This window comes from Helicobacter saguini (genome assembly GCF_000762875.2).
Classification (GTDB): domain Bacteria; phylum Campylobacterota; class Campylobacteria; order Campylobacterales; family Helicobacteraceae; genus Helicobacter_A; species Helicobacter_A saguini.
This window is the reverse complement of sequence record NZ_JRMP02000016.1, coordinates 1-57,671: the sequence shown is the minus strand read 5'-3', so window position 1 is coordinate 57,671 and position 57,671 is coordinate 1. Positions and strand designations below refer to the sequence as shown.

Genomic DNA, 57,671 nt, shown 5'->3' with positions numbered 1-57,671 from the left:
CAAGCACACCAAAAACACTAAAAGAATATGTAGAATCTATGATGAAATTTATAGAATCTAAAGAGAAAAGAAACGCACGTGTGGCATTTGGCAAGGTTAGCTACAATGATATAATTTTAGATTTAGAGCTTTTTAAATCATCATTGTTGCAGAGCGACACAGGCTTTAAATGCGAGGAATCATTTGAAGATGGCTTAAATGAATTATATTTATGGCTAAAATTTGCAATATTAAATGAAAGTGATTAAATTCTAGATTCTATAACTTATCCCATGGACTAAGTTCAAGCCAATTAGTAGGAAATCCCATTGCATTTAAATCAATATTTAGATATTTTTTAAGCAAATTTATTAGCTCAATTTTTATATTTTTATCCTTTAAAATAATAGCCAAAACGCTTAGGGCAAAAAAGATTCTATCCCGTGCTATGCGAGATTCTAAGAAGTCAAAGTTAGAATCAAACTTAAATTTTTTCACAAAAATCTTATTCCAAAGTCTAGCGTGATGGGCACAAATATTTCGCACATAACTTAGCGTATTTAGCCAATTTGAAAAGACATTTAGCTGCAATTTCTTAATATCAAAAAATTCTAAAATTTGTAACTGCTCATTTTTTTGCATTAGCCTAAAAAATTTTATCAAATTCCCAAAAGTCGTAATCTCAACCAACGCCCACAGCGGCAAATCATCAATATCATACTTGTTTTTTAGATGCTTTATAAAATCCTCATTTCCGCGCGATTTTTCCTTATTTATAGTCGTCATAAAGTCGCTAAAAAGGTTAGAATCTAACGTTTTTAAGTCACGTTTAAGCGACTTTTCATTCTCAATATAGCCAAAAGGACCATAGATTTTTGTGTGAATATGTGCGATTTGCGAGCGAAGTAAAAGTTCTAATTTTTCTAAGTAGTAAAAAATAAATCTACGTAATTCGCAATCAAAGTTATATAAAAGTTCTATATTTTCAAACTTTGTATTTGGTAAAAAAATATCTGTTTTATTAGAATCTTTTGGATACTGAAAAGGGATAAAATACACACTCAAACGATAATAATGAATGTTTTTTAAAAACGCAATCACTTTTGAATCATCACTTATAATTAGCCCACGATTTTTAAGCAAATCTACTAACTGCGGATAATCTTTAAAGTCTTTATATTGCGTGATAATCATAGAAGTTTTTTCTTTTTTGCTTTATAATTTATAGAATCTTTACAATTTCAAAAGCACCTCCCAGTCAGTATCGCAGAAATAAATCTAGCAACACCCGGAAGGTATGAACGTGAAATTATACAATAAAATTTGTTGAATTAGGAATGTTACAAACCATAAATTCAAATTATTTAGATTCTAGCCCTTAATATCAAGTAGGTGGGATTCTGGTTTCATAAGCATAGAATCTTCGGTGATTTCGCGTTCTTCCTCTTTTACCTTTGCTTTTTTCATAGCAGATTCAAAGTTTTCTTCTAAATTCTCTTGAAAATTCTTGCCATTAGAATCTAGCTCCTCCTCATTTTGCTCCTCCTCCTCGTCAAATTCGCGTTTGCCATTGCCCTCCCTATCATCGACTTTTCGCGTCTCCTCCGTTGGTCGCACCTCCTCTACGCGTTCCATTTGCTCTTGGAAAATCGCTTGATTTAGCGGCGTTTGATGGTGCATATTACTTGCCTGCAGGCTCGATGTAGCCGGGCTTGCCTGATTTATGTAGGTCATATTTCCTATACTATTTAGTGCCATTTTCGCCTCCTTAAGTGATTAATTATAGAATCTATTTTTAACAAAACGACAAAAATTCTAAACATTCAAATGCAATTTTGATTCCTTTGAGTAAATTACATTGCTACTATTTGTAACTTTTATAAACTTTCGCTTGGTGTAATCTATTACGATTTTACCCATTTTGCCATTTAGTTTCGCTAGAAGCTTCCCAGCCGTCTCTAATGTGTTAGAATCTACTTTGTTTGCGTGGATTATCATATGCGAAGAGGGCATATTTAGGATATGCAGCCACAAAAAATCGGCTTTAGAATCTTTTAGCAGCTTGATATTTTCACTCGCATTTCGCCCGACACTAACGCGGATTCCATTGATATAAAAGCTCTCATAATGCTTTTTTGTTTCTTTTTTACTCATATTTGCCTTTGCTCGCAGATTTTGTTGCAAAATATTTAGCTCATTTAATGTTGCGTGTTGCGTAAATAAAAGTTCATTGTGTAAAAATGTAACTTTAGATTCTAAATTTTCCTTTTGAATGTTTAGATTTTGCAGTTTTTGTTTTAGCTTTTTTGCATTTTTGAAAAGCTTATCACTTGCTAGGCTAGGCTTTGAAGTAGTGGGAATTGCGTAGGTTTTATTTTTTATTTTAATCTTACTTGCATAATTTGGTATAGAATCTAGATTGCTTAAAATATAATTTGCAATGAAAAGATTCTGCTCAATTTCGCTTTGCAAATCTGTAACATTTGGTAACGATTTTAGGATAGAATCTAGCTTTTTAATTTTAGATTCTATAATCTGGGTTAGAATCTTGCGTTTAGATTCTACACATTTAGTTTGCAAGTCTGTGTAGTTTTGTAACAATTTTTGCTTGGTAGATTCTATATCATTATCTTTTAGAATCTTGCTGAAATGCGGCTGTTTTAGCGGTGTGAAAGTTGCATTTGGCATTATGATTCTATTCTCATTTTCATAGAATCTTAGGGCGGAAAGGATAATTTGCTTTTGTGTATTCTTAGAATCTATAAGATTTTTAGAATCTAGATTCACTAAATTCTTAGAATCAAGTGAGTTTTTAGAATCAAGCGGCAGATTTTCCACAATTATCATATTTGTTTGACGCGTGATAAACTCCGCATATAGCGTAATTTGCGTGGTTTTATACTTATTTTTAGATTCTAACTCAAAGATTAAAATCTTATTCATACAATCGAGTTTGCAAGATTTCAAAGTCGCCTTATTCACATATTTTTGCAGTGCAATATCAAAGGGGGCGTTATAGTTTTTTTCTTTGCTGATTTCATTTGTGATATACACACAAGGCGAATTTTTATTCAAATCAATATTATAATTTATAGAATCTAAACGCAATAAAATTACATTATCACTAACTCTACTAATATGTGAAATTAGCCTATAACTATTAAAAACATTTGCAATATCATATAATTCTTGCAAGGTCATTTTAACCCTTTAAAATTATAGAATCTATAACCTACCAACACACAACGCCTTGAAACGTTCCCCCATTGCATTTGGCATAATTAAGCCCTGCAATTTCGCCTTTTGCTTTAGTAGCTGTGTCGGGCTAAATGAGTGGCTAAAACTATCGAAAATCTCAAGGATTTCGCATGTCTCAAGCAGCGTTTTGCTTTGCGTTTGACAAAAAATCACACTTGCGCCATAATGCGTAAAAAGCCGCTCTAGCAGGCTAAAATCCACATCATAAGTAATATCACTATTGCAAAAAAATCGCGAAATATGATTTTCATTTAGCTCCTCTAAAAAATTATACACTTTATGCTCTAAAAACATCCGCAAATTAAGCTCACGCGCGCTAAAATCGCCATAATCAAAGGTCAAAAAAATCCATTTTGTGCGGATATTTTTGCTTAAATCCGCGATAAAATGCTCCCAAGAAAGTGGAATTTCAGCCGTCTTAACATCATAACTTTCAATAAATTGCACTACTTTATTATCTAACTTATCCCACAAAAAGTTAGAAGAATCATAATATAGCATTTCGCCCGATTTCACTAAATCGCAAGGCATACTATCAAATAATTCATTAGAAATAAAAAAAACATTCTCGTTAAGTCGGCTCATTTCAGCAAAATTATTAAAAATATGCAGCTCTTTATAGAATCTATTTGTGATGCGAGAGCTAAAAGTGTTTTGCTGCACTTCTTGCAAACCTTGCAGCGGCTCTAAAACGCAAAAACTAATATCATTAAAAACAACGCCATTAAAAGCCTTCAAAAACTCGGCTACATCGGCTATCAAGTCGCCATTATTGCTCCCTATTTCCACGACCAAAAGCGGCATAGAAAGCCGATTTTCCTCAAGCATTCGCAGGATAAATCGCGCAATCGCCGCGCCAAAAAACTTACTCACACTCACACTCGTGTAAAAATCGCCATTAAGCCCCACAGGGCTGTTACTAGCGGAGTTTTCATTCTTTAAAGTCGTGTAATTATCGATATTTTTAAGGCTTACATCGGTTGTTTTATCGCGTTTAGATTCTATAGAATCTCGGTTTTTATCGCAGTTGTAGCCGTTATTTGAGCCACTTGAGTCGCCGATATGATTCCCATTTAAACCATTTGAGCCACCGATATAATGCGCCTGTGGCGAGACCTTTAACTCATTTGTTTGATTATCCATTTTTGCATGCGTTTTAAAAATGCTAGTGCCAAGTTTCTCGCTACTAGCGTGATTTGCAGATTCCATCATCGACAACATATTCGCATTACTCGCACGATAATAGCCATCCTTGCCATACAGCCACTCATTCATATAATCCCGAAAAGGTATCACTTTTTGCATCCTGCCCTACTTTTTTAGATATGTTTTTGTAGTATAATTTTAGTTTGTTTTTAAAAACAAAGACCAAATAAAAATTATGGAATCTAAATGCTAACCTACCTTTTAAAACGCCTATTACTAATCATTCCCACCCTTTTTGGAATCTTAGCACTAAATTTTTTCATCATTCAATTAGCCCCGGGCGGTCCTGTGGAGCAAATGAGTGCTAAAATCACAAATACAACGCACGGCGAAAGCAACATCGGCAGTGTGAAACTAAGCAGCTATCAAGGCGCAAAAGGGCTAGATAGCGAGCTAATAGAGCGGCTTAAAAAAATGTATGGCTTTGATAAAAGTATCGGGGAGCGATTTTTGCTTATGCTAAAAAATTATGCGGTTTTGGACTTTGGAACTAGCTTTTATCGCGAGGAGAGTGTGCTAAATATTATTAAAGAAAAGCTGCCTGTTAGCGTGTCCTTGGGCGTTTTTAGCACGATTTTGATATATCTAATCGCTATTCCGCTTGGCATTAAAAAGGCGGTGCGTGAAGGTAGCCGCTTTGATTCTATAAGTAGCGTGGTGATTACTTTTGCGTATTGTATTCCTTCGTTTTTGCTTGGTGTGCTGCTTATTGTCCTATTTTGCGGGGGTAGTTTTTTTTCTTTCTTTCCCTTAAAGGGCTTATTTAGTGATAATTTTGCGGATTTAAGCCTTTTTGGGAAAATCACAGATTACCTTTGGCACTTGGCTTTGCCGCTATTTTGCATTGTGGTGACTAGTTTTGCGTCCTTGTGTTTTTTGGTGAAAAACTCATTTTTAGATGAGATGGCAAAAAGCTATGTGCTGCTTGCGCGTGCAAAAGGGGCTAGTTCGCATAGAATCTTGTATGGGCATATTTTTCGCAATGCGATGCTGCTTGTCATTTCGATGTTTCCTATCACTTTTGTGAGTATGTTTTTTAGCTCAAATCTGCTGATTGAAATCATTTTTAGCCTTGATGGCTTAGGGCTGCTTGGCTATGAGAGTATCCTAAATCGCGACTACCCTATTGTCTTTGGCACGCTTTTTATTTTCACGCTAATCGCCCTAATTGTCGGCATTTTAAGCGATATGTTGTATATGGTTATCGACCCCAGAATCAATTTTGATTCTAAGTAATTTAGATTCTATAGAATCTAGATTCTAAAAACTAGGTGTTTTGGTCTTATTTGTCGAAGCAGGGAGAGTTGGGTAGCTCACCTTTGGCAACTCACCATCCAAAGCCTTAAAAAATGTGGCAATAGATTCTGCTTCCTTATCGCTAATTGCCACGCCTAGCTGGATTCGCCCCATTTCTTTTATCGCGTCACGCACATCCCAAAACGCCCCATTGTGAAAATACGGCGAAGTCTGCAGCACATTCCGCAAAGTCGGCGTTTTCACCATACCATCAGAGTCGCCTTTAAAGCCGCCAAGTTTCTCATATTTATACGGCTCGATTAAGCCAAAAGCCTGCATATTTCCGCCTAGATTCACACCATTATGACAGCTTGTGCAGCCCTTTTCGATAAAAGTCTCAAGCCCAGCCTTCTCATCCTTGCTTAACGCATTCGCATTTCCATTTAGGAAAGCATCGTAGCGAGATGGCGTATTTAGCGTCATTTCAAACATCGCAATGCTATCGGCAATGAGCTTATAATCGATTTTCACATTCGCCCCGAAAGCGCGTTTAAACTCGCTTACATACGCCGGGATACTCGTGATTTTAGCCACCGCATCCTTGTCATTTAACGCCATTTCCACAGGGTTTGCGATGGGACCTTGCGCCTGCGTGCTTAAATCAGCCGCGCGACCATTCCAAAACTGAATCTCATTAAACATCGAATTTAGGCTAGTTGGGCTATTCAAATGCTCGGGATTTGCCTGCCATTTATGCCCGATAGCCGCAGGGACCAAATCCGCGCCAGCCAACGCTAGATTGTGGCATGTGTTGCAACTTATAAGATTAGATTCTGAAAGTCGCGGGTCAAAATATAGCTTTTTACCTAGCTCGATTTGCTCTTTTGTCATTATTTTGGCGTAGCCTTGAGCGATATTGTGCTTTTTAGCGTAGGCTAGTTGGTAGGACTCTAGGGCTTTTCCTTGCGGCAAAGGCTCTAATCCGGCATCTTTTGCCTTTGTTAAAAGGGCGTCCTTGCTAGGCATTTTCGTGCTTGCAGCGATTGCCACACTAGCCACCAAAGCCACACTTGCACCTATCAAAACATAACTTTTCTTTAACATTTTCTATCCTTTAATTAGAAATTTTATAAGTTTGGGACTTAAATTTTGAACGCAAAAGTATAATAAAAATTTTTAAATAAAAAATATATTTAGATAAAATTTATCATTTATTTTTCTATTTTTGAAATAAAATGATAATTATATAGTAATTTTTGTTGGAAATATTACTAAATATCAAGATTTCAAAAAAATTAGATTAGCTTTAATTTGAGACTTGTGTAGTTTATAAAATTTTAGTTTCATTAGATTCACTATTTATGGATTTTTTACTAACCAAAGGCAGCAGAACCGCATACGCCATTGATAGTGAGCGCAAATCCTCCCCAACAAACTCATTATAAGGTCGCGCCAAATTTTTCGGGTCAAAGATATTTTGCCGCTTATCATTGACTAGCTCATCATACTTTTTATCCAGCTCCTCTTTTGTAAAGCTAGATTCTAAACGCAGGATTTTACGCGCAGAATCCGCATCCATGCTCACTTTCTGCTCCTTATTTATCGCGGCAAACTCATCATAAAGCTTGTTAAAATCATCATTTTCAATCTCCAAAATCGCTGCCACATCAATAATGCACTCCTCCTCATCCTTGCTAAAATCGCCATCCGCATAGCTCAACGCAAACATAAATTCCACGATTTTAAGCCGCTTTTTATACTGAGCGATAGTCTCCGCCGCAAACAAATTCGCCAGCTGCTGAATATCCTCTCCCCCACTCTCCTTATAAATCTCCAAAAACAGCGTCTCAGGGTAGTCCGTGTCGCTTGACATATCGTGGATTAGCCCACGCACAAGGCGTTCCTCCAAAGGACAGCTATTAGAATCTGCGTGGCTCAAACGCCCTAAAATGCGCGTTAAGATTCCATATTCGCTATTTCGCAAACGCTCCTTTGGCGTGGGTGGCGCGAGTTCTTGTCGTGGCTGTGTGCGTGGCTGTGGCTGCAAGACATCGCGGTCATTTGGCGCGATAGGATTGCTTAAATACACCTGAAAAGTCTTGTATAAATAAAAAATAATCCCCGCTGCTATGATAAATAAAACTAATTCCATTACGCATCCTTTGCAAAAATAAAAACATTATTATACTTTAAAGTGGTTGAGAATTTATAAATTTTATATTTTAAAACATTTTTTAGAATCTAAAATAGTGGCTTTTGCATTTGCTCTGGTATGGGCAGGTTCATTAGTTTTAAGATTGTTGGGGCGATGTTGGCAAGTGAGCCACTTGAGACGGAAGTCACGCCCGGGGCGTCTATAAAGCAATACACATCGCCTACGGTGTGGTTTGTAAGCGGTTTTAGATTAGAATCTTTCATCGCTTCGCAGTTGCCATGGTCGCTTGTTAGCACGATTGCATAGCCTTTTTCTTTAGCTAGTTTCCATATTTTCCCTAGTTCAACATCCACTGCTTCTACCGCCTTGATTGCCGCTTCGTAATTGCCTGTGTGACCGACCATATCACCATTTGCGAAATTTACCACGATAAAATCTACGCCCTTATTGATAAAGTCGCACACGCCCTGCCCTACTTCAGGCGCACTCATTTCAGGCTGTAAATCGTAAGTTTTCACTTTTGGCGATGGTATCAAAAGACGCGTTTCACCGGGCAATTTTTCTTCCTTTCCACCATTAAAAAAGAATGTTACATGCGCGTATTTTTCAGTCTCTGCGATGTGAGCCTGTGTTAGCCCTGCTTTTGAGATTATTTCAGCCAACGTATTTTGCACCTTATCTTTTGGGAAAAGTATGGGAAATGGGAACTTTTCATCATATTCGCACATACACGCCACTTCAATATTTGGCTGGATGCGCGGGAAAGAATTGAAATTGCTTAAGCCTAAAGCAGCCACGATTTCGCGGGCGCGGTCGCTTCGATAGTTTAGAAAAATAAAGCCCTGCGTGTAAAAGTTTCGGTTATGATTGTTGATAAAATTTTCTTTAGATTCTATCGGGTCATTAGAATCTATTTTTGGGATACCTTGATAGTTGTTAAAGCTGGCTGGCACGATAAACTCATCATAAATTTTATCATTATAGCTTTGCTCGATATACTCGCGGATGCTGCATTTTTGCAGATTTTCGCCATTTACAATCGCGTTATACGCCTGCTCTACGCGCTCCCAGCGATTATCCCTATCCATCGCATAAAAGCGTCCGCTAAGAGTTGCCACCTGAATGCTACCAACCTTAGAATCTGTGTGGTGTGGCAAGGGATTAGAATCTAAAATTGGCTCAATTATTTTGTAATGCTCTAAAAAGCTTTGCGGTGGGACATCTCGCCCATCGCTTATCAAATGTAGCCACACTTTTTTGCCTTTGTTTTTGGCGATTAGGGCGACTTCTTTTAAATGATTTATGTGGGAGTGCACACCGCCACTGCTTGCCAAAATGGCTAAATGTAGCACCTTTATAGAATCTAAAAGCGTGTTTAACACGGCGTTAGTTTTAAGCTCACCAGATTCTATAGCGTTATTAATCTTAACTAAATCTTGATAAAGCACGCGTCCAGAGCCTAAGCACATGTGCCCTACTTCGCTATTTCCCATCTGTCCATCAGGCAGTCCCACCGCTGCGCCATAAGTGTGGATTAGCGAATGCGGCACGTTTTTTAATAGATAGTCATAAGTTGGTTTTGTCGCGTTGTAAAAGGCGTTATATTGCGTTTCTTCTTTGTATCCTATACCATCGGTTATGATTAAGATTGCTTTTGACATTATTTTCCTTGTTTATAAAATCTTAAAAGATTGCAAATATAATTCTATATCAAAAATGTAAAGGGTTAGCACTTGGATTCTAATATTTTAAGGCAAGAGATTCTAGCTAAAGTGAAAGAATACTACGAAATCACGCATAAAGATTCTAAAAAATTCATTAAGGGTAAAAGCCGTGTAAATTACGCTGGACGCGTATTTGACTATAATGAAATGCAAAATTTAGTTAGCTCAAGCCTTGATTTTTGGCTTACGGCTGGGGCGTGGGCAGATAAGTTTGAATCTAGTCTTGCTAAGTTTTTAAATGTGAAATATGCCCTGCTTGTTAATTCTGGCTCAAGTGCGAATTTACTAGCCTTTTTTGCCCTTACTTCACCACTTTTAAAAGAGCGTGCGATTAGGCGTGGGGATGAAGTGATTACCCTTGCGATGGGCTTTCCTACGACTATTGCGCCGATTATTCAATTTGGTGCTATTCCTACTTTTGTGGATATTAATTTAGATTCTATGAATATTGATGTAAATGCTTTGCAGTCTGCTTTAAGTAGCAAAACAAAGGCTATTTTTATCGCACACACTTTAGGGAATCCTTTTAATCTAAGGGCTATAAAAAGATTTTGTGAAAAGCATAACTTATGGCTTATAGAAGATAATTGCGATGCCTTAGGTGCGAAATATATTGATTTTATAAATCTAGATTCTATAGAATCTAACTTGGCTAAATACCGCTATACAGGCACTTTTGGTGATATAGGCACTAGCTCATTTTATCCTGCTCATCACATTACTATGGGTGAAGGCGGTGCGGTTTATACTAATAATGCTTTGCTTAAAAAGATTTTGTTATCTATGCGAGATTGGGGGCGTGATTGCTGGTGTAAGGGTGGCGTGGATAATACTTGCGGACATCGTTTTACACAGCAGTTTGGAGAGTTACCCTTAGGATATGACCATAAATATGTATATTCTCATTTTGGCTTTAACTTAAAAGTGACAGATATGCAAGCCGCTATCGGCGTAGCGCAAATGCAAAAGTTAGAATCTTTTATACAATCTCGCCGTAAAAATTACGAAATGCTTTATAATGGCTTAAAAGATTTGCCTTATTTGCGTTTTGTTAGCATTGAAAAAGATAGCATTCCTAGCCCTTTTGGCTTTATTATCACGCTAGATTCTAATGCTCCTTTTAGCCGTGCTGAAATTGTTTCATTTTTAGAATCTAAAAATATACAAACGCGAAATCTTTTTGCTGGAAATATGATAAAGCAACCTGCCTTTGCTTGCCTGCGTAAAGATATAGATTATCGCATAGTTGGCACTTTAGAAAATACTAATAAGGCAATGAGTAATAGCTTTTGGCTAGGCGTTTATCCGGGGCTAGATTCTTCTGCGGTTTCCTATATTATAGAATCTATTAAGGAATTTGTAGCTAGCAACACATACGGGGGGGGGGGGGGGTAACACCTACTCCGCTACATTCTTACAACACATTACAGAATCTAGATTCTATAAAAGTTCTAAATTTCATAACTTACAATATTTCAAAAGTTCAAATATATTCAAAAGATTCTATAACAACAGATTCTATAATTTCAACAGATTCTATAAGAAAAGCGGTGTAGCATGATAGAATCTTTGAATACTAATCCTAAAAGCCGCTTTATTTTTACACCAACACCTTTAAGTGGCGTTTTTATCATTGAGCCAAAGCCTATAAATGATGAACGTGGGTATTTTGAGCGATATTTTTGTGCGGATGATTTTAAAGAAATCGGCTTAAGTAAGCCTATCGTGCAAATCAATCACTCTGTAACAAAGGGTATAGGTAGCATTCGTGGGCTGCATTTCCAAGATTATCCGCATGGTGAGACTAAGATTATGCGTTGTTTAAAGGGCAGTATTTATGATATTGCACTTGATTTACGGGAAAATTCGCCGACATTTTTGCAGTATTTTGGCATTGTTTTGAGTGAAGAAAATTCGCGGTATTTGTATATCCCAGAAGGCTTTGCACACGGCTTCCAAACCTTGCGTGAATATGTGGAAGTAATCTATCCTACGACATATCCATTTACCGCTAGTGCTGATAGAGTGATAAATCCGCTTGACCCGCTTATAAATATTTCTTGGCTTGAAAAAATAGGGAATCTTTCTCCTAAAGATTCTAACGCCCCTTATATAGATTCTAACTTTAAAGGGATAAAAGTTAGTAATTTACTAACTAATACACAAATGGGGGGGGGGGGGTAATACCTACCTAATTTATCTTTTTTATAGAATCTTTTTTTTAAACCCCACTTTTTTATTTGAAAATATAGAATCTAAAATAGATTCCAAACGACAAAATATAAAAATTTTACTATTACTAAATATTATAGAATCTAGATTCTATATTTTACAAAAACTTCTAATTTTCCTAACTATAAAATTTCTAAAGTTCAATTCACACAAAAGGTTTCAGCATGAAATTAGATTCTAAAAAATTAAAGATTCTAATCACTGGGGCTAGTGGATTTGTAGGTAGCAATATTGTGAAAAAGTTGCATAAAAAATATGATTTTTTTGCCCTTGTTCGTGAAAAAAGCAAGGTAGATTCTATAAAACAATACTGCAAGATTTATCGATATAGCGGGGACTTGAATGCTTTGTGCGAATTTGTTAAAACGCAAGATTTTGATGGTGTGCTGCACTTAGCGGCGTGCTGCATATTGCGTTTTGGGCGAAGTGAGAGCAGAGAGCTAATAGAATCTAATATCACTTTGGGCGTGGATATTTTAGAATCTTTGCGTGAAAATGTAGCCACAAAAACAAGTAATTTTAAATTTTTTATCAATACGCTTACTTTTTCTATGTTTGCAAATTCAAATGATTATCGCCCTGCTAATCTTTATGATGCCACAAAACAGGGCTTTTATGATATTACTTTAAGCTACTGCCAAGAGTTTCCTAACGCTATTTTCTCACATTTACTGCTTTATGATACTTATGGAGCAAATGATTCTAGGAATAAAATTTTTAATTTATGGGCTAAGGGTGCGAAATGCTTAGAAATGAGCAAGGGCAAACAGCTTATTGATTTAAGCTATATTGATGATGTAGTAAATGCTTTTGATATTTTAATAAATCTTTGTGTAAATAAAAAAGTTAGAAATAATCAAATTTTTAGCATAGAAAATTCTAAAAGATATAGTTTGAAAGAATTAGCTAGTATTTTTGAAAAAGTAAGCAATAAAAAGCTAAATATAAAATGGGGAGCAAAAAATTACCGAAAAAATGAAATCTTTTCGCCGATAAAGGCTTCGCAAAATAAAAAACTTTTAGCTAAACTACCAACCTTTAAACACAAAATAAATATAGAATCTGGCTTTAAAATGCTTTTAGATTCTATAAAAACAAATGGGGGGGGGGGTGGGTAAATACTCCTTTTATCATTGCAAAAATTTATTATGCGTTATTTTACGTCATTGCAAGTGTAGCGTTGCAGTCCAAGCGTGGCAATATAGATTCTATAAAACTTCTAATTTTCCTAACTATAAAATTTCTAAAGTTCAATCCACACAAAAGGTTTCAGCATGAAATTAGATTCTAATTCACATAAAAAATGTAGGCATTGCGGGGCGATTTTGCAATATGAATTTATAGATTTATACCATCAAGCCCCATCAAATAGCTATCTTAAAAAGCAAGACTTAGACGCCGCTGAAACACTTTTCCCCTTAAAAGTGTATGTGTGTGAAAGATGTCTCCTTGTGCAAGTGCCAGAATATAAGCACCACAGCGAGATTTTTAATAGCGAGTATGCCTATTTTAGCTCATATTCTAAGGCGTGGTTAGAACATGCGAAAAATTATGTAGATTCTATCACGGAGAAATTAAAGCTAGATTCTAAATCATTAGTTATAGAAATCGCAAGTAATGATGGCTATTTATTACAATATTTCAAACTTAAAAAGATTCCATGTTTAGGCATTGAGCCTACACATTCTACTGCTAAAGTCGCTAAGGCTAAGGGAATAGAAGTTATAGAATCTTTCTTTAGTTATGAGCTATCAAAAAGTCTTAGTAAAGCCGACTTAATCTTAGGAAATAATGTCCTAGCCCACGTGCCAGATATAAATGATTTTATAAAGGGAGTAAAATACACCTTAAAACCATTAGCTAGTGCCACTTTTGAGTTTCCACATTTGCTAAATTTAATTAGATTTAATCAATTTGACACGATTTATCACGAGCATTTTTCTTATCTATCTTTAGTCTCTTTACTAAATATTTTTAAGTCACAAGGACTAAAGATATATGATGTAGAAGAGCTTACTACTCACGGCGGAAGCCTTAGAATCTATGTTGCACATATTGAAAATAATATTAAAATTAGCAAAAATGTAGAAAAGATTCTGCAAAAAGAAAAAAACTACAACCTAGATTCTATAAATGGCTACATAGATTTTGCTAAGAAATGTGAAAAAATAAAGCTAGATTTACTTACATTTTTATTAAAACTAAAAAGAAAAAAGAAAAAAATAATAGCTTATGGAGCGGCAGCTAAAGGCAATACGTTGCTTAATTTTTGTGGCATTAAGCCTGATTTATTACCCTTAATCATTGATATTTCGCCATATAAGCAAAATAAATTCGCACCACAAAGCCACATTCCTATCGTAAGTGAAGATTTTTTAAAAGAAATAAAGCCGCAATTTATTCTAATTTTAGCTTGGAATCTAAGCAAGGAAATAATCACGCAATTAGCTTATACAAGTGCGTGGAGTGCGGAATTTGTCATTGCTATCCCGCATTTAATTATAGGAAAAGAAAAGATTTTAAAACTAGCTAATACAAATGGGGGGGGGGGGGGTAACAACCCTAACTAACACTTACAAAAACTTACATTTTTTAGAACTTTTTACCTTCCAACTTTTCTTAATAAATTCACTCAAAAATATAGAATCTAGATTCTACAGAACTTCTAAATTTTCTAACTTTCAATTTTATCAAGTTCAAAAGGAGCAAGTATGCTAGAAATAAAAAAATGTGAAATATGTGGCAGTACAAATTTAATCGAAGTGCTAAATTTAGGCAATCATCCCCTTTGTGATGATTTGAAAAAAGTCGGTAGCAGCGAAGTTTGCAAGGAATATCCTATTACTATTTTATATTGTGAATCTTGCAAAAGTGCGCATCAAAAATATCAAATACAAAAACAGATTCTATTCCCAAAAGAGTATCATTATAGGAGCAAACAGACAAATGATGTCTTAAATGGAATGAAAAATTTAGTCGCTAGTGTAGCCGAAACTTTTGGCGATTTAAAAAATAAAAAAGTGCTTGATATAGGCTGTAATGACGGCTCTCTGCTTGATATTTTTAGCGATTTTGGTGCGATAACTTTTGGCGTTGAGCCGACATTTGCCGCTCTTGATGCGAATGCTAAACACAAGATTTTTAATACATATTTTGATAGCGATATAGCAGAGATTCTAAAGGGTGAAAAGTTTGATTTTATCACTTTTACAAATGTTTTTGCACATATTGAAAACTTAGATAATTTGTTATATTCTTTAAATAAAATTATAAATAATGAAACTATCATAGTGATAGAAAATCATTATTTAGGCTCGATTTTAAACTCGCTGCAATTTGATACATTTTACCACGAACACCCACGCACTTATAGCCTTAGTAGTTTTGAATTTATTGCGAAAAAGCTAAATAAAAAAATAACAAAGGTTGAATTTCCGCAACGTTACGGCGGTAATATTAGAATCTTTTTAGGAGAAAAAGCCAAAGATTCTATAGAATCTATTAAATTAAAAGAGCAAAATTTCTTAAATGAATTTAAAAATATGAATAATCGCATAAAAATTTGGCAAGAAAAAAAGGGGCAAGAGATTTTTAATCTTATTAAAAAGTTTGGAAAACTCCATGCCAAAGCCTTCCCGGGACGCGCGGCAATCCTATTAAAAATGCTAAATCTAAATGAAAATCATTTAAGTGGCATTTATGAGAAAAAAGATTCTAAAAAAATAGGATTCTATGCTCCTAGCACAAAAATTCCTATCCTTAGCGATGAGCTTTTATTTACGCAAAATCACGACATAGTGCTTAATCTAGCGTGGCATATAAGTGGCGAAATAAGGCAGTATTTAGAATCTAATGCGAAAATTCACAACATAAAAATTGATAAAATTATAGATATTTTGGATAAGGATTTTTAAGTGCAAACATTTGGAATCTTAGGTAGCGGTTTTGGGCTTTATGGCTATTTGCCAAGCATTATTGATACTTACAAAATCTTGCTACCTTTAAAAGCAAGAAAAGTTATAGAATCTAGAAGTGATTTAAAAAAATATTTAGAAAAAGTAGAGTTTTTAGATAATTTAGATTCTATATTTTCTAATATAGATTCTATAATCATTGCTAAAAATCCACAAAGCCAAGCAGAATTAATACCAAGTATTTTAACATACAAAAATATAAAAAACTTCTTTTTAGAAAAGCCACTTGCAAGCACGCCACAAGATTCTATAAAATTGCAAAAGATTCTATTTGAAAATAAAAATATAAATGTGCGAATTGCATATATTTTTATTTATTGCAAATGGTTTAAAATCTTAGAATCTTTGCTAGATTCTAATAATCTTGCTGAAAAAAAAGGGCGAGAAGTGCGTATTTTATGGACTTTCAAGGCTCATCATTTTAAGCATAATATTAATTCATGGAAAAAAGATTCTAAAAATGGCGGCGGCGTTTTAAATTTTTTTGCTATTCATGTTATCGCTTTAATTGCCCTTTTTGACTTTAAACTCAATAAAGTTTTTTTTAAAAACGATGAATGTTTGCAGTCTAGCTTTATAAAAGAAAACATTTTGCTAAAAATCCACATTGATAGCAACGCAAACACCGAAATTTTCAGCATTTCTAGTGATAATTTTAGTGTTTCTAGTGATAGTTCTAGCATTTTGGCTAATAGCCTTAGCATTTCTAGTGACAATCTTAAATATGGCAAAAACTTTAATAATTCTAGCGATAATTTCTCTAGTAGTCTTAAGTTTAAAGTGTCTAGTGATAATCCTAATCTTTCTAGTAATAATCTTAAGGTTTGTGACAATCATTTTAATCTTTCAAATGAAAACAGCATCTTACTCTATCAATCTAGCTCCCCCTTTGAATCTTCCCCAAACTTCACAGACTCTCGCATCCCCTTACTAAAACAACACATAATCTCAATAACCGCCCCAAACCCCCCATACTACAAATGGTATAAAAAAACCACAACTTTATGGCAAAACATACAATCTATAAACATCTAAAATTAAAATTGTTAAACCTAAGGGATAGATGCGTAAAACACATCTTAATTTAAGAGAGAATCGCATGAGACTTTCACAATCTATTCTAAGAGTGTGAATACAACAAAGTCGCTATATCAACGGCAATTAAAATACTAATGAATGCCCAACAGATACGATAAACGACCGAATATCTATATATCCTAACTGTGCAGAGTTATACTCTAAGAATAATGTTGGAATCTTAGCACTCAATGTTAGTCTATGAGATGATAAAAAGTCATAGCTAAAGCCTATGTTGATAGGCAAAGCAAAGCTACCGCCGTATTTATCATTAAAATTATTTGTCCTTGAAACACCATCTGTCCCTGTAACATTTGCACTAAGATATGGTCTCATAGTATGATAGCCTAAACCTAAACCAATTGAAAAAGCAAAATTATCAGTAAAATTGTAGTAATAATCTATGTTAGCAAATGCCATGTGCGAGTTAATATCAATATTGACATCAGCATTATTTCCTTGTACACTCATAGTCTTACTAGCAGATGTTCTACTATAAAAATAGTCTAAATAATATCTAAATCCCATATTGTCTGTGATAGGGTGTTGATAGCCTACTTCAAGTCCAGCAGCAAAACCAAGACTAATTATATTACCTGCATCACTATAGTTCAATGTAGCCATTGGACCATAAGGTCCATTAAATGTAATAGAAGCACTCCTTGGTCTAAAATAACTAATATCTGCACCTACTTTAAGACCAGCTATAAAAGAACCTTTTTGTTTATAGCTTGTACTAGGAACACCACCATACTCATATCTATACGGAGTAGAACTAAACTCATCAAATGCCAAAGCCACATTTGGCATTATAATAGCACTAAGTCCAAATGCCACTACACTATTTACTACTAACTTTCTTACGCTATTTACCATATTATGTCCTTTTTTTAAGTAAAATTATTAGGATTATACAAAAAAAAAAAAAAAGTTTGTCAAGTAAATTTTATAAAAATTTCAGGTTTATATAATTAAAATAACTTTTAGTAACAAAGTGCGAAAAACTTACAGAATCTAGATTCTATAGAATCTACGCATCATACGAGCTAGAAATGTTACGCAGACGTTTTACGGCTTTTTTGAAGACTTCGATTGTATGCTCGATTTCTTGTTGCGTGGTAAAGCGGCTAAGGGAAATTCTAATCGCGGTGTGTGCTAGCTCTTTATCCGCGCCGATTGCGACCATTACAGGATTTGCCTCCAAGTCCTCGCTAGCACACGCACTGCCCGTACTTGCCGCAATTCCAGCTTTATTCAAATCCCACAACATAGCCTCGCCCTCAATGCCACGCACACTTATCAAAGTTGTGTTTGGCACGCGATTTTCCCTTGTGCCTACGACAAAAACATCCGGGATTTCTAGCAGTTTATCCTCTAAAAAGTCGCGCATTTTCTTTACAATGCTTAACTCAAAGTCCAAAAATTCATTCGCCAAACGCATCGCTTCGCCCATCGCCACGATATAAGGCACATTTAGCGTCCCACTTCGTCTGCCACGCATATGCTCTCCGCCATGCAAAAGCGGCGTTAGCTCCACGCCTTTACGAATATACAACGCACCGATACCCTTTGGTCCGTGAAACTTATGCGCCGAAAAGCTAAGGAAATCAACCCCAGCCGCCATCACATCCACAGGAATCTTGCCGATAGCCTGCACCGCGTCCGTGTGGAAAAGCACGCCACGTTCACGACAAATCGCACCGATTTCATGGATAGGGAAAATTAGCCCTGTTTCATTATTCGCCCACATAACGCTTACAAGTGCGGTATCATCGCGAATTGCGTCTTTTACCTGCTGCGCACTTATCGTGCCTTGCGAGTTTATCGGCAGCCTTGTCACTTCCACGCCCAAAGATTCTAAAAAGCTACAAGTCGCGCCCACAGCGGGATGCTCGACCTCTGTGGTAATAATGTGCTTTTTGCCCTTACGCACAATCTCATCAAAATACACGCCTTTTAGCACCCAGTTATTAGATTCAGTCGCACAACCTGTGATTATTATATCATCATTCTCATTTGCATTTATGCCGCTATATAGCTTTTCAAGCGCGTCCTGGATGGCTGGATGGGTCTCTGTGCCAAATTTATGCAGGCTATTTGGATTACCATATTTCTCGCAAAAATAAGGCTCCATAAGCGGCAGGATGCTTGGGTCAAGCATAGTCGTGGCATTATTGTCAAGGTAAATTCGCTTCATTTTTCTTCCTTTGGTTTTGTAATTTTTATGAAATTTTAGTCTTTTTTCATAAAAAGCGTAATTATAATAAAACAAAATTAATAGGTAAATTTTTTACACATTAAAATTGAGTGAAAATGATAAAAGATTCTATATTTTGTATGTAATTTTTAGAATCTAAATTATAAAATTACAAAAGATTCTAAATTTTAAGTGTAAAATACCAAATTTATAGAATCCAAAAGGACTAAAATGCAAAGCAATATCATAAAGCCGCGGTGGAAAACTAAGCAAATTTTCGTAGGAAATGTCGCTGTGGGCGGCGATGCGCCTATCTCTGTGCAAAGTATGACTTTTAGCAAGACGCATAATATCGAAGCGACAAAAGAGCAGCTTGATAGATTGCAGCTTGCGGGGGCTGACATCGTGCGACTTGCGGTTTTGACCGAAGAGGACGCCCACGCCTTAAAGATTCTAAAAGAAAAAACAACTTTGCCGCTTGTAGCGGACATTCACTTTAAATATAAACTCGCACTGATTGCGGCAAAATATGTCGATTGCATTCGCATAAATCCGGGCAATATCGGTAGCAAGGACAAGATTAAAGAGGTCGTGAAAGCCTGTAAGGAACGCAAGATTCCCATTCGTATCGGCGTCAATGGCGGCAGTCTTGAAAAGGAGTTTGAGACCAAATACGGCGCCACGCCAAAGGGTATGATAGAATCTGCGTTGTATAATGTCAAACTGCTTGAGGATTTCGACTTTACCGACATTAAGATTTCGCTTAAGGCGAGTGACGCCCCACGCACGATTGAGGCGTATCAGGGGCTGCGTCCGCTTGTTGCTTATCCCTTTCATTTGGGCGTAACGGAGGCTGGGACGCTCTATCATAGTATGATAAAAAGCTCGATTGCGTTAGGAAATCTGCTTATGCAAGGCATCGGCGATACGATGAGATGCTCTATCACGGGCGAGTTGGAAGAGGAGATAAAGCTAGCAAAATCGATACTGCGTTATAGCGGGCGGCAAAAGGAGGGCATTACGATTGTGAGTTGCCCTACTTGTGGGCGCATTCAAGCCGATTTAGTTTCTGCGATAAAAGAGGTGGAGAAAAGCCTAGCACACATTAAGACGTCGCTAACCGTTAGCGTTATGGGCTGTGCTGTAAATGCTTTGGGCGAGGCAAAACACGCGGATATTGCCATTGCTTTTGGTAATAAAATAGGACATATTATCAAAGAAGGCAAAGTTTTAGCCAAAGTAGATGAGGATAAAATCGTGGAAAAATTCGTGCTAGAAGTAGAAAAAATGGCAAAGGAACGCGCCCTTGATGTGTGAAGATTCTATAAAAGGAAAAATATGCTTTCAATTGTGATTTTGGCGGCGGGGTTTGGCACACGAATGAAGTCAAATACGCCCAAAGTGTTGCATAAAATTTGTGGAAAAGCGATGATTGAATATGTGATAGATACTTCGCTAGAGCTTAGTAGCGATATTCATATTGTGCTTTTTAATCAAAAAGAGCGCGTGATGGAGCATATAAAAAGTGTGTATTCTCAAAAATGCTTAGATTCTAAGTCGCAAGATGGCTTTAAAAATATAGAATCTGGGTTGCAAGATTCTAAGATTCTAAGAAAATCTAATGAAAAAAATAGTAAAAAAGATTCTAAGAAGTTAGGAAATTTAGAATCTAATTTGGATTCTAAGTCGCAAGAAAATTCTAAAAAAGTTCTAGATTCTATAACTTTTCATACGCAATTGCATGAAAAATATCCCGGCACTGGCGGGGCTTTAATGCAAGATTCTAAACAATTACTGAATCTAAAGGGTGAAAAGATTCTAATTCTAAGTGGCGATACGCCTTTGGTTTGCACAGGTGATTTAAAGCCTTTGATTGACAATAATGCGGATATAAATATCGCTACTTTCATAACGCAAAATCCTAGTGGTTATGGGAGAATAGTGCGTGAAAATCGCGAGTTTATAGAATCTAAAATGCAAGATTCTAAACACAACATAGAATCTAAAAACCAAGATTTTAATAAAAATAAAAGAGTAGATTCTAATGATTTTATAGAATCTAAAGACCTATCGCCCACCCACCGACCTATTGATGAAAAAATAATCGGCATTATCGAAGAAAAAGACTGCAATGATGAAGAAAAAAAAATAAACGAAGTAAATGGCGGGATTTACTGCTTTAAAAAACATATTTTAGAATCTAATCTGCCTAAGTTAGAAAATAATAACAAACAGGGCGAATTTTACCTTACAGATATTATAACTTTAGCGTTAAAAAGTTCTAGTTTAGATTCTAAAAATCGCACGCAATCTTGTAAAAAAAGCTCTAAAAATCCTAACTTTTTAACCATAAAAACTCATATCTTAAATGAGAACACACTTCAAGGCGTAAATACCAAAGCACACTTAGCAAAGGCACAAGATATAATGCTAAATAGACTGCGGCAAAAAGCAATGGAAAATGGCGTGATTATGGACATTCCAGCTACTATTTATCTAGATTCTATGGTGGAGTTTCGGGGCGAGTGTGTGTTGCAAAATGGCGTTAGAATCTGTGGTCAAAGTGTGATAGAAAATAGCGAAATTAGGGCAAATGCGGTGGTTATTTCTAGCGTGATAGAATCTAGCGTGATAAAGGAAAATAGTAGCGTAGAAAATAGCAAAATAAAAAAAAGCGATGTCGGTCCAAACGCGCATATACGCCCAAACTGCACGATAAAAAATACGCATATCGGCAACTTTGTGGAGTGCAAAAATGCGATTTTGGATGGCGTGAAAGCGGGGCATTTGAGCTATCTTGGCGACTGCGAAATAGGTGCTGGGAGCAATGTGGGCGCTGGGACTATCACTTGCAACTATGATGGTGTGAAAAAGCATAAAACAATTATCGGGCGTGACGTTTTTATCGGCAGTGACACGCAGCTTATCGCACCTGTGAATGTGGGTGATAGCGTGCTAATTGCGGCTGGTAGCACGATTACGCGTGATATTGAAAGTGGCTCGCTAGCGATAAGCCGCGTGGAGCAGAAAAATATAAAAAATGGATTTTTTAGGTTTTTTAAAAAGTAGATTCCACTTGCCATCTTTAAGACTCTACACAACTTTTAGCTATAATTTTACGTTTTAATGTAAAAGGAGAAAAGTTATATGGCGGATTTGTTGGATAATACGATTGTTAAAGAAGTAAGGATTGATGATTCTATAAAAGAGAGCTATTTGGATTATTCTATGAGCGTGATTGTGGGACGGGCACTGCCGAATGCGCGTGATGGCTTAAAGCCTGTGCATCGTAGAATCTTGTATGCAATGGATAATCTGCACCTAGCTCACACCGCGAAATATAAAAAAAGTGCGCGTATCGTTGGGGACGTTATAGGTAAATATCACCCACACGGCGATACTGCGGTGTATGACGCGTTAGTGCGGATGGCGCAAGACTTTTCAATGCGTTTGATGTTAGTCGATGGACAGGGTAACTTTGGCTCTGTAGATGGTGATAAAGCCGCTGCTATGCGTTATACTGAAGCTAGAATGACTAGAGCTAGTGAAGAGATGTTGCGTGATATTAAGAAAGAAACGATTGATTTTATCCCAAACTATGATGAGAGTGAGCAAGAGCCTAGTGTCCTGCCTACAAGGATTCCTAACCTTTTGGTAAATGGCTCAAGTGGTATCGCGGTAGGTATGGCAACATCCATTCCCCCACATAGAATCGATGAAGTGATTGACGCACTTTTACATAGAATTGATAATCCAAATTGTGAGTTAAACGAGATTCTAAACTTTATACAAGGACCTGACTTTCCCACAGGCGGCATTATTTATGGAAAGCAGGGCATTGTAGAGGCATACAAAAGCGGTCGCGGTAGAATTAAAGTGCGCGCTAAAGTGCATATCGAGCAGACTAAAACAAAAGAGATTATAGTCGTAGATGAGATTCCATATCAGGTAAATAAGGCGCGGTTAATCGAGCAGATTGATACTTTGGCGAAAAATAAAATCATTGATGGCATTAGCGATATAAGAGATGAGAGCGATAAAGATGGTATGCGAATCGTGATTGAACTTAAACGTGAGGCAATGAATGAAGTCGTGCTAAATAATCTTTATAAATCATCTGCTATGGAGCAAACCTTTGGAATCATACTTCTTGCGATAAATAATAGTGAGCCAAAAATCTTTACATTAATTGAACTTTTGGATATTTTTATATCGCATAGAAAGACTATTGTTATTCGTAGAACCGTGTTTGATTTAAGCGAGGCAAGGGCTAGGCTGCATATACTTGAAGGCTATCGAATCGCCTTAGAAAATATCGATGATATAGTAAATCTAATTAAAGCGAGCAAAGATGGCGATGAGGCAAAAGCAGGGCTAATGAGTAAATATAATCTAAGTGAAATCCAAGCCCAAGCCATCCTAAATATGCGTTTGCAACGACTAACCGGGCTAGAAATAGAAAAGATTGAAAAGGAATATCAAGAGTTGCTCCCATTTATTGCTAACTTAGAATCTATTTTGAAATACGAGGATAAACTAAATGCTGTGATAAAAGAAGAATTAGCCGAAGTTAAAACGATATTTTCTACGCCAAGACTTACGCAAATTGAAGAGAATTACGATGCAATCGACATTGAGGACTTAATACCAAATGAGGAAGTAGTCGTAACGATGAGCCATCGTGGCTATGTAAAACGCGTCCTACTAAAAACTTATGAAAAGCAAAATCGCGGCGGCAAGGGCAAGATTAGCGGAAATACACACGATGATGATTTTATAGAATCTTTTTTCGTGGCAAATACGCACGATACGATTATGTTTATCACTAATCGCGGTCAGCTCTACTGGCTAAAGGTCTATCGCATACCAGAAACCGGTCGCACCGCTATCGGTAAAGCGGTAGTGAATCTAATCAACCTGCAAGAGGGCGAAAAGATAATGACGACAATCACAACGCATGATTTTAACGATGATAAATCGCTAGTCTTTTTTACCAAAAATGGTATCGTCAAAAGAACGAATTTAAGCGAGTATAAAAATGTGCGAAATAATGGTGTGCGCGCAATTAACCTTGATGAAAATGACGAGCTAATATCCGCTAGTATTATAGATTCTAATGTAAGTGAGCTATTTATCGCTACGCGTGAGGGGCAGTGCATTCGCTTTAAGGCAGATTCTATACGAGATATAGGACGTGTGGCGCGCGGTGTAATCGGCATTAAGTTTAAGGTGAAAGATGATTATGTGGTCTCGGCTTCGGCTATCAAAGGGGACAATGATAAATTGCTAACAATTAGTGAGCTAGGAATCGGCAAACAAACCACAGCGGCAGAATATAGAATCACAAATCGCGGCGGCGTGGGCGTTATCGCTATGAAACTAACCGAAAAAACAGGCAAACTAATCACAATCTTAAGCGTAAATGATTCTAATATGGACTTAATGGTGCTAACAACTTCTGGCAAAATGATACGCACTCCTTTGGAATCAATCCGCGAAACAGGGCGAAATGCAAGCGGCGTAAAAATCATAAACTTAGAATCTAGCTCTAGTGATTCTAACGACAAAGTCGCCTTTGCTAGCGTGTGTAATAAAGAGGAAGATTTGGGTGAGAATGAAAATGGCGGACTACTTGAATAGGGCTTTAAATGCAGTTTTTTTATCATCAAAATGCTGGGGAAAATGAGATTATTTTAGATTCTGAAAGTTATCATTATTTATTTCGCGTTAGAAGATTCAACACCAAAGAAATTCTAAAAGTTAGAAATTTAATAGATAAAAAGTTATATTTTTACAAATTTCATAAAAAACAAAGTTTTATTTTAGAATCTAATACGCAAGATTCTATAGAATCTAATTCGCAAAAAGATTCTAAAGATTCTAAAGATTTAAATCTAATTTTAGCAATTATTGATTTAAAAGATATTTATGAAATTTTGCCCTTTTTAAACGCGTTAAATACGAAGTCTTTAAACCTTTTTTACGCCGATTTTTCACAAAAAAATCGTGTATTTAATACGCAAAAAGCTATGAAAATCATAACTTTTTCATGTATGCAATGTGGGCGAACTGATTTAATGAAAATAAATATTTTTGAGAATCTAGATTGCGTATTTAAAAGTTATAAAAATGCTAGTGTGATTGACTTTATAGATTCTAAAAATACTAATAAAAATATAGAATCTTTAGATAATTTAGAACTACAAAATATAGCAAATAATGGAATCATAATAGGACCTGAGGGCGGCTTTTCTAATGCTGAAAGGGAAAAATTAAAAAAAAATAATACCTATAAACTCAACACTAATAATATTTTAACCACGCACTTAGCAAGTATTTATATCGCTAGTCTTGTTTTGTCTAAATGTTAAATTTATGGTAAAATTGCGGTTTTCTTAAAGGTTGTTTTATGATTAAAATTTATGGAATCAAAAATTGTAATAGTATGAAAAAGGCATTTGTATTTTTGGATAATTTGGGGATAAAGTATGAATTTGTGGATTTTAAAAAATGCGTAATTTCAAAAGAATTTGTAGAAAAAATTATAAATTTAAGAAGTATAGAATCTGTTGTAAATACAAAAGGGACAACTTTTAGAAAGCTTAAAGATTTTGGTTTATTTGGCGATTTAAGTGGCGTTAATGCGGAAATTATCGCGAGTAATCCAGCATTAATTAAACGTCCTTTGATTGTGAAATTTAGCAAAGATTGCAATTTAGATTCTATAGAATCTGTTTTTATAGGGCTAAATGAAATGGAAAAACTTAAGGCGTAGATATGTTTGAAAAATTTTGGAAATATTATAAATTTTGGAAGTTAGATTCTATAAAAGTTATGGAATCTTGGAGTTTAGATTCTAAAAATTTAGGAAATATAGAATCTAGATTCTATAAAATATTTAAAAAAGTTATAGAATCTAACACTAAAAAGATTCTATATATTATATATTTCCTAATTTTTTCTAATATAATGTTAGTAAATGCAGATGATATTATACATGGGAGTGTTATAAATTCACAAGGCGTAATTACACCAAAACAAAAGCAAGATAATTCGCAAAGTTTTGGCGGAAATGCAAACAACGCAAACGCAAAGCAAAATAGCCTAAATAATTTTGATTATTACGAAGCAAAAAAGCCAAGCCAAAATACTCAAAACGCCGATTTTAACACTAAAAACCAAAACACGCAAAATACAAATTTTAACACCAAAAGCCAAAACGCAACAAAAACAACGCAAACAACGCAAAACACAAAACAAATCCAAAGCCCCCTTAGCCAAAACACGACAAATACAAAACTCCCAACGCAAAGTCAAAAAAGCAACCTAAACCCAAATATCCTAAACACGACCGCGAGCAAGTCTGCCATTGACAATAAAATCGACCCCGCACAACAAGCACAATTTAACACGCTTACAAAAGAGCAGTATCTAACAAAATTCTACGAAGTCTGGGACATTAGCAAGGTTAATACGAATAAAAATGATATTTTCTACATCCTGCCAAGCCTGCAAAATGCCCTAACTTACAACACTGAGCTGCAAGAGCTAAAGAAAAAACCGCCTAAGAAAAATGCGAAAAATTATCAAAAATTACTGCAAAATCACAATAAAAAAATTGCCGATTTGGAGGCTAAAATCACGCGTTTGCTTGGCGTTGGCGAGAATTTGCTACCTAATAATTTAGAGGAGTTTTCATATATTGTTGAAAATATGAATTTGAGTGCGTTTTTAAAAGCCCCAAAGACTGGAATCATCACGCAGGCGGGCTTTGTGCGTGCTGTCCCAACGCATAAGCCGCGATACAAAAGCAAGGATGATTTTCCATTTGATAGGTGGCAAAATAGCTTTATTTTCGAGGGGACGCCTGTGATGATTACGCATTTTAGCCGCGATGGGCGGTTTGCGCACGTTCAAGCGCCCTTTGTTTATGGCTTTATAGATGTGCGAAATGTCGCGCTGGTCGATAATTCAATGCGTAGCAAGATTTTGAAATTTGAGGATTACAAGGTCGCAAAGCTTGATTATGTCCCGCTTTTTTACAATAATCAGTGGGTGCAAGATGCTAGGATAGGGCAGATTATCCCTTATAATCGCCGCTCAAATCGCCTTATAACTTTTTATAAGGGCGAGGATAATTTCGCGCAAATTAGGGAAATTGACTTTGATAGCTATCAATTTGCGGATTTTCCTATGCAATTTAGCGCGGATAAAATGTCGCATTTAATCAATATGATGATAGGGCAGAAGTATGGCTGGGGCGGCATTTTTGGCAATCGTGATTGTAGCAGCTTTACGCGTGATAGCTTTGGTAGCTTTGGCGTGTTTTTACCGCGAAACTCCGCTGCGCAGGCAAAATACAAGGGCGCGTTTGTGGATTTATCAAAAATGAGCGATAGTGAGAAAGAAAGCTACATTATCGCAAATGGCGTGCCTTTTGGCAGCATTATTTGGCTTAAAGGGCACATTATGCTCTACATCGGCTATACAAATATTAGCGGGGCAAATCGCGCGATAGTCGCACACAGCGCGTGGGGTGTAAATCCTGTGATAAATAATAAAAAAGAAAAAATACAACTAGGTGGCGTGAAAATTACTACGCTTCATATCGGCGGTGATTTTACGAGCAACACGCCGATAAAAAACTCGATAATCTCGCGCGTGCAGGGCATTACAAACATTTATGCAGATTCTATCACACGCATTGATTTGAGTAATGTTAGGGTGGAGTATTAGGAACTAAAATATGGCGAATTCGATATGGAAGCTGTGTTCGATGGGTTGCAAATTGAAGTTTTGTGGGCTAAAAGTTAGATTATTCATAGCTTTTATAGAATCTTCATTAAAAAAACTAACGCGATAAAGCAAATTTACATTCACAATAAAATATTTCGCAAGCCCGATTCCAAACTCGAAATAATAGCCATTTAACGCATTTTGCTGGGCTAAAAGCTCGGTATTTGGGCTACTTTTAGAATCTTTATAAGGAAAAATCGCGCCACCACCGACAATTAGCGAAACAGGCTGCGGAAAATTAAGAAAGCTATCGCTTGTCGCACAAGGAAAATGCAAATAAGTCTCAAAACCTACAAGATGCGTCTCAAACGCGCTATGATTAAACATATACTTCACGCGAAAGCCCACATCAAAGGTATGCTCGACATTATCAAGCACATTGTAAAATGCCGAAAAATAGTTCCACCCAACACTCGCGCCGATACTATACCCTGTGCTACCATTGTGCGTAATGCTCGAATCTAAGCCGATATGAAAGGAGACAAGCTGCAAAGGACCGCCGCCTATCATACGCCAGTCGTAGTTTCCGCCGTAGTTTTTGGCTTGTAGATTCTGTAAAATTAGTGTTAAAAATATGAAAATGTAAAGTAATTTTTTAAGCTTTAAAATTCTAGATTCTATAAGTTTTTTAGAATCTTTTGGGACTTTTAGCTGTAATTTTTTACTCCTTAAAATTCTAGATTCTATAATATTATTAGAATTTATCTTTTTAGATTCTATCAGTAATTTTTTTGCTAAAAATATTCTAGATTCTATAACTTTTTTTCTCCCTGAAAGAAACCATAAAAGACGCTTTAAAAAATCTTGCTTTAAGCTTAACAATTTCACTAAAAAAAAATGTTTAGATTCTATACATTTTAAAAATGCTACATAAAAATTATAGAATCTATAACTAAAAATATAAAATATTATAAAATTTGACATTTTGTAACCTTTTGTAACTTTGGAAAAATTATTCAAAAATAATTAAAAATATAACTTTTTGCAACATTTTATCTAATATTTTACATTATTATTAATTTTAAAGCTAATTTTAAGATTTTTTATGATAGTATAAAGTTTTTAGATTCCAAAAAGGACTAAAGGATGCACGATGGATATGGAAGCGAGACTCTTTACATTTGCGGGGCTGATTAGCACTGACCATAACTTTATTACCGCGTTTTACACGATTGTGTGTGCGTTAATCGCGGTTGGTATTAGTATGTTTGCGGTGCGGAAACTGCAGGCTGTGCCGACTGGTTTGCAGAATTTTTATGAGTGGATTATCGGTGGGATGCTTTTTATCGGGCGTGATTCGCTTGGTGATAAGCTAGCGCGAAAGTATTTTCCACTAGCTGGAAGTATCGGTGTGCTGGTGTTTTACTGCAATGTTATCGGTATGATTCCAGGCTTTGAGGCGCCGACTGCTAGCATTAGTTTTACGATTGTGCTGGCACTTGTGGTGTTTTGCTATTATCATTTTGAGGGCATTCGTGCGAATGGCTTTGCGAAGTATTTTGGGCATTTTGCTGGTCCTATTAAGATTCTATCGCCGCTGCTTTTCCCTATTGAGATTATTTCGCATTTTTCGCGCATTATTTCGCTCTCATTTCGTTTGTTTGGGAATATTCGTGGGGATGATATGTTCTTGCTTGTGATGCTGTATCTTGCCCCTTGGGTTGTGCCGCTTTTGCCTTTTGGAATCTTAATGTTTATGGCGATTTTACAGGCATTTGTATTTATGATTCTAACTTATGTGTATATCGGCAGCGCCGTTGTTTTGGATGATGAGCATTGATTTATTGATTACCTTAAATACTTTTAAGACCATATAAGACGATAAATCTTCTCTCCTTATTTTCGCAAAATATATAATGTACTATTAGTGTTTTACACTCAACACAAACATTTTTTTACACGACATTTACATTTATTGTATAATTATAAACTATAATTTTAAAAGTTAAAGGGTTATGTATTATAAACTTTTTATCTAAAATAATTTCATTTTTTAAAAGGAGCTAAAATGGCGAATTTAAAACATTCTAACTTTACGCAAAATACACTTGCACTGCACGCTGGATATAATTACGACTCGCAACGAACGCTTAGCGTGCCTATTTATCAAAGCTCGGCATATAATTTTGAGAATCTTGATGTAGCGGCAAATCGCTTCGCCCTAAAAGAGCTAGGCAATATCTACTCGCGCGTGGGAAATCCTACCGTAGCAGTCTTGCAAACGCGTTTGGCAGAAGTTGAGGGCGGCGGCTTTGCAGTCCTTGCAGCCACTGGGGCAGCAGCGATTTTTTACGCAATAGTCAATCTAGCGGAGGCTGGGGATAATATCGTGTATTCAAATAAGATTTATGGTGGCACGCAGGTGCTTTTTGCGCACACGCTAAAGCGATTTGGGATAGAAGCTAGGGTTTTTGATATTGATAATATTTCAAGCTTAGAAAAAGTGATAGATAAAAAGACAAAAGCTATATTTTTTGAAAGTTTATCAAATCCACAAATTGCAATCGCTGATACGAGTGCCATCACAAAAATCGCTAAAAAACACGGCATTATAAGCATTTGTGATAACACGGTGGCTACGCCATTTTTGCACAAGCCTTTTGATTTTGGCGTGGATATTAGCGTGCATTCGCTTACAAAATATGTCAATGGGCAGGGCAGCGCTATGGGCGGTGGCATTATCGAGCGGAAGGGCTTAAATGAGCTAATACGCGGCAATAAGCGTTATCCAGCCTTTAACACGCCAGATGAAAGCTATCATGGCATTGTGTATGCCGAGCTAGGCGAGCTGCCAAGCTATGGAATCCGCCTAATTACCGAGTGGCTGCGAAATATCGGGGCTAGCATTTCGCCATTTAATGCGTGGCTGCTTATTCAAGGCTTAGAGACTTTGGAGCTTAGGATAAAGCAACACAGCGACTCAGCCTTAGAAATTGCGAAATTTTTAGAATCTAATAAAAAAATAAAATCTGTGTTCTACCCGGGCTTAAAAAGCAATCCATATAATAAACTTCTAAAAAAATATTTTGCAAATTCGCGTGCTAGCGGGCTTCTTAGCTTTGAAGCGGAGAGCTTTGAAGCGGCACAAAAAATCTGCAATAACACGGAGCTTTTCTCAATTACCGCAAATATCGGTGATAGCAAGTCGCTAATCATCCATCCATACTCCACCACGCACTCCCAGCTTAGCAAGGCTGAAATGGATAGCGCAGGTATCACGCCTAGCACCGTTCGCCTTAGCATCGGCTTAGAATCTCCTAGCGACTTAATCAAGGACTTAGAACGCACTATTTAGATATGGATTAAAGTCTTTGTAAAAGTTTTGGTAAAAATATTAACATTCTAAAAATATTCCCTATAAAGCAGTCGCGCACTAATTGCAATCGACATTATCACAATGAGTGGCTTTATGATTTTTATGCCGTGTTTGCTTGCGAGTTTCGCGCCAAAATACGCACCGATAAACTGCCCCACACCCATTACAAGCCCTAAAATCCACAAAATATTCCCAAAAATGCTAAAAATCAAAAGCGAGGCAATATTTGAAGTAAAGTTTAGAATCTTCGCACGCGCAAGGCTTTGCGTCACGCCAAATCCGCCAAGCAAAATGAGCGCTGCCATCAAAAATGAGCCAGTCCCTGGACCAAAAAAGCCATCATAAAAGCCAATAATGCCAAGAATAGCGGCTAGAAGGGCGTTTGGAATGCGAGTTTTAGAATCTTGCTCCTTAATTTTGGGCGAAAATAGGAAATAAATCGCAAAAATTATCAGCAAAAATGGGATAAATTTCGCCAAAATCGTGCTATCAAAAACATTGATAAGCAGCGTCCCACATGCCGCTAAAGCAAAGACACAGACGATAAAAGGCGCATTTGCCCTCAAATCCAAAACGCCCATGCGATAAAAATGCAGGCTCGCGCTAAAACTGCCAAAAGTGCCTTGCAGTTTGTTTGTCCCAAGTGCGATATGCGGCGGAATACCAGCCAGAAACAACGCAGGAATGGTAATAATGCCGCCCCCACCAGCGATACTATCAACAAAGCCTGCCACGAACGCAGTGCAAAATAAAATCAAGTAAATATCTAAAGTTAAATCCATGCGTGTAATTTTAGGGTGGAAAAGTCAAGTAGTAAATAAAATCATTACAATATGTGTATTCTTAGTTCCATATATTTTATATACATAACTTAATATAAATTTTATTACAAAATTTCTGCAAATTAAATAAATAATCCTAAAAGTTTTTATAGAATCTATTTTTTAGATTCTATAAATTTAAGGGAATAAGGTATGGCAAAGCAAAGGTTGGGCGTGAATAGTAGGGCGAAGAAGCCATTTAATTATCGGCTTTTTGTGCTTATTGTTGCCTTGATTTTTGGCGTTGTTTTTAGTATTCCTTCATTTATTCAAGATTCTAAAATCGAGCAAAATATAGAATCTAAAACTACGCAAGGGGCGGAAAGTAACATAGATTCTAAAATAAAAGCTAGTATAGAATCTAAAAAAGATTCTAAAGAAAATACCCAACCCATAATCTCTCAAGATTCAAAAGATAAAGAAGAGAGAGAAACCGCCTTAGAATCTAGCACTACGCAAGGCACGCAAAATATAGAATCTAAAACCACACAAGAGATGGGGAGAGATGTAGATTCTAAACAAAATATAGAATCTAACACGCAACAAGATTCAGCACAAAATATAGAATCTAGCACAGATTCCAAAGCGATAGAAAGCACCAAAGAAAGCACCAAAGATTCCATAGCCACAGATTCCAAAGCAGATTCCGCTACAACAAACACCAAAGAAAACGCCACAGATTCTACAACAATAGAATCCGCCACGCAAATAGAATCCAAAGAAACCACAGAATCCACCAAAGAGAGCCTTAAAAAATCCGCAATAGAATCCACAGCCATAGAATCCACCAAAGAGAGCCTTAAAAAATCCGCAATAGATTCCACAGCCATAGAATCTAGCACCACCACAAACCCCCCAAAAGAGCCAAGCTTCCTAGATAAAATGCCAAAGATTACCTTAGGACTTGATTTGCAAGGCGGTTTGAGTTTATTGCTTGACGTAGATTCTAATGAAGCGGTGAAAAATCAGCTAAGTAACATCATTAGCGAGATAAAATATAAGACGGATAAACAGCACATTTTTATTAACAAACTGCGGCTTAATGGTGAGACAATATCATTTAGCCTACTTGATAATTCCCAAAATGATAAGCTAAATAAGATTCTAGAGCAAATTCGCGGACTTGAAATTTCAAAAAGCGATAACGCATACACGCTAAATTTAAGCGATATTGAAAAGCGAAATGTGATAAAAGGCGCGATTGACCAAGCCGTTTTTATCATTCGCAAACGCCTTGACACCTTTGGTTTGACAGAGCCAAATGTCGTAAAAGAGGGCTTAAGCCAAATCCGCGTTGAGATGCCAGGCACGAATACCAAAGAGGAGCAAGACCGCGTTATTAAGCTTATTTCGCAGAATGCAAAGCTAGAGTTTATGGCAGTCGATGAGGACCTAGCGCGCCGCATGGGTAGCGAGGAAATCACTGATATTATGGCTGCTAGTAGCGGCGATGTGCTGCTGCCTTTTATTGACAATGAAAGCTACAAACTGCCTATCAAAGCTGTGCCTATCCTTGATGGTAGTAGCGTGACTGACGCTTTTGCCACGACTGATGATAAGGGGCAAACGGCTGTTGGGTTTAAGCTAGATTCTAAAGGTGCGGAGATTTTTGGCGACTTTACGGGTCGCAATATCGGCAAACGTCTTGCGATTGTGCTTGATTCTAAAATCGTCTCTGCCCCATCAATCAACACTCGTATCGGCGGTGGAAATGGAATCATAACGGGGAATTTTGACTACAAAGGCGCGGTAGATTTTGCAAATACTTTAAAAAGTGGCGCATTACTTGCCCCTGTGAAAGTCATTGAAAAGCGAAGTGTTGGACCTAGCCTTGGCGCAGATTCTATACACGCATCTTTTCTAGCCTTAATTGCCGCGCTTGTGCTTGTGGCTGGATTTATGATTTTGTATTACGCATTTGCTGGGGTTTTGGCTGCTGCGGCGCTAATTGTCAATATCTTTTTGATAATCGCTATTATGGCGTTATTCCACGCGACATTGACCCTGCCCGGGATGGCTGGTATCGTGCTAGTCATCGGTATGGCGGTGGATGCGAATATCATTATAAACGAGCGGGTGCGGGAGGCACTGAAACAAGGCTTAGGCGTGGTGAAAGCCTTGCAGGTGGGCTATGCAAACGCGTCTCGCGCGATATTTGATGCGAATATCACATCGCTCATTGCTTCCGTGCTGCTTTATATTTATGGCACAGGCGTGATTAAAGGCTTTGCAGTTACCACAGGCATAGGCATTTTAGCGTCAATCATTACCGCGATTATCGGCACACATGGAATCTACATCGCCTTAGGAGATAAAATCGCAAAGAGTAAAAATCTAAACTTTTGGTTTGGTATTAAAATAGATTCTAATACGTTAAATGCGAAAGATTCTAAGGTCGCAAAAAAATCTAAGGCTTAGAATCTAGATTCTAAACAATAAATTTTCTTAAGGCAAAAAATGAAAGAATATCTTTATATCGTGCAATCTAGCCTTGAAATTAGCAAGTGTAAAATCGGCATTACAAATGATTTAGAACGCCGCTTGAAAGAATATAACGCAATGACAGGCACTTCAGCGGAGAATACTTATGAATATCTTTTCACTTGCGAAGTAAGCGATATGCGACAAATAGAGCAAGATATAAAGAATAATTTTTCACATTTGCGAGAGGTAAGCAAAAGGGAGATTTATTTTTATAACCCAACTTTATTTGATTCTTATGTGGATTTTATACAAGCACATCCAAATTATAAATGCAAAGTTAGCCTAAAGAAATCAAAAAGCAACAAAAATATAAAGGCTGTAACAACGCCTAGTATGAGTGAACGTGGCATAGATAGAATCAATATTATAAACAAGGCAAAGAAAGTAAAATATGATGAATTTTACACACGCCTAGAAGATGTAGAAAGGGAAATGGCAAATTATCCTACAAAAATATGGAAAGATAAATGTGTATTTTGCAACTGCGATGATGCTGTAGGTGAAAGGCGTGATTATGCTGATACTTCCGCATTTGCTTTGTATTTTTTAAAAAATTTCTTTACTTTAGGAATAAAAAAGCTAATTTGCACGCATTATGGTAGCAAAGTAGATTTATTTAACGCAGGTGTAAAAGGCTATGTTTTTACAAAAGAAGGAGTAAAGGAAATAGTAGATTTTCCGCTACGATATACAGGTGGCTTTGAAGAAAGAGAATCGCTTAGAATCTTAAATGAGGAAGCCGACATCGTTTGCACTAATCCGCCCTTTTCTCGTGCCATAGAATTTTGGGATATTTTAATCAAAAGTAAGAAAAAATTTATCATTATTTCAAATATTACAAATTGCGTAACCCCCGCTTTTATCCCATATTTTGCTAAGAAAAAGGCGTGGGCTGGATATACTAGCGTAGATTGGTATCTTAATCCAAAAAGGCAGTTAGTAGAAGCTTCAGGGCATTTTTTTACAAATTTTCCTATTAAAAATCGCCCTGCTATAAAACGTTTAAAAATTGTTCCATTAAATGAGATTCCAGATGTGTATAAGAAATTTGATGATAGTGGGACTTTATTAGTGGATAATAATTATATACCAAATGATTATGATTTGCCTTTTGCGGTATCAGCTAGGCAGATTCTAAATGGTGTGTTAGAGTGTGGGTATGAAATGGTTGGGCTTACACGATATTTGCCATATATCGAAGAAAAGAAAAAATTTACAAGGGTGTTGATACAAAAGGTCTAAAATCAAGATTTGTCGTGTAAAATATAGAATCTAAAAAGGAAAACTATGGAAATTTTTAAAAAAAGTAAAATTTATGATTTTGTCGGCTGGAGTAAGTGGGGCTTAGCTCTCTCGGTGCTGCTTACTATCGGGGCGTTTTATCTTTTCTTTGGCGTGGGGTTTAATCTTGGCATTGACTTTGCAGGGGGGAGCGCGGCGCAGATTCAGTATGTAGGTGATGCTAAAAGCGGCGTTACAAATACGCAAAATATGGAATCTAACTCGCAAGATTCTATAAATTCACAGCCATCTTTGGAGCAAATTCGCACACTTCTTAGCACAAACGCCATTTTCACAAACGCGCAAGTTAGCAATTTTGGCGATGAGATTCTAATAAAGATTCCATATCAAGAGGGCGTGACAAACGAGCAAATCGAAAATGCCTTGCATAGCACGCTAGATTCTAGCGGACATTTTGAAATCCGCAAACTTGATAGCATAAGTGCGAAAGTGGGCGATGAGCTGGCGCGAAGTGCCGTTATTTCGCTTATTTTAGCTACTATTGCTATGATGATTTATGTGAGCTTTCGCTATGAGTGGCGTTTCGCCCTTGCGAGTATCATTACGCTCGTGCATGATATTATTATCACGGCGGCGAGTGTGATTGTGTTTAAAATCGATTTGAATTTAGAGGTGATTGCCGCGCTGCTCGCACTTCTTGGCTATTCAATCAATGATACGATTATCATTTTTGATAGAATCCGCGAAAAGATGCTAGAGGGCAAAAAAATGAGTATTGAAGAGGTGATAAATGAGGCGATTTCAAATACTTTGCCGCGAACGCTTTTAACGTCTCTAACGATGTTTTTTGCGGTTTTGACGCTTTATATTTTTGGCGGTCACAACATTATCGGCTTTTCACTGCCACTTTTGGTGGGCGTTGTTTTTGGGACTTATAGCTCAATGTTTGTCGCGCCAAAACTCGCCATTTTGCTAGGTTTCTCAATCGAAAAATACTATGCAAAAGAAGTCGCCAAAGCTAAAAAGGTAGAGGAGAGACGCCGCCAACGCCAACTATACGAGGGCGGCAGAGTGTAGATTCTAAATTCCAATTTATAGAATCTAAAAGGCAAAAATATGGAATCTAAAGTGATAAATGTGAAAGAACGTGTGCTGAGTGTGAATGATAAAAATGCGAATTTGCTGCGGGAATTTTACGCGAAAAATAACAAATTTGTGATAAATTTTATGAGTAGTCCAGGCAGTGGCAAGACAACGCTACTCGAGGCAATGAGTGGCTTGAGCGATTTTAGATTCTGTGTGATTGAGGGCGATTTGGAGACTAATCGGGATGCGGATAGGCTTGAAAACAAGGGCATTTTGGCGAGGCAAATCACAACCGGTGAGGCTTGTCATTTAGAGGCAAAGATGATTCTTAATATTCTGCCAAAGTTAGAATCTGATACGCGTTTTAAGGCGAGCGAGTTTGTGATAATCGAGAATGTCGGCAATCTTGTCTGCCCTGCTAGCTATGATTTGGGCGCAAATGCAAATGTGGTGCTTTTGAGCGTCCCTGAGGGCGATGATAAGGTGCTGAAATACCCATCGATGTTTCTTTGCGCGGACTTGGTGGTGATTAGCAAGTGTGATTTGATACCACACTTTAACTTTCGTGTGGAGCGTGTTTTAAGCGATATGGCGAGTCTGCGAAATGGCGTTGAAATCATGCAAATTAGCACAAAAGATTCTAAAAGTATTGAAAATCTTAAAAATCGCTTTCTAAAATGGCGAGATTCTAAGTATCAAACTTCGCATATTTTTAGGTAGATTCTAATGAGACTTAGGAAAAAGCTAACTTTTAGCACATTTTTATTATTAATTTTTGCGTGTATTTATTTTTTATATCTTTATCAAACAGCCACGCCAAAAGACTTTAAAGAAGCAAAAAAGATTCTAAAAAAAGCGTGGAAAATGCAAGATTTTACACATGATTTTTACTGCAATGCCCCCTTTGAAATTACGCAAAATGGGCTAAAAGTGATAGAATCTAGTGTGTATTCGCCGCGAAAAAAATACACAAAAAAGGGCGCGATAAACGAACGCGCAAAAGTAATCGAGTTTGAGCATATTATGCCAGCGCACAATTTTGGGCAGCATTTGGCTTGTTGGCGGCGTGGCGGACGTGCCGCGTGCAAGGAAGATGCGAAGTTTAATGCGATGGAAGCTGACTTGCAAAATCTAGTGCCAGCAATCGGCGAGATTAATGGCGATAGAAACAACTTTCGCTACGCACAAGCCCCACGCGATTTAGCCTACACGCAATATGGCGGCTGCCAAGTTTTTAGCGATTTTAAGGCGCGCAGATTCTATCCAGCTGAGTATTCAAAGGGCTTAATTGCGCGCACCTACCTTTATATGAGCGAAAAATATGATATAAATTTAAGCGACAGCGAACGAAAACTTATGGAATCTTGGGATAAAATGTATCCGCCAAATGACTATGAAAAAGCACGCAACGCCGCAATACAAAAGGCAAAGATTCTATACGCCTTTACTAAAATAAAGGAGATTTTTTAAGATTTAATATATTTATCCATAAAAAGTTGCATACGTTTTGTGCTATCTTTCGTGCTTTTATAGTTGTTAGAATCTGCGGCAAACTCAAGCATTTTAGGGAAAAAATCGGCGTTATAACCCACCATTTTGATAATCAAATCGCCATTTGGCTCTAAAAACAGCACCAGCGGCGTATTTGACAGGTTATAGTGCCGCGACAAACTATCCGTATCTAGGCTCTTTCCCATAAACGCCACATTATGATTTTTGCTATAACTCGTATTCACATAATAAGATGTCACATTGCTTTTTATGTAGTCTTTGAGTGCCGTGTTCGTGCGGATTTCGCGCTTCAAATCCTCGCAATATTTGCACGAATTATTGCCAAAAATTATCATTATGGGCTTATTTTCACTCTTAATTTCTATGTTATTATCAAACACATCTTGCAAGCCTTGAAGCTGGGCTACATCGATATTTGCAAGGCGTTGCTCTATTTCTTCCTTGCTATCTTTTGTGCTATTTTCTTCGCTTACATTTATTTTATCTTTGCAACCATTTGCAAAAATTACTAAGATTATTAATAAAATTTTTTTCATATTTTTCTCCGTTTTTGGAATCTGTAGATTTTAACAATAAATTTTGTGGTTTTTGGAATCTTTTTTTTAATTTAATTGCAGATTTTTACCTCGCATTCTAATGTTATGTTAAATTGCTCTTTAACGCGGGATTTTGCGATGTTTATGGCGTTTATGGCGTCTTTGAAACTAGCGTTTCCCACATTTTTATTCACTAAAAAATTTGCATGAATTTCACTAAAACCTACACCATTTAAAAAAAAACCTTTAAGCCCCACAACCTCAATTAGCCGCCCAGCATAATCATTTGGCGGATTTTTAAAGCAGCTCCCACAACTTGCAATTTTTGGCTGATTAGTGCGCATTTTTTTAAAAGATTCTAACAAATCATTGCGAAAACCCTTAATCGCCTTAAATCGTGCTGCAAAAATCACGCCTTTGCTTTCACGTCCGCGATAAATTAGCCCTGCATCTCTAGCATTTATCCACTCGCCATTTATATTTATTGAGTGCAAAAAGTTAGCAATTTCATAACTTTTCATCCCAGCATTCATATTGCAAAGTCCGCCGATATTGCCGGGTAAATGTTGCAAAAATTCTAAGCCTTGCAAATTATGTTTTTTAAAAAATAAAAAAACTTTTACGCTTGGAGCGGTAGCGCCGATTTCTATAATATTAGAATCTAGATTCTGCAACACGCTAATATAATTAAATTCATTACTTAAAATGGCAAGATTACTAGCAGTAGGGGCGACTAAAAGGTTATTTCCTTTTCCTATAATGTGAAAATTTTTAGAATCTAAAGTGATATTTGAGATTTTTTTAGATTGCAAAATTTGGTTAAAATTTAGCGTTTTATTATGAAAAATAGAAGTTTTATTTTTACTAAGTTCGACGTTAGAATCTTTAGAATCTAAATTAGAATCTAAGGGCAAATTTTTTAAAATATCCAAGCTAGATTCTAAGTTTTTTTTAGAATCTAAACTAGATTCTATAAAATTTACAAAACTACCCCCCACATCACACATTTCAATAATGCTAACTTTATTTTCACCACCTATCTTAATACTAGAATATTTTTGAAAATTAATTATGATTTTTTGCATTTTAGAATCTATGAAATTATATTTGGTATTAAATTAATCACCATTTTTGTAAAATCCATAAGCATATTTAGCATCCAAGGCATCGTAAAAATAATCATCGCCACGACCGCCAAAATCTTTGGCACAAAGGCTAAAGTCATCTCATTTATCTGCGTTGTGGCTTGAAAAATGCTAATTAAAAGCCCCATAATTAGCGCGACAAGTAGCACAGGTAGGGACAAAAAAAGCGTAATTTTATAAGTTTGAATAGCTAGTGACATAAGCTCATTTTCCATATTTTTCCTTTTTTAGAATCTAAGTTGCAATTATACACTATTTATGTCACGCAAGATTCTAGAATCTAAAAATGCGTAAAGAATATCCACAGCCAAGTTGCCAAGCGTGAAAATTAGGCACATAACAACGATAAAACACTGAATAATAGGGAAATCGTGGTTAAGAAAGCCCTGAATACTATAAAGCCCAATGCCAGGCAGCACAAAAATATTCTCAATCACCAAAGCCCAGCCTAAAATCTCGCCAAAGTGCATACCAAACGCCGTCACAACGGGCAAAAGCGAGTTGTAAAAAATATGCTTCAGCACGATTTTAGGACTTGAGATGCCGCGCGCTTGTGCGTAAAGAATATGGCGTTCATTCGCATTTTCAATCATATTTGTGCGAATAATTCTCGCATTCACACACGCCGACATAAAGGCGATACTAAAAGCGGGTAAAATATAGCTCTGGATGGAATCTAAGCCTTGCGCTGGTAGCCATTCAAGGTGAATAGAAAACAGCATAATAAGCAAAAATGCAAGCCAAAAAGATGGCGTAGAAACACCTAAAAAACAAATAAAACGAATGAAAAAATCAGGCGCCCTGTCGCGATAAATAAAGGAAATTAGCCCCATAGGAATGCTAAATAGTAACATCAAAATGAATGCAAACGCCGCAAGTTTGAGCGTATTTGGCAGGTAGTAGAAAAAATCATCACTAACGCTATCACCACTAATATAGCTTGTGCCAAAGTCAAGTTTTATTGCATTACTTAGCCACGCAAAATACTGCGTTAATAGCGGCTTGTCAAGTCCAAAATCTTGCGTTATTTGTGCGATTAGCTCGGGGCTAGATTCTAAATGCGAGTGGATAATGTATTGCATCACAGGGTCAATGCCGCTTAGTCGCAATAGTGCGAATATCGCAAACGAGCTAAGCAAAAGTATGGGGATAATCCATAAGATTCTAAAAGTGATGAATTTTAGCATTTTAGGGCTTTAAAGTTAGTGTTTTAGAATCTATTAGCTTTCACTCATTGCAGATTCTGTAACTTTTATAGAATCGGTGTTTTTAGATTCTATAAAGTTGGGTTTAGAATCTTTGTGGGGTGGCTTGGGGGAGACTCCGTCGAATAGGACATTTACTAGAATGGCGGGGTATTTTTTGTATTGTTTGAATAAAAGTTTTCGTAAGAAATTGAATAAATTGCCTTCTAATGTTTTAGAATCTACAAAGATATTATCCTTTGCGTTGGCTAAAAATGCACGAAGTTCGTCATTTACGATTTTATTTAGCTCTTTTTCCTCATGTGGTCCTGCGATACCAAAAACATTTATTCTAGATTCTAAAATAGCCCTAGATGATTTAGAAAGGTGCAAAGTCAAAATAAAGATTCCATCATTTGCAAGGAGATTTCGCTCATTTATGATTTCATCATGCAAGATTCTATTGACTTGATTATCCACAAAGGTTTTGCCTGTTTTGACGCTTTTTACCTTTCGCATATAGTTTGGATTTACTTCGATTTGGTCGCCATCTTCCATTAAATATATGTTTTTTTCTGGCACACCGCAACTTATTGCAGTTTGTTTGTGCCGTGAGATATGATTATACTCGCCATGCACGGGTAGGAAAAACTTTGGTTTAATTAATCTTAGCATTAATTTTTGCTCCTCTTGCGCCGCATGACCGCTTACGTGTATCTCGCTAAAGTCTTGGTATGCCACTTTCGCACCTTGCTTTGTGATTAGATTTATCACTGCACTTACACTTGCTTCATTTCCCGGGATTGCCTTGGCGGACAATATCACAATATCGGTGGGCTTCAATTTTATATGGCGATGTTCATCCGCTGCCATTCGATATAGTGCGCTCATTGTCTCACCTTGAGAGCCTGTTGTAACGATTAGCACTTCCTCGTCTGGATATTGCATTACTTCGTGTGCCTCAATAAAAATGTTGCTTGGTAAATCTATATAGCCTAGCTCACGTGCAATTTCTAAGTTTTTTTCCATTGAACGCCCGATTACTGCGATTTTGCGATTATATTGTAGTCCATATTTGATTGCTTGATAAACGCGGTGGATATTTGAGCTAAATGTGCTCATTATCACGCGTCCTTTTGCATCTTTAAAAAGCTTATCAAATGTCGGTCCTACACTTGCTTCACTAGGCGTTACGCCACTTTTGTGCGAGTTTGTAGAATCACTAAGTAGCAACATCACGCCCTCCTCGCCATAGTGCGCTAGTCGGTGCAAGTCTGTTGGCAAGTTATCAATAGGCGTATGGTCGATTTTAAAATCGCCTGTGTGGATAATCACACCCGCTTCAGTGCGAATAGCTAGTGCCGAGCTATCAATAATGCTATGCGTGATATGTATCCACTCGATTTCAAAATCACCGATTTTAACCGGTGTGCGTTTTTCTACGATGTGAAAAAGCTCTTTATACTTTTTTAGCCCATGCTCATCAAACTTATTTCCCACAAGTCCAAGTGCAAGCGGCGTGCCATAGAGTGGAAATTGATATTGTTTGAAAAAATAAGGGACTGCGCCGATGTGGTCTTCGTGTGCGTGAGTGATGATAATCGCATCAATTTTATTCTTAATAGATTCTATATAGCTAAAATCTGGCACTAAAATATCCACGCCGGGCATAGAATCATCAGGGAAACTCATACCGATGTCAATGATAATCGCGGAATTTTGCGTTTCAATCACGGTCATATTTCCCCCGATTTCGCCCAAGCCGCCAAGCGGGGTAATGCGAACCTTTGCATTAGAATCTAGATTCAGTTTATGGTGCGGATTTAGGCTGCCTTTTTGAATCTTATTATTAGATTCTACGCCTTTTTTTAAGTCTTTGTGAAAGCCGACATTATTTCGCTCATCGGCGTGCAAAACTTTGCGTGTGCCATCTTCGTGCCGCTCTTGCTCTTTGGTTTTATTTTTCGCGGCGTGTTTATTTTCACCAACCCATTTTTTTGGTTTAAAGTCTTTTTTGTCGTGCCGCTCGTGTTTAGAATCTATGTGCTTAGAATCTCGCTCGTGCTTTTCGTGTTTAGATTCTCTTTGCTCTTTATTGTCACGCGTGTGAAAATTCTTTTGTTTTTTGGAATCTTTGAATTTAGATTCTCTATTTTGTGCGTGATTAGAATCTCGGTGATGGTTTTCGCGGTTAGATTCTCGATTATTAGAATCTCGATTAGAATCTCGCCCATCGCGTTTAAAATTCTTTTGCTTTTTATGCAAATTTGCGTTATTAGATTCTATAGAATCTTGCATATTAGATTCTATATTAGAATCTTCTCTGCGTAATGCCTTTTGCCCATATATCGCATTTAGGTGCTGTGCGTGATTTTCCGCCGTGTTGTTTGCTGTGTTTGCTGTGTTATTCGCATTTTGTGAATTTTCCATTTTTTCTCCTTTTAATATTCTTGCAAAAGTAACGCTAATTTTGCATAGATTGTCTCATCTACTTCGTGGGGACGAATGTTAGAATCTAGCCCTAAGATTTGAAAAATATTCTCTAAAATTTGCCTTTTAGATTCTATATTTTTAGAATCTAAATACGCCAAAAGGTTGCTAAAAAGCCTTTTTCTAGGGTTAGCAAATGCGGCTTTTAAAATAGATTCTATATTTTTTGGAATCTTTTGGCTTTTTAAAGCACAAGATTCAAACAAAATCACAGCAGAATCTACCTTTGGCTGCGGGACGAAATTCTCTCGCCCTACAAAAAACAAAAACTTTATACTTCCCCTTAATCTAGCCAAAACGCTTAAGGCGCAAAACTCGCTATCCTTTGGAGCGGCGCTAAATTTTCGTGCCACTTCAAGCTGGAGCATAACGACAAATCCGCGACATTTTTCATCTCTTATTGCTTGCAAAATTATGTTTGTTGCAATGTAATAAGGGAGATTGCTTACCAAAAAATACTCGCTAGGAAATAAGTAATTCTCGCCATTTTTTACGCTTAAAGCATCCGCGTGAATGATTACTAAATCGCTAGAATCTAGCTGCGTTTTTAGTGTGGTTTTAGCACAATCTATCAATCTAGTATCGATTTCATAGGCTAGTAATTTATATTTGCTAGTTAGCCTTTTGGTTAAATCGCCCAAGCCAATCCCTATTTCAATAAGCCGAATTTTAGATTCTATAAAATTAGCCTTTTTAGAATCTTGTATAGAATCTAAGTTAGCATTTTCATAACTTTTTTCGTCATGTTGAGCGTTAAGCGAAACATCTACTTTAGAATCTTTTTTAGTGTCATTGCGAGAAATTTCGCTAGAAATTTCGTGGCAATCCACTTTATGAACTTTAGAATCTAAACTTATAGAATCTATAACTTTTTTAGAATCTAATTCGCCTTTTTGCAACTTAGATTCTATATTTTCTTTAGAATCTAACTTGCTTTTAAGGCTAGAAGATTCTATAAACTCCGCTATATTCAAGGGAATCGCTTGGACTATTTTTTCTAACAAAACAGAATCTTGCAAAAAATTCTGCCCCAAACTTTTCTTAGCTTTTACATTCGTAATTATATGATTTTTCTTTGCAAATTTACTCTTTTTTTTCATTTTTTTCCTTAAATTTTTCTTATTATATCAATTTATTTGCTATTATTTTATGCGGTGTGGTAGGTAATTGCTTTTATATAAAAGAGGAAAGTCCGAGCTACATAAGACTAGGATTCCATTTAACAAATGGCTAGGGCAACCTAAGGGAAAGTGCAACAGAAATATACCGCCATTTTAAATTTGCCAGATAAACTCCTACGTAGATTCTATAATGGTAAGGGTGAAAAGGCAGGGTAAGAGCCTACCGACTTTTTGGCAACAATAAGTGCTATGCAAACCCAATCCGTAGCAAGAATAGCAGGTTAGAAAGTCTTAAATTTTTAGCTATTCGCTTAAGCAATATTGCGAAATATTGCATAGATAAATAATTACCTAAACAGAACTCGGCTTACAGCCACACCGATTAAATATAAAGTAATTTTGACAAAGGACAAATATGCGATTTATCGAACCAGAGGGAAGAAGTGTAGCTTATGTTATTGTGATTTTTGTGCTCATTTTATTGTATTTTGGATGTTATATTGTAGGTGCGATTTTTCTTCTTTCAATTTTACCGCTTTGGCTATTTTTTTGTAGTTCAAAAATTATTACTCCAAGTATGCCAAATGCTATCGTAGCACCAATTAGTGGCATTATAAAAGAAATTGAAGTTAGTCAAAATGAAATAAAATTCCATATTTCACCACGATTTAATGGACGCATTTACTCACCAAATGACTTGCAAAATATCCATATTACGCACACTTTTGGTTTTTTTAATTTCGGTTTTAATGATTTTACTAAAATGCTAAACGCACGTGATATTTTAAGTGCAACTAGTAATTTAGATGGGGTTACTTTGAATGTGGAAATGTATCTTACTCCTTATATTTTTAGATTTTGTGGATTAAAATTTAGTGGTAAAAATGCTCTTTTTTTGGAGAAAATTGGTTTTTTAAATCTTGGAGTTTTAACTCTTAGTGTAAAAGGTAAGAATTTACAAAGTTTAGCTAGAGCAAATGATAAGATTGTAGGCGGCAACACAGCGTTAGTTGTGGTAAAAAAAGATTAGATAGAATCTAAGCTTTCAAAAACAAATATTTGCTTGCTTGCTCTCTTGCCAAAGGCGAAAAGCTAAAAGCAGAATCGCCCAAAGTTATGTCATATTTCTTATCACTTTCAGCTTTGCAGTAGCTTAAAACGATTTTGCAAGCTAGCTCTTTTTCGCTTGTAGTCGCGCTTTTGTCTAATAACGCAAGGGGTCCCTTCACATTCAAAGGCACGATTTTATCCATTTTTTCATGGCTTATATCAAGCTTTTTATTTTCCTCATCATTGCGGGCAATGACAAGCCTAGCGCCATTTTCAAGCACCATATACCGCCCGACCTTAAAAAGCGCGACATCATCGAAAACCACATCGCGATGGCTTAGCATATCCTTGATTTTAAGCGAGACGGATGTATCAGTCAAAAGGCAGCCGCCACCTGGCTTTTCATGGTATTTCCAGCCATATTTTTCAAGCAAGGCAAGTTGGACGTGACGCCCGCGACCGCTTACATTTAATAGCTTCTCCCTATCTACCCAGCCCTTTTTTTCAGGGAAAGTCTCAGCCAAAAGTTTCGCACACATCGGACGTAAAATCAGCTCATCAAGTGTGCGTGGCTTAGAATCATCGCTACCATCGCGGCTTAGAATCTTGTCATACAAAGGGTCTTCGCCGATTTTCCGCACAAGGCTTCTAACCTGGTCTAGTGCGTCTCGCCTTTGACTCTTAGGTCGCTGCCCTAGCACCTCGCCGCTAATGGCAAAGTCCGCACCTAGCTCGACCATCTTAGCAAAAGCGTGGCGAAACATATTCGCGTGACAATCAATGCAGGGGTTAAAAAACCGCCCATAGCCAAACTTTGGCTTAAAAAGCACATTGTCAAAAAACTGCTTTGCGATATTAATCTGGATTAGCTCAGCGCCCACTTGCGCGGCGGCATTTTTGAAATACTCGCTCTTATCTTTATTGCTCCCAAAGCCGATGTTGAAATTTAGCGCATAGACCTTGATTCCTTGCTCCGCCATAAGCTGCATTGAAATCATAGAATCTAATCCGCCGCTAAATAACGCCACGGCTTTTTTTTGTTTGATTTGTTTCATTGTCTTTCCTTTTTTAAAGATTCTAAAATTCTAATCGTTTAACACCGCTAAATAACGCCACGGCAGAACGTTGTTTTTTTTTCTTTCATTTTAGAATCTAGTTGATTTTTAGAATCTTGCAAACTAGATTCTATATTTGCACTTGAATCTTTCATAATTATTTCCTTAAATAATATGGTAATTTTTAGAATCTTATTTTACTATTGTTTTTGCAAGATTCTAAGATTATAATAATGTAAAAATCTAAACCAAACTCCGTAACATCTCAATCCCAGCGATATTTTCAAGCGAATTATCCTGCGTAAAACGATTGATATTTTTAAAGTTTGACGCGCGTTCAGGGTGCGGCATTAACGCATATATCGTCTTTTCAGCGTTGCAAATCCCAGCGATAGATTCTATACTGCCATTAAGATTTTGCGCGTATTTCAAAAGGATTTGATTATTCGCTTTCATAGATTCCAAAGTAGGAATATCCACTTGATAATTGCCCTCAGCGTGTGCCACAGGGATACGCAGGAGCTGATTAATCTTGTATTTTGCCAACATAAAATTATTCGTGTTTTCGACAATTAGCGGCGCATTTTTGCTTATAAATCGCAGGTTTTCATTCCGCATAAGCACGCCGGGCAGCAGCTTTGCCTCACACAGAATCTGAAATCCATTGCAAATGCCAAGCACGCGACCGCCGTTATCCGCATATTTTTTGAGTGCGCGAATGCTAGGCGTAGTGGAAGCCATCGCCCCACACCGCAGATAATCGCCATAGCTAAAGCCCCCAGCTAGCACCGCCAAACGCGTCTGCCGCGGTAGCCTACTTTCAGTGTGCTTAACAAACGCGCACGCAAAGCCCAAATTCCTATAAATATACTCAATATCCTCATGGCAATTAGTCCCGGGAAACACAAGTATTGATACCATTTTTCGCCTTTTGCTTTTGTAAAATGTAAATTATAGAATCTTTTTTTGTGTTTATAAGAATATTATGTAAAATCTAATAACTTTTAGCTAAGATTCCATATTCACATCACAAAAAAAGGAAAAATATGCTAGAACTAATTAGTAAAAAGGGCTTAGATGAGCTAAAGGCAAAGGGCAAAAGTGAGCCAAATGTCGTGAAAACCGCGAAGTGCAAGACGATTGTAAAGAAGCGATATATCCATGAAAACCTTATACGAAACTTAAAGCCACACATTATTGATGAGCCACCGGGGCTGCTTGGCGATGATACCGCACCAAATCCTACAGAGGCGTTGCTTGCGGCACTTGGGAGCTGTATTTGCGTTGGCATTCAGGCAAATTGCGTGGATAAAAATATCGCTATAAAGTCGCTAGATATGGAGCTTGAGGGCGATATTAATATTAGTGCGGTCTGGGGTGTGGGCGATTTAAATCCTAAAAAAGAGCTTGGCGTAACCGACATTCGCATGAAAATTAATTTGGATGCGGACATTAGCGAGAGCGAAAAAAAGGCGATAATTGACAATGCGATAAAGTGGTCGCCTGTGGCAAATACGCTTTTGCGAAATGTGCGCCTTAAGGAAGTATAGAATCTTAAAATCAAATTAATAGCTACCACATTATAAAATATTATTTGTATTTTTTGATATAAAAATCAAGGGTTTTTTCTATGGCTTGATTAAAGGTGTGCTTTGGACTCCAGCCTAGAATCTTACGCAGTTTGCTAGAATCTATGGCATAACGTCTGTCATGTCCAAATCTATCTTTGACAAAGCTTATTTGCTCTTTGTAGCTTTTTTCTTTTGGGAGTTTAGAATCTAGCATTTCACAAATTATATTTGCTATTGTTAGATTTTCCATTTCGCTACCACCGCCGATGCAAAAGGTGTCAAAGAAGTTTTTAGATTCTATAGAATCTGTGTTTTTTTGGGAATCTGGTGTTATTTTTTGGGTTTTTGACCCACCCCCCTCAGCAAGTGAGCGTGGAATGCGACCTATATTTTCAATAGCGTGGGAAAAAATTTGCAAAATCGCATCGCAATGGTCATCGACATAAAGCCAGTCGCGCACATTTTTGCCATCGCCATAAATGGGGATTTTTTCGCCACTCAAAGCCTTGCGAATTATCGTAGGAATGAGCTTTTCATCGTGCTGAAATCGCCCATAATTATTCGAGCAATTGCTAATTACCGCATTTAAGCCATAAGTGTGGGCGAAGCTCCGCACAAGCATATCGCTACTAGCCTTAGATGCCGAGTATGGCGAGTTTGGCTGATATGGTGAGCTTTCGCTAAAATAGCCTTTTTCTCCCAAGCTACCGAAAACCTCATCAGTGCTAATGTGGTAAAAAAGCGCGTTTTCAAAGCCCTTTTTGGGCGAAAAAGGCGCGTCAAACCAAGCATTAAACGCCGCATTTAAAAGGCAAAATGTGCCATTTATGTTTGTTTTTATAAAAATATCAGGCGAATTTATCGAATTATCGACATGAGATTCTGCGGCAAAATGTATCACGCTATCGATTTTGTAAGTCTCAAAAATTTTTTGCAATAACTTGCTATCGTTTATATCGCCCTGTATAAAGTGATAGTTTTTTATTTTTTTGCTCTTGCGTTTTAGTGGGGCTTTTATGTTTTTAGATTCTGTGAAATTTTTAGAATCTTTTTTGGTGTTTTGGTTTTGGTATTTTTTTTCTTGTGATTTTTTGGAATCTAAGTTAGTGTTTTTAGTATTTTTGGTGTTTTTATAGAATCTAGATTCTATGTTGTTTGTCATGTTGAGCGAAAGCGATTCATCTATGTTTTTTTTCTTAGAATCTTTGTTTTTAGATTCTATAGAATCTATTTTTCTAAAGTTGCTATTTTTTGATAAATTATTTTGAGATTCTATAGAATCTAGATTTTTGTTATCGTTGCGATTTTGTGTATCGTTTTCTTTGTTTTCATTTACACATTGCGCAAAAAAGTGCATATCCCCCACCCCGCGCCCCCTTTGCAAAAAAAAGCAGCCGCTTTTTTTTCTAAAAGGGGGCGAGCCCCGTTTATCCAACTCTTTGCAAAAAAGCGACGTCCGCACTACTGCGGACGTATTTTCGCTTTTTTGCACTGCGAGTTGGGCGGGACTCACAAGGTTCGTGCTTCGCACGTCTCCATTAATTGTCAAGCTATCGCTTGACGTTTTTATTCGTTTGTTTTTAGAATCTAATTTCGCTTTTTTAGATTCTATATTTTTTATAGAATCTTCACTATTGTCATTGCGAGAAAATTCGTAAGAATTTTCGTGGCAATCTACGTTTTTTATAGTTTTAGATTCTATAACTTTTTTAGAATCTAAATTAGCAGATTCAGTATTTTTATAGAATCTAGATTCTATATTAGATTTTTGGCTTCGCTCAAAATGACGTCTAAATTTTATCTTTTTAGATTCTGTAATTTCTAGCTTTTTAGAATCTAGATTTTGCAACTTGCTATTGCAAAAGGAGTTGCCCCACGATAGATTGTTGAGATTTTCGATATTACTCGCATAGGTTAGCAAATCAAGATTGACTATCACGCAGTCTTTGGCATTCGCCATAATGTGATACAAAAAATTGCTACCGATAAAGCCACAGCCGCCTGTGATTAGAATGTTACGATTTGTTAAGATAGGTTTTTTAGATTGCATATTTTACTCCAAGATTCCAAATTTTTCTAAGAAGTTAGAATCTATATCTTCAATTAAGCCTTTGGCGCGTAAAGATTCTATGACTTCTTTGGTGCAAAGAACATCTTTTGGGTATTCTTTGTTGTAGTTTTCTAACGCGCCCTTGCTTGTGGCGTCTAAAAACGCACATTTAGATTCTATGATTTTCAAATCGCGGCTCACATCGATAGAATTTACAATACGCCAAATTAGCATATAATCATTATGCAATTCATTAGAATCTATAAAAATAAAAAATTGTGCGTAGTTTTTTAGTGCGTTTGCAAACTCACGTGCGTAATGTAAAATCGGCTTATCCTTTTTGCAAACTTTGGCAATTACAATAGGATTTTTATGCTTGTAGATTCTAACATCTTGTATCTCACTTGCAATTTCTTGCATTTTAGATAATAAATCTTTAGAATCTATCTGCATAAAATCAAACTCCAAAGCCGCTCCACACGCATCAATACCTAGCTTTCCACTTACTGCATATTGCTCACTTGCATGGTCTAAGGCATCGCAGATTCCTTGCGTTATATATAGGTTTTTAACGCAGATTCTATCCAAAATATAATCGGTTAGAATCTTGTAATTATTATGAATGCTCGGCGCATCCACGCCTAAAAAAATAGCATGTTTTACAAAGCTAAGCTGCCCTAAGCCAAAAAATGCGTGCATTATCTGCAAACTCTCAGCTGGGTAATCATGGCGGATTCTAGCCAAAATGAGATTATGAAAGACGCCATTTTCAGGCATTGAATAATCAAGCAGCCCATGCACACTCGTTTGCAAAAGTGGCAAAAATACGCGCTCTGTCATATAACCAAAATATTTATCTTCTAAGGGCGGTTTGCCTACAACGGTGGCTAGATACACGGGTTTTCGCTTCATCGTAATCGCCGTGACTTTTAGCACAGGATAAGGCTCGATAGGCGTGTAAAAGCCTGTGTGGTCGCCAAACTTGCCCTCTGGCGCAAAATTATTAGTATCAACATAGCCCTCAATCACAATGTCGCTATCGTGCGGCACATCAAGCTCGTTTGTGATGCATTTCACTAAGCGTGGATTTTTCCCGCGAATTAAGCCATAGAGCATAAGCTCAAACATCTTTGGGGGCATGGGCGCTTGGGCACACCATATATAAAGCGGGTCGCCGCCGATTGCGATGCTAACAGGCATTTTTTTGCCGTGGCGTTTGTATTCGTGGAAAAAATGCGTGGCGTCTTTGTGGATTTGCCAGTGCATAAGGAGTTCGTTTTTGGATTTGACTTGCAGACGATACATTCCGACGTTATTGCTTGGAGATTCTGTATTTTCGTTAGATTTCGCCCTTTGAATCTGGCTTTTATTTTCAGTGGAATGCAAGGCAGATTCAAAGGGCGAAATACCTTGCGAGTTTTTAGAATCTGCGTTTTTAGATTCTATAGAATCTTGTTTGGGAGAATTCCCCCCTCCCTGCCTTATATTAATATTTGGGGGGGTTATGGGGGTGGGTTCTATGTCGTTAGTTATTTTTGTAGATTCTATAAAATCTTTAGAATCTAGATTCTGTATATTTTTAGAATCTGCGTTTTTAGATTCACTAAAATTTATAGAATCTGCACGAGGCGAATTGCTATAACTTCTAGTATAAACCTGTCCCATAGTGATAAATCGTCCGCCATCATCTTCCCACGTCTTCAATATAGGCAGGTCAAATAAGTTTATAGAATCTCCTTTTATAATGATTTCTTGCGCTGGTGGCGTGGCTTCAAACTTCCCTGTAAATGCGTTTTTAAGCCCAACTTTATAAGGCTTTGGGAAAATATGCCGCGCATTCCAAATCTCCATTAATTTAGCAATTTTACCCTTAAAACCCTTTGGCACAGCAGGATTTAGCAAACTTTTTATCGCGCTAGCAATACTTTCAATATCCTTAAATTTTCTCTTAGAATTATAATGATTTGCAATCAGCTCCAAACGCCTAAATGAGCCAAAAACATTCATTAACACAGGGATTTCATACTCTTTAGATTCTATATTTTTATGGTGGCAGTCGGGCGTTTGGTTTTTAGAATCTACAAAAGTAGGGTGGTGGGTGGGCGAAAGGTTAGAATCTTTTGTGTTAGATTCTATATTTTCTTTTATAGAATCTAAGTTGTGCTTAGAATCCGTGTTTTTAGATTCTATATTTTGTTTAGAATCTAGATTCTGTGAAATATTAGAATCTAAAGAGCGACAAATAGGGCGAGTAAAAAGCAGTGCCTTAGAATCTTTTTTCTTTACTTCCAAATACGCCAAATGCGGTATTTCAAGCTCAATATCAAGTGGTTCATCAATCACTTTCAACTCATTATGCTTTTTCAAAAACTCAATAAAATCCTGCATACTTCCCTACTTTCATAATATAAACTCAACATTATAATAAAAAATCTAATATTTTTTAGAATCTTATTTGCTTTGTTTTTTTAATATCAAAAATTTCTAAGGTTTTGTTTTTAGAATCTAGATTCTATGGCTTCACTCAAATAGCTTATCTTTTTTAAATTAGCAATATTATTGAAATCTTGTTACTAAAAGTAATGGGTGGGGTTAGTGGTGTTACTTTTTTACGAAGGATTTTTAAAGGATAAAAGTTGTTGGTTGGGGTGTTTGTGACGGGGTTATTACGTTCTTATTATTGTTTTATTTATAATTTTGCGTTTTTATTACATTTCTAATATTATTTTGAAAAGGATAGAAAATGTGTAAAACATTTCTAAAAGTAACATTTGTTTTTAGCATTAGTGTAGTTTCGCTACATTCTTTAGAATCTAATTCTTTTACGAAGCTAGATTCTATAAAAATAGATTCTAAGAAAATAGATTCTATAAATGGGGGGGGAATCTAGCCTTTCGCCCTTACGAGATAAAGGATACACGCCCAAAGTGAATGTGGAGTCTAGTAAGAATTTGCTAGATTCCAACATTTCTAAAAATATAGAATCTAAGGCAGAAGTCATATTGAGCGAAGCGAAATATCTGCGAGATTTAAAAGCAGATTCTATAGAATCTAAACACATAAAACTAGCGGATGTTAGCATAGATTCTAAAAATATAGAATCTAAATACCTAAAATTAGTAGATGTTTCGCCTACGGCTCAACATGACGGAAATTTTGTGGCTCAACATGACAAAAATATAGAATCTAACATCCTATCGCCCACCCACCACCCTATTAATGAAAATACAGAATCTAAAAACGACGTAAAAGAATACAAACTAGATTCTATCGTTACAAGTGCGAGTGGCTATGAACAGGATATAAAAAACGCTCCAGCAAGTATCTCCACCATTCAGCAAAAAGAGCTTTTCAAAAAGCCTATAAGAGATATGGGAAATGCGGTTAGCGGTGTGCCGGGCGTCTTTACTCAACCAGACAAGACAGGTGCTAATAAAATCTCAATGCGTGGGCTTGACCCTAGCTTACGCTCATACTAATCGATGGCAAGAGACAAAATGTCGCACAAGGTTTTGAATCTTTTGTTAAGGCGCCGCGACTAGCTTTATGCCGCCTATTTCAATGATTGATAGAATCGAAGTGATACGCGGACCTGCGAGTATAATTTACGGCAGTGCTACACATTGACAAATTTGGGGCGGTGTCGTAAATATCATCACTAAGAAAAATCCTAGCAAACTAACCATTTCCGCACAACTAGACACAGGATTCGCGCAACATCAAGGCACTTATGGTAACACTTATGGCTTTAGCCTGTATTGCCGCGCCCATAATCAAGGATAAACTTTTCTATAACATTCGCGGTGGATATAAGTATGGCGGTGGTGATAGAGTGCTAAAACCAGCGGAGTATCGTAATATCCCTGTGGCTTGCACGCCCGGTGCAAATGCGAACTCAAATCAAGATAGCTGCAACGCAACAAGTCCGCAATATATGCCACGTCACATTAACCCCTACGCCGTCTTTGCATCTACTGACTGGCAAGCCCATATTAATAATCTTGGAATGTCGGCGGACGCCTTAGCTACAATCTAGATTCTAACAACAACATTTACGCGGATGTGGAAAACTACTTTGCTCGTATCGGCTCATTGAATGACGATATACGCGTATTTACATCTTTGCGTGATAGCTAAAGATTAATGCTGTGCTAAACCACGAAGCAACTTATGAATGGGGTCAGCTTGTTACATATTTGCAATATTCTCGCACGATTATCGGGCGACACACAAATACGCCAAATACCCCGCTTGGCGCAGACCCTACAAAGCCGCAAGTGCCTTATCCCGTGATAGGTAGCAATAGCGGCACAAGTATAGAATGGGATACAAACTGGCGTAGAAATCAAGATATTATCTTTCAAACTAGCTATAATAACGCCTTTGATTTCAACGACTGGGGAAGCCTTACTTTAAATGCTGGGCTTTATTATATTTGGGAAGAGCTTAGAATTGTCGCGGTGGATAGGGGTGAGAATTTTCTAAAGGCGATGAATCAAGTAGCCCTTTTTGCTGAAGGGCAGTATGATATTAATGAGTATATTAGCACGACTTTGGGACTGCGGTATAATTATAGCGATTTGTTTAGTGCTATTCCTAATCCGCGATTTTATGTGAATGTGTATCCTACAACGTGGCTAACGCTAAAGGCTGGTGTAAGTAGCGGTGTGCGTGTGCCGCAGATGAATTACTTGCATAATGGATGGCAGTACTCGCCAAATGTTAGCGCGACTGCCTATACGCGTGGGAATACAGAGCTAAAGCCAGAGCAAACTTGGAATTATGAAATTACAGCGTTGATTGATAGTAAATATGCAAGTTTTGATATGACAGGGTATTATACTGATTTTAGTAATGTGATTGTAAGTGTGGGACTGCCTAATGATGCAGCGTGTCCTGCGGGGGTAAAAAGTGCGGCTAATTGTCTAACGTATGAAAATGCGAATAAGTCGCTACTTGCAGGGCTAGAGCTTGGGGCTAAGCTAAAAGAAATCTATGGCTTTAGCCTAAATGCAAACTATAACTTTGCGTATAGCCAAGTGCTAAGTGTGCGAAATGCAAACCAACAAGCCTTGAGTGGGTGAGCCATTAAATAGCATTCCACAGCATAGTTTTAACATTGTGCCAGAGTATCATTTAGAATCTAAGTGGGGGGATTTGGATATTTTCTTGCGTTATCAAGGGAGATTTCGCGCTCCTACGCCTACGCCAACAGGCAAACGCAAATGTAGCGGCACTGCGTTCGCAGGTGGGAAGATTCTATAAAGATTATCAACTTGTGGATTTGGGTGCGTCTTTTAAATTTTTGAAAAATTATATGGTGACTTTTAGTATCAATAATTTGTTTGATGTGGATTTTTACTCGCCTATCATCTATGGCGTAACTACGGGTGCTGATGGCTCTTTGAGTGCAAGCAATCGCAACCCTATCTTAAACTCATATCAAACAATTATCCCCCGCCGCAATTTCTACCTATCCCTTCGCTATGAGTTTTAGAAACCAGATTCTATAGAATCTTTCAAATCATAATCTTGTTAATTTTTTATAAAATTTTTGCAAAAATTTGTGGTATTTAAGCTAGGTTTAAGGTTAGTTTAGGTATAGTTTCGTTTCGCAAGTTTGAATTTGCGGTTCTGCTTTTACTTCTTTTGATTTAAGGCATGATCTTTGAAAACTAAGCAAAGCTTAAATATTGTTTAATTCTTTAATACAACTCAAATATTGCTTTGGATTTTATCGCTTTATCTTAATTTGGCGATAGAATCTTTAATCTTTGCAAGATTTTTAAAAAGAACTAGGATTATATTTTCTATAATTTTTAACCTAAATTGTTATGGAATCTTTAATTTTTATGATTTTAGATTCTATAATTTTATGTTGTGTTTTATAGCACAATAAACTTTTTTATGGAGAGTTTGTGTCCATTGAAATATATGGCTCAAACTTCCATAAAGTTTTTATGGAGAGTTTGATCCTGGCTCAGAGTGAACGCTGGCGGCGTGCCTAATACATGCAAGTCGAACGATGAAGCTTTTAGCTTGCTAGAAGTGGATTAGTGGCGCACGGGTGAGTAACGCATAGATAACATGCCCTTTAGTCTGGGATAGCCATTGGAAACGATGATTAATACTAGATACACCCTATGGGGGAAAGTGGCTCTTAAATAAGAATTTGAGTGTGTTTTGTGGTTTCTTTAAATGTTTAGATTCTAAAGATTAAAAACATAGAATCTAGGATTCTATAAACTTTAAAAGATTTGGCGGGTTAGTGATAAATGGATAAAGCTTAAGAGTTTTATCCTATCGCCCACCCACCGCCCTTTTTGGTGGAGTTTGTAGAATCTTGTTTTAGATTCTAAAGGCGAGTCTGTAACATAGAATCTGAAATATAAAATCTGTCAAATTAGATTCTAAAGATTAAGAACGAATCTTTTGAGAATTAAGATTCTAATGGTTTATGAAATCTTAAAAAGTAGATTCTAAAAACAAACGATAGAATCTAGATTTTATAAAACTTTAAAAGGATTGTGGTTTTGTAGTGGATGATAAAAAAATCAAAACTTTTTCTTATCGCCCACCCACCGCCCTTTTAAATGAATGTTTATAGAATCTTGTTTTTAGATTCTAAAGATTTTTTGGATTTAAAAAGATTCTAAAGATTTAGATTCTATCTAGATTCTTAAAAAGTGTGGATTGCTTCGCTTCGCTCGCAATGACTATAGAATCTAGATTCTAAGATTTGAAATAACTTAATTAAAAAAGATTCTAAAGGCAAGTCCAAATATAGAATCTAAAAGATAAAATTTTATAGAATCTTTAGATTTAATCATTTAATCAAAGGGTTAGAAAATTAGATTTTATTAAATTATAGAATCTAAAAAGTTAGATTTTAAAGAAAACAAATTATAGAATCTAGATTCTATAAACTTTAAAGGATTTGGTTAGCTGGTAAAAAGATAGAATCTAATCCTAATCGCCCACCCACCACCCTTTTTAATGGAAAACAAAACACAATAAATTTTTATTTAAGAGCTTACGCTAAAGGATTGGTCTATGTCCTATCAGCTTGTTGGTGAGGTAATGGCTTACCAAGGCTATGACGGGTATCCGGCCTGAGAGGGTGAACGGACACACTGGAACTGAGACACGGTCCAGACTCCTACGGGAGGCAGCA

50 protein-coding genes, 1 other RNA gene, 1 pseudogene and 1 other annotated feature (1 of these 53 running past the window's edge) are annotated in these 57,671 nt (G+C 36.7%); of the genes and pseudogenes, 31 read left to right on the top strand and 21 right to left on the bottom strand.

The features are described 5' to 3' along the window. Positions 1 to 248: the 3' portion of an NAD-dependent epimerase/dehydratase family protein gene (locus LS64_RS09445; RefSeq protein WP_193554430.1), read on the top strand. The gene continues 727 nt to the left of window position 1, outside the view; only the last 248 of its 975 coding nucleotides appear in the window; its start codon lies off the left edge, out of view; it ends in the stop codon at positions 246 to 248. Positions 249 to 258: 10 nt separating this feature from the next. On the opposite strand, the gene LS64_RS09440 is transcribed toward LS64_RS09445, so the two are convergent. The 4 genes from LS64_RS09440 to LS64_RS09425 form a co-directional block, all read right to left on the bottom strand. Then, entirely contained in the window at positions 259 to 1,173 is a 915-nt protein-coding gene (locus LS64_RS09440; protein WP_034571482.1) for an Abi family protein, read from the bottom strand. Positions 1,174 to 1,350: 177 nt separating this feature from the next. Next, on the bottom strand, positions 1,351 to 1,737 hold the full coding sequence (locus LS64_RS09435) for a hypothetical protein (RefSeq protein ID WP_034571484.1): 387 nt from the start codon (positions 1,735 to 1,737) through the stop codon (positions 1,351 to 1,353). 57 nt (positions 1,738 to 1,794) lie between these two features. Further along, a complete protein-coding gene (locus tag LS64_RS09430; protein ID WP_034571486.1) occupies positions 1,795 to 3,180 on the bottom strand; it encodes a DUF814 domain-containing protein in 1,386 nt (461 codons plus the stop codon). A gap of 24 nt (positions 3,181 to 3,204) precedes the next feature. Beyond that, positions 3,205 to 4,542 (bottom strand): SAM-dependent methyltransferase, encoded by a 1,338-nt coding sequence (locus tag LS64_RS09425; protein WP_052062447.1) that lies wholly within the window; start codon positions 4,540 to 4,542, stop codon positions 3,205 to 3,207. A gap of 87 nt (positions 4,543 to 4,629) precedes the next feature. Here LS64_RS09425 and yejB point away from each other — a divergent pair, with 87 nt between their 5' ends. Further along, positions 4,630 to 5,679 (top strand): microcin C ABC transporter permease YejB, encoded by a 1,050-nt coding sequence (yejB, locus tag LS64_RS09420; RefSeq protein ID WP_034571489.1) that lies wholly within the window; start codon positions 4,630 to 4,632, stop codon positions 5,677 to 5,679. A 24-nt stretch (positions 5,680 to 5,703) separates the two neighbouring features. Here the strand turns inward: yejB and LS64_RS09415 are convergent, their stop codons facing one another. The 3 genes from LS64_RS09415 to gpmI form a co-directional block, all read right to left on the bottom strand. Further along, complete coding sequence (locus tag LS64_RS09415; protein WP_034571492.1) at positions 5,704 to 6,783, bottom strand: cytochrome-c peroxidase; 1,080 nt, start codon at positions 6,781 to 6,783, stop codon at positions 5,704 to 5,706. A 223-nt stretch (positions 6,784 to 7,006) separates the two neighbouring features. Then, positions 7,007 to 7,831, bottom strand: coding sequence for a TerB family tellurite resistance protein (locus LS64_RS09410; protein WP_052062448.1), 825 nt, complete (start codon positions 7,829 to 7,831; stop codon positions 7,007 to 7,009). A gap of 89 nt (positions 7,832 to 7,920) precedes the next feature. After that, a complete protein-coding gene (gene gpmI, locus LS64_RS09405) occupies positions 7,921 to 9,495 on the bottom strand; it encodes a 2,3-bisphosphoglycerate-independent phosphoglycerate mutase (protein ID WP_034571495.1) in 1,575 nt (524 codons plus the stop codon). A 72-nt stretch (positions 9,496 to 9,567) separates the two neighbouring features. Between gpmI and rfbH the strand changes: the two genes are divergently transcribed. The 6 genes from rfbH (at position 9,568) to LS64_RS09375 (ending at position 16,799) form a co-directional block, all read left to right on the top strand. Then, positions 9,568 to 10,953, top strand: coding sequence for a lipopolysaccharide biosynthesis protein RfbH (rfbH, locus tag LS64_RS09400; RefSeq protein ID WP_118962099.1), 1,386 nt, complete (start codon positions 9,568 to 9,570; stop codon positions 10,951 to 10,953). A gap of 162 nt (positions 10,954 to 11,115) precedes the next feature. Further along, the gene (gene rfbC / locus LS64_RS09395; protein WP_064773675.1) at positions 11,116 to 11,742 is read left to right on the top strand and encodes a dTDP-4-dehydrorhamnose 3,5-epimerase; all 627 of its coding nucleotides are present in this window, start codon (positions 11,116 to 11,118) and stop codon (positions 11,740 to 11,742) included. A gap of 212 nt (positions 11,743 to 11,954) precedes the next feature. Then, entirely contained in the window at positions 11,955 to 12,908 is a 954-nt protein-coding gene (locus LS64_RS09390; protein ID WP_118988431.1) for an NAD-dependent epimerase/dehydratase family protein, read from the top strand. A 156-nt stretch (positions 12,909 to 13,064) separates the two neighbouring features. After that, positions 13,065 to 14,360 (top strand): class I SAM-dependent methyltransferase, encoded by a 1,296-nt coding sequence (locus LS64_RS09385; protein WP_118988430.1) that lies wholly within the window; start codon positions 13,065 to 13,067, stop codon positions 14,358 to 14,360. Between the two features lie 141 nt (positions 14,361 to 14,501). Further along, entirely contained in the window at positions 14,502 to 15,704 is a 1,203-nt protein-coding gene (locus tag LS64_RS09380) for a class I SAM-dependent methyltransferase (protein ID WP_034573298.1), read from the top strand. Next, positions 15,705 to 16,799 (top strand): Gfo/Idh/MocA family oxidoreductase, encoded by a 1,095-nt coding sequence (locus tag LS64_RS09375; protein ID WP_034573299.1) that lies wholly within the window; start codon positions 15,705 to 15,707, stop codon positions 16,797 to 16,799. A gap of 126 nt (positions 16,800 to 16,925) precedes the next feature. On the opposite strand, the gene LS64_RS09370 is transcribed toward LS64_RS09375, so the two are convergent. Further along, the gene (locus LS64_RS09370) at positions 16,926 to 17,465 is read right to left on the bottom strand and encodes an outer membrane beta-barrel protein (protein ID WP_161976974.1); all 540 of its coding nucleotides are present in this window, start codon (positions 17,463 to 17,465) and stop codon (positions 16,926 to 16,928) included. A gap of 406 nt (positions 17,466 to 17,871) precedes the next feature. Then, a complete protein-coding gene (locus LS64_RS09365; RefSeq protein WP_034573304.1) occupies positions 17,872 to 19,038 on the bottom strand; it encodes a NifS family cysteine desulfurase in 1,167 nt (388 codons plus the stop codon). Positions 19,039 to 19,269: 231 nt separating this feature from the next. On the opposite strand from LS64_RS09365, the gene ispG reads away from it, so the two are divergent. From ispG to LS64_RS09335, 6 genes are all read left to right on the top strand, one after another. Next, entirely contained in the window at positions 19,270 to 20,355 is a 1,086-nt protein-coding gene (ispG, locus tag LS64_RS09360; RefSeq protein ID WP_034573305.1) for a flavodoxin-dependent (E)-4-hydroxy-3-methylbut-2-enyl-diphosphate synthase, read from the top strand. 21 nt (positions 20,356 to 20,376) lie between these two features. Beyond that, positions 20,377 to 22,107, top strand: a complete 1,731-nt coding sequence (locus LS64_RS13685) for an NTP transferase domain-containing protein (RefSeq protein ID WP_034573307.1) — start codon at positions 20,377 to 20,379, stop codon at positions 22,105 to 22,107. 78 nt (positions 22,108 to 22,185) lie between these two features. Continuing rightward, positions 22,186 to 24,678 carry a DNA gyrase subunit A gene (gene gyrA, locus LS64_RS09350; protein ID WP_034573309.1) on the top strand — a complete coding sequence of 831 codons (2,493 nt, stop codon included), beginning with the start codon at positions 22,186 to 22,188 and terminating at the stop codon, positions 24,676 to 24,678. An 8-nt stretch (positions 24,679 to 24,686) separates the two neighbouring features. Beyond that, a complete protein-coding gene (locus LS64_RS09345; protein ID WP_034573310.1) occupies positions 24,687 to 25,409 on the top strand; it encodes an RsmE family RNA methyltransferase in 723 nt (240 codons plus the stop codon). A 38-nt stretch (positions 25,410 to 25,447) separates the two neighbouring features. Continuing rightward, the gene (locus tag LS64_RS09340) at positions 25,448 to 25,813 is read left to right on the top strand and encodes a Spx/MgsR family RNA polymerase-binding regulatory protein (protein ID WP_052062652.1); all 366 of its coding nucleotides are present in this window, start codon (positions 25,448 to 25,450) and stop codon (positions 25,811 to 25,813) included. A gap of 2 nt (positions 25,814 to 25,815) precedes the next feature. Then, positions 25,816 to 27,774, top strand: a complete 1,959-nt coding sequence (locus LS64_RS09335) for an SH3 domain-containing protein (RefSeq protein ID WP_237416280.1) — start codon at positions 25,816 to 25,818, stop codon at positions 27,772 to 27,774. Positions 27,775 to 27,777: 3 nt separating this feature from the next. On the opposite strand, the gene LS64_RS09330 is transcribed toward LS64_RS09335, so the two are convergent. Then, entirely contained in the window at positions 27,778 to 28,758 is a 981-nt protein-coding gene (locus LS64_RS09330; RefSeq protein WP_202391521.1) for a hypothetical protein, read from the bottom strand. A gap of 175 nt (positions 28,759 to 28,933) precedes the next feature. On the opposite strand from LS64_RS09330, the gene LS64_RS09325 reads away from it, so the two are divergent. Further along, positions 28,934 to 29,614, top strand: a complete 681-nt coding sequence (locus LS64_RS09325) for a F0F1 ATP synthase subunit A (RefSeq protein ID WP_034575003.1) — start codon at positions 28,934 to 28,936, stop codon at positions 29,612 to 29,614. A 228-nt stretch (positions 29,615 to 29,842) separates the two neighbouring features. Next, complete coding sequence (locus tag LS64_RS09320; RefSeq protein WP_034573499.1) at positions 29,843 to 31,129, top strand: O-acetylhomoserine aminocarboxypropyltransferase/cysteine synthase family protein; 1,287 nt, start codon at positions 29,843 to 29,845, stop codon at positions 31,127 to 31,129. Between the two features lie 47 nt (positions 31,130 to 31,176). Here LS64_RS09320 and LS64_RS09315 read toward each other — a convergent pair whose 3' ends face one another. Then, positions 31,177 to 31,932, bottom strand: a complete 756-nt coding sequence (locus LS64_RS09315) for a TSUP family transporter (RefSeq protein WP_034573502.1) — start codon at positions 31,930 to 31,932, stop codon at positions 31,177 to 31,179. A gap of 192 nt (positions 31,933 to 32,124) precedes the next feature. On the opposite strand from LS64_RS09315, the gene secD reads away from it, so the two are divergent. The 5 genes from secD to LS64_RS09290 are packed head-to-tail and all read left to right on the top strand — an operon-like array spanning position 32,125 to position 38,253. Next, on the top strand, positions 32,125 to 34,389 hold the full coding sequence (secD, locus tag LS64_RS09310; RefSeq protein ID WP_237416281.1) for a protein translocase subunit SecD: 2,265 nt from the start codon (positions 32,125 to 32,127) through the stop codon (positions 34,387 to 34,389). A 39-nt stretch (positions 34,390 to 34,428) separates the two neighbouring features. After that, the gene (locus LS64_RS09305; protein WP_034571060.1) at positions 34,429 to 35,697 is read left to right on the top strand and encodes an adenine-specific methyltransferase EcoRI family protein; all 1,269 of its coding nucleotides are present in this window, start codon (positions 34,429 to 34,431) and stop codon (positions 35,695 to 35,697) included. Positions 35,698 to 35,742: 45 nt separating this feature from the next. After that, positions 35,743 to 36,774 (top strand): protein translocase subunit SecF, encoded by a 1,032-nt coding sequence (gene secF / locus LS64_RS09300; RefSeq protein WP_034571063.1) that lies wholly within the window; start codon positions 35,743 to 35,745, stop codon positions 36,772 to 36,774. Positions 36,775 to 36,813: 39 nt separating this feature from the next. Beyond that, positions 36,814 to 37,503, top strand: coding sequence for a hydrogenase nickel incorporation protein HypB (gene hypB, locus LS64_RS09295; RefSeq protein ID WP_052062401.1), 690 nt, complete (start codon positions 36,814 to 36,816; stop codon positions 37,501 to 37,503). 6 nt (positions 37,504 to 37,509) lie between these two features. Beyond that, positions 37,510 to 38,253 carry an endonuclease gene (locus tag LS64_RS09290; RefSeq protein ID WP_064773703.1) on the top strand — a complete coding sequence of 248 codons (744 nt, stop codon included), beginning with the start codon at positions 37,510 to 37,512 and terminating at the stop codon, positions 38,251 to 38,253. On the opposite strand, the gene LS64_RS09285 is transcribed toward LS64_RS09290, so the two are convergent. The 6 genes from LS64_RS09285 to rsmA form a co-directional block, all read right to left on the bottom strand. Next, positions 38,250 to 38,831: a thioredoxin fold domain-containing protein gene (locus LS64_RS09285; protein WP_034571066.1), complete on the bottom strand. Its 582-nt coding sequence runs from the start codon at positions 38,829 to 38,831 to the stop codon at positions 38,250 to 38,252. The genes LS64_RS09290 and LS64_RS09285 overlap by 4 nt on opposite strands. Before the next feature lie 71 nt (positions 38,832 to 38,902). Next, entirely contained in the window at positions 38,903 to 39,916 is a 1,014-nt protein-coding gene (locus tag LS64_RS09280) for a UDP-N-acetylmuramate dehydrogenase (RefSeq protein WP_052062402.1), read from the bottom strand. Positions 39,917 to 39,924: 8 nt separating this feature from the next. Further along, positions 39,925 to 40,191 carry a flagellar biosynthesis protein FliQ gene (fliQ, locus tag LS64_RS09275; RefSeq protein WP_034571069.1) on the bottom strand — a complete coding sequence of 89 codons (267 nt, stop codon included), beginning with the start codon at positions 40,189 to 40,191 and terminating at the stop codon, positions 39,925 to 39,927. Positions 40,192 to 40,221: 30 nt separating this feature from the next. Next, positions 40,222 to 41,163, bottom strand: coding sequence for an ABC transporter permease subunit (locus LS64_RS09270; protein ID WP_034571072.1), 942 nt, complete (start codon positions 41,161 to 41,163; stop codon positions 40,222 to 40,224). Between the two features lie 33 nt (positions 41,164 to 41,196). Beyond that, entirely contained in the window at positions 41,197 to 43,590 is a 2,394-nt protein-coding gene (locus LS64_RS09265; RefSeq protein WP_237416282.1) for a ribonuclease J, read from the bottom strand. Between the two features lie 11 nt (positions 43,591 to 43,601). Then, positions 43,602 to 44,750, bottom strand: a complete 1,149-nt coding sequence (rsmA, locus tag LS64_RS09260) for a 16S rRNA (adenine(1518)-N(6)/adenine(1519)-N(6))-dimethyltransferase RsmA (protein WP_052062403.1) — start codon at positions 44,748 to 44,750, stop codon at positions 43,602 to 43,604. A 51-nt stretch (positions 44,751 to 44,801) separates the two neighbouring features. Between rsmA and rnpB the strand changes: the two genes are divergently transcribed. Both rnpB and LS64_RS09250 read left to right on the top strand, forming a co-directional pair. After that, an RNA gene (rnpB, locus tag LS64_RS09255) (RNase P RNA component class A) lies at positions 44,802 to 45,157 on the top strand. Positions 45,158 to 45,186: 29 nt separating this feature from the next. Further along, the gene (locus LS64_RS09250) at positions 45,187 to 45,801 is read left to right on the top strand and encodes a hypothetical protein (protein WP_034571075.1); all 615 of its coding nucleotides are present in this window, start codon (positions 45,187 to 45,189) and stop codon (positions 45,799 to 45,801) included. A 7-nt stretch (positions 45,802 to 45,808) separates the two neighbouring features. Here the strand turns inward: LS64_RS09250 and LS64_RS09245 are convergent, their stop codons facing one another. Both LS64_RS09245 and purQ read right to left on the bottom strand, forming a co-directional pair. Continuing rightward, positions 45,809 to 46,867 carry a 7-cyano-7-deazaguanine synthase gene (locus LS64_RS09245; RefSeq protein ID WP_034574074.1) on the bottom strand — a complete coding sequence of 353 codons (1,059 nt, stop codon included), beginning with the start codon at positions 46,865 to 46,867 and terminating at the stop codon, positions 45,809 to 45,811. A gap of 252 nt (positions 46,868 to 47,119) precedes the next feature. After that, positions 47,120 to 47,797, bottom strand: a complete 678-nt coding sequence (purQ, locus tag LS64_RS09240; RefSeq protein ID WP_034571078.1) for a phosphoribosylformylglycinamidine synthase subunit PurQ — start codon at positions 47,795 to 47,797, stop codon at positions 47,120 to 47,122. 125 nt (positions 47,798 to 47,922) lie between these two features. On the opposite strand from purQ, the gene LS64_RS09235 reads away from it, so the two are divergent. Continuing rightward, positions 47,923 to 48,426, top strand: a complete 504-nt coding sequence (locus LS64_RS09235) for an OsmC family protein (RefSeq protein WP_034571081.1) — start codon at positions 47,923 to 47,925, stop codon at positions 48,424 to 48,426. 40 nt (positions 48,427 to 48,466) lie between these two features. Here the strand turns inward: LS64_RS09235 and LS64_RS09230 are convergent. After that, positions 48,467 to 49,516, bottom strand: a pseudogene (locus tag LS64_RS09230) (dTDP-glucose 4,6-dehydratase); the annotation flags it as partial. A gap of 984 nt (positions 49,517 to 50,500) precedes the next feature. Further along, positions 50,501 to 52,885: a UbiD family decarboxylase gene (locus tag LS64_RS14100; protein ID WP_052062639.1), complete on the bottom strand. Its 2,385-nt coding sequence runs from the start codon at positions 52,883 to 52,885 to the stop codon at positions 50,501 to 50,503. Positions 52,886 to 53,240: 355 nt separating this feature from the next. Between LS64_RS14100 and LS64_RS12495 the strand changes: the two genes are divergently transcribed. The 7 genes from LS64_RS12495 (at position 53,241) to LS64_RS09200 (ending at position 55,994) form a co-directional block, all read left to right on the top strand. Beyond that, complete coding sequence (locus LS64_RS12495) at positions 53,241 to 53,387, top strand: hypothetical protein (protein WP_160659365.1); 147 nt, start codon at positions 53,241 to 53,243, stop codon at positions 53,385 to 53,387. Further along, positions 53,371 to 53,976 carry a TonB-dependent receptor plug domain-containing protein gene (locus LS64_RS09220; RefSeq protein ID WP_034573226.1) on the top strand — a complete coding sequence of 202 codons (606 nt, stop codon included), beginning with the start codon at positions 53,371 to 53,373 and terminating at the stop codon, positions 53,974 to 53,976. The genes LS64_RS12495 and LS64_RS09220 overlap by 17 nt, the downstream gene beginning before the upstream one ends. 67 nt (positions 53,977 to 54,043) lie before the next feature. Continuing rightward, positions 54,044 to 54,124, top strand: coding sequence for a TonB-dependent receptor plug domain-containing protein (locus tag LS64_RS14005; RefSeq protein ID WP_081948371.1), 81 nt, complete (start codon positions 54,044 to 54,046; stop codon positions 54,122 to 54,124). A gap of 103 nt (positions 54,125 to 54,227) precedes the next feature. After that, complete coding sequence (locus LS64_RS09210; RefSeq protein ID WP_052062638.1) at positions 54,228 to 54,533, top strand: hypothetical protein; 306 nt, start codon at positions 54,228 to 54,230, stop codon at positions 54,531 to 54,533. A gap of 112 nt (positions 54,534 to 54,645) precedes the next feature. Then, the gene (locus tag LS64_RS09205) at positions 54,646 to 55,581 is read left to right on the top strand and encodes a TonB-dependent receptor plug domain-containing protein (RefSeq protein WP_052062637.1); all 936 of its coding nucleotides are present in this window, start codon (positions 54,646 to 54,648) and stop codon (positions 55,579 to 55,581) included. Further along, positions 55,574 to 55,762 (top strand): hypothetical protein, encoded by a 189-nt coding sequence (locus tag LS64_RS12490; protein ID WP_052062636.1) that lies wholly within the window; start codon positions 55,574 to 55,576, stop codon positions 55,760 to 55,762. The genes LS64_RS09205 and LS64_RS12490 overlap by 8 nt, the downstream gene beginning before the upstream one ends. A 40-nt stretch (positions 55,763 to 55,802) precedes the next feature. Further along, on the top strand, positions 55,803 to 55,994 hold the full coding sequence (locus LS64_RS09200) for a hypothetical protein (protein WP_337190586.1): 192 nt from the start codon (positions 55,803 to 55,805) through the stop codon (positions 55,992 to 55,994). A 1,402-nt stretch (positions 55,995 to 57,396) separates the two neighbouring features. Then, positions 57,397 to 57,669, top strand: a sequence feature (16S ribosomal RNA rRNA prediction is too short). Positions 57,670 to 57,671 lie beyond the last annotated feature (2 nt).

Excerpts from the sequence above, each read along its gene's own strand:
- LS64_RS09440 (WP_034571482.1), bottom strand. The coding sequence starts at position 1,173 with ATGATTATCACGCAATATAAAGACTTTAAAGATTATCCGCAGTTAGTA.
- LS64_RS09435 (WP_034571484.1), bottom strand. The coding sequence starts at position 1,737 with ATGGCACTAAATAGTATAGGAAATATGACCTACATAAATCAGGCAAGC.
- LS64_RS09430 (WP_034571486.1), bottom strand. The coding sequence starts at position 3,180 with ATGACCTTGCAAGAATTATATGATATTGCAAATGTTTTTAATAGTTAT.
- LS64_RS09425 (WP_052062447.1), bottom strand. The coding sequence starts at position 4,542 with ATGCAAAAAGTGATACCTTTTCGGGATTATATGAATGAGTGGCTGTAT.
- yejB (WP_034571489.1), top strand. The coding sequence starts at position 4,630 with ATGCTAACCTACCTTTTAAAACGCCTATTACTAATCATTCCCACCCTT.
- LS64_RS09415 (WP_034571492.1), bottom strand. The coding sequence starts at position 6,783 with ATGTTAAAGAAAAGTTATGTTTTGATAGGTGCAAGTGTGGCTTTGGTG.
- LS64_RS09410 (WP_052062448.1), bottom strand. The coding sequence starts at position 7,831 with ATGGAATTAGTTTTATTTATCATAGCAGCGGGGATTATTTTTTATTTA.
- gpmI (WP_034571495.1), bottom strand. The coding sequence starts at position 9,495 with ATGTCAAAAGCAATCTTAATCATAACCGATGGTATAGGATACAAAGAA.
- rfbC (WP_064773675.1), top strand. The coding sequence starts at position 11,116 with ATGATAGAATCTTTGAATACTAATCCTAAAAGCCGCTTTATTTTTACA.
- LS64_RS09390 (WP_118988431.1), top strand. The coding sequence starts at position 11,955 with ATGAAATTAGATTCTAAAAAATTAAAGATTCTAATCACTGGGGCTAGT.
- LS64_RS09385 (WP_118988430.1), top strand. The coding sequence starts at position 13,065 with ATGAAATTAGATTCTAATTCACATAAAAAATGTAGGCATTGCGGGGCG.
- LS64_RS09380 (WP_034573298.1), top strand. The coding sequence starts at position 14,502 with ATGCTAGAAATAAAAAAATGTGAAATATGTGGCAGTACAAATTTAATC.
- LS64_RS09370 (WP_161976974.1), bottom strand. The coding sequence starts at position 17,465 with ATGGCTACATTGAACTATAGTGATGCAGGTAATATAATTAGTCTTGGT.
- LS64_RS09365 (WP_034573304.1), bottom strand. The coding sequence starts at position 19,038 with ATGAAGCGAATTTACCTTGACAATAATGCCACGACTATGCTTGACCCA.
- ispG (WP_034573305.1), top strand. The coding sequence starts at position 19,270 with ATGCAAAGCAATATCATAAAGCCGCGGTGGAAAACTAAGCAAATTTTC.
- LS64_RS13685 (WP_034573307.1), top strand. The coding sequence starts at position 20,377 with ATGCTTTCAATTGTGATTTTGGCGGCGGGGTTTGGCACACGAATGAAG.
- gyrA (WP_034573309.1), top strand. The coding sequence starts at position 22,186 with ATGGCGGATTTGTTGGATAATACGATTGTTAAAGAAGTAAGGATTGAT.
- LS64_RS09345 (WP_034573310.1), top strand. The coding sequence starts at position 24,687 with ATGCAGTTTTTTTATCATCAAAATGCTGGGGAAAATGAGATTATTTTA.
- LS64_RS09340 (WP_052062652.1), top strand. The coding sequence starts at position 25,448 with ATGATTAAAATTTATGGAATCAAAAATTGTAATAGTATGAAAAAGGCA.
- LS64_RS09335 (WP_237416280.1), top strand. The coding sequence starts at position 25,816 with ATGTTTGAAAAATTTTGGAAATATTATAAATTTTGGAAGTTAGATTCT.
- LS64_RS09330 (WP_202391521.1), bottom strand. The coding sequence starts at position 28,758 with ATGTCAAATTTTATAATATTTTATATTTTTAGTTATAGATTCTATAAT.
- LS64_RS09325 (WP_034575003.1), top strand. The coding sequence starts at position 28,934 with ATGGAAGCGAGACTCTTTACATTTGCGGGGCTGATTAGCACTGACCAT.
- LS64_RS09320 (WP_034573499.1), top strand. The coding sequence starts at position 29,843 with ATGGCGAATTTAAAACATTCTAACTTTACGCAAAATACACTTGCACTG.
- LS64_RS09315 (WP_034573502.1), bottom strand. The coding sequence starts at position 31,932 with ATGGATTTAACTTTAGATATTTACTTGATTTTATTTTGCACTGCGTTC.
- secD (WP_237416281.1), top strand. The coding sequence starts at position 32,125 with ATGGCAAAGCAAAGGTTGGGCGTGAATAGTAGGGCGAAGAAGCCATTT.
- LS64_RS09305 (WP_034571060.1), top strand. The coding sequence starts at position 34,429 with ATGAAAGAATATCTTTATATCGTGCAATCTAGCCTTGAAATTAGCAAG.
- secF (WP_034571063.1), top strand. The coding sequence starts at position 35,743 with ATGGAAATTTTTAAAAAAAGTAAAATTTATGATTTTGTCGGCTGGAGT.
- hypB (WP_052062401.1), top strand. The coding sequence starts at position 36,814 with ATGGAATCTAAAGTGATAAATGTGAAAGAACGTGTGCTGAGTGTGAAT.
- LS64_RS09290 (WP_064773703.1), top strand. The coding sequence starts at position 37,510 with ATGAGACTTAGGAAAAAGCTAACTTTTAGCACATTTTTATTATTAATT.
- LS64_RS09285 (WP_034571066.1), bottom strand. The coding sequence starts at position 38,831 with ATGAAAAAAATTTTATTAATAATCTTAGTAATTTTTGCAAATGGTTGC.
- LS64_RS09280 (WP_052062402.1), bottom strand. The coding sequence starts at position 39,916 with ATGCAAAAAATCATAATTAATTTTCAAAAATATTCTAGTATTAAGATA.
- fliQ (WP_034571069.1), bottom strand. The coding sequence starts at position 40,191 with ATGGAAAATGAGCTTATGTCACTAGCTATTCAAACTTATAAAATTACG.
- LS64_RS09270 (WP_034571072.1), bottom strand. The coding sequence starts at position 41,163 with ATGCTAAAATTCATCACTTTTAGAATCTTATGGATTATCCCCATACTT.
- LS64_RS09265 (WP_237416282.1), bottom strand. The coding sequence starts at position 43,590 with ATGGAAAATTCACAAAATGCGAATAACACAGCAAACACAGCAAACAAC.
- rsmA (WP_052062403.1), bottom strand. The coding sequence starts at position 44,750 with ATGAAAAAAAAGAGTAAATTTGCAAAGAAAAATCATATAATTACGAAT.
- LS64_RS09250 (WP_034571075.1), top strand. The coding sequence starts at position 45,187 with ATGCGATTTATCGAACCAGAGGGAAGAAGTGTAGCTTATGTTATTGTG.
- purQ (WP_034571078.1), bottom strand. The coding sequence starts at position 47,797 with ATGGTATCAATACTTGTGTTTCCCGGGACTAATTGCCATGAGGATATT.
- LS64_RS09235 (WP_034571081.1), top strand. The coding sequence starts at position 47,923 with ATGCTAGAACTAATTAGTAAAAAGGGCTTAGATGAGCTAAAGGCAAAG.
- LS64_RS14100 (WP_052062639.1), bottom strand. The coding sequence starts at position 52,885 with ATGCAGGATTTTATTGAGTTTTTGAAAAAGCATAATGAGTTGAAAGTG.
- LS64_RS12495 (WP_160659365.1), top strand. The coding sequence starts at position 53,241 with ATGTGTAAAACATTTCTAAAAGTAACATTTGTTTTTAGCATTAGTGTA.
- LS64_RS09220 (WP_034573226.1), top strand. The coding sequence starts at position 53,371 with ATGGGGGGGGAATCTAGCCTTTCGCCCTTACGAGATAAAGGATACACG.
- LS64_RS14005 (WP_081948371.1), top strand. The coding sequence starts at position 54,044 with ATGCCGCCTATTTCAATGATTGATAGAATCGAAGTGATACGCGGACCT.
- LS64_RS09210 (WP_052062638.1), top strand. The coding sequence starts at position 54,228 with ATGGTAACACTTATGGCTTTAGCCTGTATTGCCGCGCCCATAATCAAG.